Annotated in this window: 46 protein-coding genes and 2 pseudogenes (1 of these 48 running past the window's edge); 11 read left to right on the top strand and 37 right to left on the bottom strand. The window is 72.7% G+C overall.

Features of this window, described 5'->3' with window-relative positions:
• Positions 1–15: 15 nt before the first annotated feature.
• Positions 16–612: a TetR/AcrR family transcriptional regulator gene (locus ACIBAF_RS29410; protein ID WP_399467022.1), complete on the bottom strand. Its 597-nt coding sequence runs from the start codon at positions 610–612 to the stop codon at positions 16–18.
• Positions 613–997: 385 nt separating this feature from the next.
• Here ACIBAF_RS29410 and ACIBAF_RS29405 point away from each other — a divergent pair, with 385 nt between their 5' ends.
• Entirely contained in the window at positions 998–1,891 is an 894-nt protein-coding gene (locus tag ACIBAF_RS29405) for an NAD(P)-dependent oxidoreductase (RefSeq protein ID WP_399467061.1), read from the top strand.
• Between the two features lie 31 nt (positions 1,892–1,922).
• Here ACIBAF_RS29405 and ACIBAF_RS29400 read toward each other — a convergent pair whose 3' ends face one another.
• Positions 1,923–2,360: a DUF6299 family protein gene (locus tag ACIBAF_RS29400; RefSeq protein ID WP_399467020.1), complete on the bottom strand. Its 438-nt coding sequence runs from the start codon at positions 2,358–2,360 to the stop codon at positions 1,923–1,925.
• A 230-nt stretch (positions 2,361–2,590) separates the two neighbouring features.
• Between ACIBAF_RS29400 and ACIBAF_RS29395 the strand changes: the two genes are divergently transcribed.
• The gene (locus tag ACIBAF_RS29395) at positions 2,591–2,803 is read left to right on the top strand and encodes a DUF5999 family protein (RefSeq protein WP_399467018.1); all 213 of its coding nucleotides are present in this window, start codon (positions 2,591–2,593) and stop codon (positions 2,801–2,803) included.
• A 46-nt stretch (positions 2,804–2,849) separates the two neighbouring features.
• Here ACIBAF_RS29395 and ACIBAF_RS29390 read toward each other — a convergent pair whose 3' ends face one another.
• Positions 2,850–3,251: a RidA family protein gene (locus ACIBAF_RS29390; RefSeq protein ID WP_399467016.1), complete on the bottom strand. Its 402-nt coding sequence runs from the start codon at positions 3,249–3,251 to the stop codon at positions 2,850–2,852.
• Positions 3,248–4,411 carry an acyl-CoA dehydrogenase family protein gene (locus tag ACIBAF_RS29385; protein WP_399467014.1) on the bottom strand — a complete coding sequence of 388 codons (1,164 nt, stop codon included), beginning with the start codon at positions 4,409–4,411 and terminating at the stop codon, positions 3,248–3,250. Before ACIBAF_RS29385 ends, ACIBAF_RS29390 begins: the two co-directional genes overlap by 4 nt.
• 262 nt (positions 4,412–4,673) lie before the next feature.
• Here ACIBAF_RS29385 and ACIBAF_RS29380 point away from each other — a divergent pair, with 262 nt between their 5' ends.
• Together ACIBAF_RS29380 and ACIBAF_RS29375 are read left to right on the top strand one after the other, a co-directional pair.
• Entirely contained in the window at positions 4,674–6,347 is a 1,674-nt protein-coding gene (locus ACIBAF_RS29380) for an AMP-binding protein (RefSeq protein WP_399467012.1), read from the top strand.
• A 15-nt stretch (positions 6,348–6,362) separates the two neighbouring features.
• The gene (locus ACIBAF_RS29375; RefSeq protein WP_399467010.1) at positions 6,363–7,223 is read left to right on the top strand and encodes a PaaX family transcriptional regulator C-terminal domain-containing protein; all 861 of its coding nucleotides are present in this window, start codon (positions 6,363–6,365) and stop codon (positions 7,221–7,223) included.
• Here the strand turns inward: ACIBAF_RS29375 and ACIBAF_RS29370 are convergent.
• Positions 7,213–9,603 (bottom strand): bifunctional salicylyl-CoA 5-hydroxylase/oxidoreductase, encoded by a 2,391-nt coding sequence (locus ACIBAF_RS29370; RefSeq protein ID WP_399467009.1) that lies wholly within the window; start codon positions 9,601–9,603, stop codon positions 7,213–7,215. The two genes, ACIBAF_RS29375 and ACIBAF_RS29370, sit on opposite strands and share 11 nt — an antisense overlap.
• A gap of 2 nt (positions 9,604–9,605) precedes the next feature.
• Positions 9,606–10,433 carry an enoyl-CoA hydratase family protein gene (locus tag ACIBAF_RS29365; protein ID WP_399467007.1) on the bottom strand — a complete coding sequence of 276 codons (828 nt, stop codon included), beginning with the start codon at positions 10,431–10,433 and terminating at the stop codon, positions 9,606–9,608.
• 314 nt (positions 10,434–10,747) lie between these two features.
• On the opposite strand from ACIBAF_RS29365, the gene ACIBAF_RS29360 reads away from it, so the two are divergent.
• A complete protein-coding gene (locus tag ACIBAF_RS29360; protein WP_399467059.1) occupies positions 10,748–11,209 on the top strand; it encodes an ATP-binding protein in 462 nt (153 codons plus the stop codon).
• A gap of 62 nt (positions 11,210–11,271) precedes the next feature.
• Here ACIBAF_RS29360 and argF read toward each other — a convergent pair whose 3' ends face one another.
• Both argF and ACIBAF_RS29350 read right to left on the bottom strand, forming a co-directional pair.
• A complete protein-coding gene (argF, locus tag ACIBAF_RS29355) occupies positions 11,272–12,279 on the bottom strand; it encodes an ornithine carbamoyltransferase (RefSeq protein WP_399467005.1) in 1,008 nt (335 codons plus the stop codon).
• Between the two features lie 92 nt (positions 12,280–12,371).
• Complete coding sequence (locus ACIBAF_RS29350) at positions 12,372–13,595, bottom strand: arginine deiminase (RefSeq protein WP_399467003.1); 1,224 nt, start codon at positions 13,593–13,595, stop codon at positions 12,372–12,374.
• A gap of 154 nt (positions 13,596–13,749) precedes the next feature.
• Here ACIBAF_RS29350 and ACIBAF_RS29345 point away from each other — a divergent pair, with 154 nt between their 5' ends.
• Together ACIBAF_RS29345 and ACIBAF_RS29340 are read left to right on the top strand one after the other, a co-directional pair.
• Positions 13,750–14,919: an SPFH domain-containing protein gene (locus tag ACIBAF_RS29345; protein ID WP_399467002.1), complete on the top strand. Its 1,170-nt coding sequence runs from the start codon at positions 13,750–13,752 to the stop codon at positions 14,917–14,919.
• A pseudogene (locus tag ACIBAF_RS29340) lies at positions 14,916–15,820 on the top strand (hypothetical protein). Before ACIBAF_RS29345 ends, ACIBAF_RS29340 begins: the two are co-directional and overlap by 4 nt.
• A 10-nt stretch (positions 15,821–15,830) precedes the next feature.
• Here the strand turns inward: ACIBAF_RS29340 and ACIBAF_RS29335 are convergent.
• From ACIBAF_RS29335 to ACIBAF_RS29320, 4 genes are all read right to left on the bottom strand, one after another.
• The gene (locus tag ACIBAF_RS29335) at positions 15,831–18,389 is read right to left on the bottom strand and encodes a polynucleotide kinase-phosphatase (protein ID WP_399467001.1); all 2,559 of its coding nucleotides are present in this window, start codon (positions 18,387–18,389) and stop codon (positions 15,831–15,833) included.
• Positions 18,386–19,849, bottom strand: coding sequence for a 3' terminal RNA ribose 2'-O-methyltransferase Hen1 (locus ACIBAF_RS29330; protein WP_399466999.1), 1,464 nt, complete (start codon positions 19,847–19,849; stop codon positions 18,386–18,388). Before ACIBAF_RS29330 ends, ACIBAF_RS29335 begins: the two co-directional genes overlap by 4 nt.
• 109 nt (positions 19,850–19,958) lie before the next feature.
• Positions 19,959–20,912: a DUF4232 domain-containing protein gene (locus ACIBAF_RS29325; RefSeq protein ID WP_399466998.1), complete on the bottom strand. Its 954-nt coding sequence runs from the start codon at positions 20,910–20,912 to the stop codon at positions 19,959–19,961.
• A gap of 152 nt (positions 20,913–21,064) precedes the next feature.
• Positions 21,065–21,988: an LLM class F420-dependent oxidoreductase gene (locus ACIBAF_RS29320; RefSeq protein ID WP_399466996.1), complete on the bottom strand. Its 924-nt coding sequence runs from the start codon at positions 21,986–21,988 to the stop codon at positions 21,065–21,067.
• 242 nt (positions 21,989–22,230) lie between these two features.
• On the opposite strand from ACIBAF_RS29320, the gene ACIBAF_RS29315 reads away from it, so the two are divergent.
• Positions 22,231–22,413, top strand: coding sequence for a hypothetical protein (locus ACIBAF_RS29315; RefSeq protein ID WP_399466994.1), 183 nt, complete (start codon positions 22,231–22,233; stop codon positions 22,411–22,413).
• Between the two features lie 406 nt (positions 22,414–22,819).
• Here the strand turns inward: ACIBAF_RS29315 and ACIBAF_RS29310 are convergent, their stop codons facing one another.
• From ACIBAF_RS29310 to ACIBAF_RS29295, 4 genes are all read right to left on the bottom strand, one after another.
• A complete protein-coding gene (locus ACIBAF_RS29310) occupies positions 22,820–23,299 on the bottom strand; it encodes a DUF6099 family protein (RefSeq protein WP_399466993.1) in 480 nt (159 codons plus the stop codon).
• A 213-nt stretch (positions 23,300–23,512) separates the two neighbouring features.
• On the bottom strand, positions 23,513–23,842 hold the full coding sequence (locus ACIBAF_RS29305) for a nucleotide pyrophosphohydrolase (RefSeq protein ID WP_399466991.1): 330 nt from the start codon (positions 23,840–23,842) through the stop codon (positions 23,513–23,515).
• Positions 23,839–25,101, bottom strand: a complete 1,263-nt coding sequence (locus tag ACIBAF_RS29300) for an ATP-binding protein (RefSeq protein WP_399466989.1) — start codon at positions 25,099–25,101, stop codon at positions 23,839–23,841. The genes ACIBAF_RS29305 and ACIBAF_RS29300 overlap by 4 nt, the downstream gene beginning before the upstream one ends.
• A 104-nt stretch (positions 25,102–25,205) precedes the next feature.
• Complete coding sequence (locus tag ACIBAF_RS29295; protein ID WP_399466988.1) at positions 25,206–25,601, bottom strand: cell division protein SepF; 396 nt, start codon at positions 25,599–25,601, stop codon at positions 25,206–25,208.
• Positions 25,602–25,787: 186 nt separating this feature from the next.
• Here ACIBAF_RS29295 and ACIBAF_RS29290 point away from each other — a divergent pair, with 186 nt between their 5' ends.
• Positions 25,788–27,524, top strand: coding sequence for a hypothetical protein (locus ACIBAF_RS29290; protein WP_399466986.1), 1,737 nt, complete (start codon positions 25,788–25,790; stop codon positions 27,522–27,524).
• A 7-nt stretch (positions 27,525–27,531) separates the two neighbouring features.
• Here the strand turns inward: ACIBAF_RS29290 and ACIBAF_RS29285 are convergent, their stop codons facing one another.
• The gene (locus ACIBAF_RS29285; RefSeq protein WP_399466985.1) at positions 27,532–28,047 is read right to left on the bottom strand and encodes a YceI family protein; all 516 of its coding nucleotides are present in this window, start codon (positions 28,045–28,047) and stop codon (positions 27,532–27,534) included.
• A 114-nt stretch (positions 28,048–28,161) separates the two neighbouring features.
• Between ACIBAF_RS29285 and ACIBAF_RS29280 the strand changes: the two genes are divergently transcribed.
• Both ACIBAF_RS29280 and ACIBAF_RS29275 read left to right on the top strand, forming a co-directional pair.
• Entirely contained in the window at positions 28,162–28,722 is a 561-nt protein-coding gene (locus tag ACIBAF_RS29280) for a MarR family winged helix-turn-helix transcriptional regulator (RefSeq protein ID WP_399466983.1), read from the top strand.
• A gap of 97 nt (positions 28,723–28,819) precedes the next feature.
• Positions 28,820–29,164 (top strand): annotated as a pseudogene (locus tag ACIBAF_RS29275) (RNA polymerase sigma factor); the annotation flags it as partial.
• Here the strand turns inward: ACIBAF_RS29275 and ACIBAF_RS29270 are convergent.
• The 20 genes from ACIBAF_RS29270 to ACIBAF_RS29175 form a co-directional block, all read right to left on the bottom strand.
• On the bottom strand, positions 29,138–31,153 hold the full coding sequence (locus tag ACIBAF_RS29270; protein ID WP_399466982.1) for an FtsX-like permease family protein: 2,016 nt from the start codon (positions 31,151–31,153) through the stop codon (positions 29,138–29,140). The pseudogene ACIBAF_RS29275 and the gene ACIBAF_RS29270 overlap by 27 nt on opposite strands.
• A 19-nt stretch (positions 31,154–31,172) precedes the next feature.
• Positions 31,173–31,895 (bottom strand): ABC transporter ATP-binding protein, encoded by a 723-nt coding sequence (locus tag ACIBAF_RS29265; protein WP_399466981.1) that lies wholly within the window; start codon positions 31,893–31,895, stop codon positions 31,173–31,175.
• A 22-nt stretch (positions 31,896–31,917) separates the two neighbouring features.
• Complete coding sequence (locus ACIBAF_RS29260; protein ID WP_399466979.1) at positions 31,918–32,289, bottom strand: DUF4333 domain-containing protein; 372 nt, start codon at positions 32,287–32,289, stop codon at positions 31,918–31,920.
• A 237-nt stretch (positions 32,290–32,526) separates the two neighbouring features.
• The gene (locus ACIBAF_RS29255; RefSeq protein WP_399466977.1) at positions 32,527–33,369 is read right to left on the bottom strand and encodes an alpha/beta fold hydrolase; all 843 of its coding nucleotides are present in this window, start codon (positions 33,367–33,369) and stop codon (positions 32,527–32,529) included.
• A gap of 8 nt (positions 33,370–33,377) precedes the next feature.
• Positions 33,378–34,130, bottom strand: coding sequence for a spheroidene monooxygenase (locus ACIBAF_RS29250; RefSeq protein ID WP_399466976.1), 753 nt, complete (start codon positions 34,128–34,130; stop codon positions 33,378–33,380).
• On the bottom strand, positions 34,130–35,560 hold the full coding sequence (locus ACIBAF_RS29245) for a flavin monoamine oxidase family protein (protein WP_399466974.1): 1,431 nt from the start codon (positions 35,558–35,560) through the stop codon (positions 34,130–34,132). The genes ACIBAF_RS29250 and ACIBAF_RS29245 overlap by 1 nt, the downstream gene beginning before the upstream one ends.
• Positions 35,561–35,634: 74 nt before the next feature.
• On the bottom strand, positions 35,635–37,347 hold the full coding sequence (locus ACIBAF_RS29240; RefSeq protein ID WP_399466973.1) for an AMP-binding protein: 1,713 nt from the start codon (positions 37,345–37,347) through the stop codon (positions 35,635–35,637).
• A gap of 5 nt (positions 37,348–37,352) precedes the next feature.
• On the bottom strand, positions 37,353–38,633 hold the full coding sequence (locus tag ACIBAF_RS29235) for a flavin-containing monooxygenase (protein WP_399466971.1): 1,281 nt from the start codon (positions 38,631–38,633) through the stop codon (positions 37,353–37,355).
• Positions 38,630–39,040 carry a hypothetical protein gene (locus ACIBAF_RS29230; RefSeq protein WP_399466970.1) on the bottom strand — a complete coding sequence of 137 codons (411 nt, stop codon included), beginning with the start codon at positions 39,038–39,040 and terminating at the stop codon, positions 38,630–38,632. The genes ACIBAF_RS29235 and ACIBAF_RS29230 overlap by 4 nt, the downstream gene beginning before the upstream one ends.
• A 29-nt stretch (positions 39,041–39,069) precedes the next feature.
• A complete protein-coding gene (locus ACIBAF_RS29225; RefSeq protein ID WP_399466969.1) occupies positions 39,070–40,119 on the bottom strand; it encodes a saccharopine dehydrogenase in 1,050 nt (349 codons plus the stop codon).
• Between the two features lie 262 nt (positions 40,120–40,381).
• Positions 40,382–41,806: a flavin monoamine oxidase family protein gene (locus tag ACIBAF_RS29220; RefSeq protein WP_399466968.1), complete on the bottom strand. Its 1,425-nt coding sequence runs from the start codon at positions 41,804–41,806 to the stop codon at positions 40,382–40,384.
• On the bottom strand, positions 41,787–43,244 hold the full coding sequence (locus ACIBAF_RS29215; RefSeq protein WP_399466967.1) for an NAD(P)/FAD-dependent oxidoreductase: 1,458 nt from the start codon (positions 43,242–43,244) through the stop codon (positions 41,787–41,789). Before ACIBAF_RS29215 ends, ACIBAF_RS29220 begins: the two co-directional genes overlap by 20 nt.
• A gap of 3 nt (positions 43,245–43,247) precedes the next feature.
• Positions 43,248–44,849: an aldehyde dehydrogenase family protein gene (locus ACIBAF_RS29210; RefSeq protein ID WP_399466966.1), complete on the bottom strand. Its 1,602-nt coding sequence runs from the start codon at positions 44,847–44,849 to the stop codon at positions 43,248–43,250.
• The gene (locus tag ACIBAF_RS29205; protein WP_399466964.1) at positions 44,846–46,204 is read right to left on the bottom strand and encodes a TrpB-like pyridoxal phosphate-dependent enzyme; all 1,359 of its coding nucleotides are present in this window, start codon (positions 46,202–46,204) and stop codon (positions 44,846–44,848) included. Before ACIBAF_RS29205 ends, ACIBAF_RS29210 begins: the two co-directional genes overlap by 4 nt.
• 165 nt (positions 46,205–46,369) lie before the next feature.
• Positions 46,370–47,971, bottom strand: coding sequence for an MFS transporter (locus ACIBAF_RS29200; protein WP_399466963.1), 1,602 nt, complete (start codon positions 47,969–47,971; stop codon positions 46,370–46,372).
• Positions 47,972–48,093: 122 nt separating this feature from the next.
• Positions 48,094–49,623, bottom strand: coding sequence for an AarF/UbiB family protein (locus ACIBAF_RS29195; protein ID WP_399466961.1), 1,530 nt, complete (start codon positions 49,621–49,623; stop codon positions 48,094–48,096).
• Complete coding sequence (locus ACIBAF_RS29190) at positions 49,620–51,944, bottom strand: anthranilate synthase component I (protein ID WP_399466959.1); 2,325 nt, start codon at positions 51,942–51,944, stop codon at positions 49,620–49,622. Before ACIBAF_RS29190 ends, ACIBAF_RS29195 begins: the two co-directional genes overlap by 4 nt.
• A 72-nt stretch (positions 51,945–52,016) precedes the next feature.
• Positions 52,017–53,573 (bottom strand): lyase family protein, encoded by a 1,557-nt coding sequence (locus ACIBAF_RS29185; protein ID WP_399466957.1) that lies wholly within the window; start codon positions 53,571–53,573, stop codon positions 52,017–52,019.
• Between the two features lie 117 nt (positions 53,574–53,690).
• A complete protein-coding gene (locus ACIBAF_RS29180) occupies positions 53,691–55,781 on the bottom strand; it encodes an FAD/NAD(P)-binding protein (RefSeq protein WP_399466956.1) in 2,091 nt (696 codons plus the stop codon).
• Positions 55,782–55,819: 38 nt separating this feature from the next.
• Positions 55,820–56,551, bottom strand: partial view of an acyl-CoA dehydrogenase family protein gene (locus ACIBAF_RS29175; protein WP_399466954.1) — the 3' portion only. 411 nt of this gene lie beyond the right edge of the window; the window shows 732 of its 1,143 coding nt (coding positions 412–1,143); its start codon lies beyond the right edge, outside the window; the stop codon is at positions 55,820–55,822.

Below are 56,551 nucleotides of genomic sequence, written 5' to 3'. Positions count from 1 at the left end.
GCGCAGGGTGGTCGATCAGTCGGCCGGGCGGGCCGCCGCGTCGAGGAGGGGGGCGAGTTCCCGGGCCACGGTCGTCAGGGCTCGGACGTCGCGTTCGGCGCGGGCCATCAGGATCGCCCCCTCCAGGGCGCTGATCATGAGGGTGGCGAGCGCACCGGCCCGCTCCTCGGGCACGCCCATGTCCGCCAGGGCCTGGGCCACCGGCTCGGTCCAGGTGGCGAACGCGGCCGCTGCGGCCTCCCGGGTGGAGACGGTGGACTCGGCGCAGTCCACCGTCGCGGCGGCCACCGGACAGCCTCCCGCGAACCCGACGGCCTCGTACTCGTCGGTCCACTGCCGCACCATCTCGGCGAACAGTGTGCTGGGCGTCGGCTCGGGCAGCGCGGCGAGAAAACGCGCGACCCGATTGCCCGCGTACCGGCCCGCCCAGCCCACCGCCTCGTTGACCAGCTGTTCCTTGCCGCCGGGAAAGTAGTGCTGGAGCGAACCGCGCGGCGCCTCGGCGTGAACGGCCACCTCGCGCATGCCGGTGGAGGCGACTCCGTCGCGCCGGATGAGCTGGGCCGCGCTGAAGACCATCCGCTCCCGCGGGCCTCGTTCGGTCACCGTCATTGTCGACCTCCGCCACCGCGTCACGAGTGCTCCGCCCCTCACCCTATGACCGCCGTCATAGGGGCGACTACTATGACCGCTGTCATAGTCGGTCGGTGGTGAGTGCGGCGAGGGCGACGAGGGCGACGGTTCGGCCTCGGGCATGAGCCAGGCAGGGCGGTGCATCGTGAACGCAGATTCCGTTGGTTCCGTCGATCCCCACAGCTCCGTCGATCCCCTCAGCTCCGTCGATCCCCTCAGCTCCGTCGATCCCCTCAGCTCCGTCGATCCCCACAGCTCCGTCGATCCCCACAGCTCCGTCGATCCCCTCAGCTCCGTCGATCTCCTCAGCTCCGTCGATCTCCTCGGTTCCCTCGATTCCCTCGGCTTCGTCGGCCTCGGGGTCATGGGGCAGCCCATGGCGCTCAACCTCGCCCGCGCCGGGGCGCGCCTCGTCGTGTGGAACCGCACCCCCGGCCGGTGCGAGCCCCTGCGCGCGGTCGGAGCCGAGGTCGCAAAGAGCCCGGCCGAGGTCTTCGACCGGGCCCAGGCCGTGCTGCTGATGCTGGCCGACGAGAACGCCGTCGACGCGGTGCTGGGGCGCGGCGCCCCCGACTTCGCGGCGCGCGTCGCCGGACACACCGTCGTCCACATGGGCACGACCTCGGCCGAGTACTCGGGCAGCCTCCAGGACGACATCCGGGCGGCGGGCGGGAGATACGTCGAGGCTCCGGTGTCCGGTTCACGCGTCCCGGCCGAACGGGGCGAGCTGGTGGGGATGCTGGCGGGCGACGACGATGCCGTGGCGGCCGTACGGCCCCTGCTCGCTCCCGTCTGCCGCGAGACGTTCGGCTGCGGTCCGGTCCCGGGCGCGCTGCTGATGAAGTTCTCGGTGAACCTGTTCCTGATCACGCTGGTCACCGGGCTGACCGAGGCGTTCCACTTCGCCGACCGGCACGGGCTCGACCGGCGCCTGCTCCGGGACGTCCTGGACGCGGGCCCGATGGCCAGCGCCGTCTCCCGGGGGAAGGCGCTCAAGCTGCTGGACCGCGACTTCACCGTCCAGGCGGCCGCCGCGGACGTCCTGAAGAACAACCGCCTGATCGCGGAGGCCGCCCGCAAGGCCGACCTGGCCTCCCCGCTCCTCGACGTCTGCCACGCCCTCTACGGCGAGACCGTCGAACGAGGCCACGGCGGCGAGGACATGGTGGCCGTCCTGCACGCGCTGGAGGCCCGGACCGACGGCACGCCCCCGACCGACGGCACTCGCCGGCCCGTCCGGCCGGAGGAACGGCCATGAATCGGACGGTCGAGCGGCGCGCCCGCGTCGCTCAGCCCTCCGTCAGGGTGATGTCCTGCTCCTGCGTCGCGTGGAAGCGGGGCAGGAGCAGGCCGCCCGCGGGGCGGAGTTCCATCAGCGTGGCCTCTACGTGGGCCTTGCCGGGTTCGAGGTCCTTCGGGGTGGCCTTTCCGGTGTTCTCCCAGGTGTGCTCGGCGCCGTCGCACACGGCACGGCTGCCGCCGATGCCGTGCCGGACACCGGCGGATTTCTGGCCGACGGAGGAGCTGACGAACACGGGTCCCGTGTTGCCGACACAGCGGTAGGCGCCCGAGAGGGTGACGGTTCCGTCGGCGGCGATGCGGCCGACCGGGTCGACGGTGACGGACTCCGACGGAGCGGCGGTGGCGGTGGCGGCGGTGAGAGCCGGGGCGGCCAGCAGAAGCAGGGCGGCACCGGCGGCCGCGGACAGGGCGGGGCGCAGCGACATGGCAGAACCTCCAGTGGTGGGAGCCTCCACTGGTACCGGGCGGGCGCGTCCGCGGCGGTGATCGTCACTCCTTCGGTGGCGAGTCCGCACCGGTCGTCGATGAACGGTCGTGGAGTTGTCCTGGTGCTGTCACGCTTTCGGGCGCCCTCTGGCGATGACTTCCTGCCGGGCGCATGGTCTGTCCATGCGGGCCGACCGGACGGCCGACCCCACCGACGTGGAGGTGCGCCATGTGTTCCCACCAGTTTCCCAGCGCTTCTGCCGACGCCCACCCCGTGCACGTCGTCGCCGCCCACCCCGAGCAGGGCTGGAACCTGCTCTGCGACGGCACGATCGTCTTCGACGACTCCGGCGAGCTGCTGCCCGACGGCCGGGTCGTGGACCCGCACCGGGTGACCGTGACCGTGCCGCTGGTCGCAGAGCGGCTGGCTGTCGCCGCCTGACCCTGATCAGCGCCCCGGCCCGCTGATCGCGGCCCGCCGGCGCCGGTCACCGGTCCAGGACCGCGAACCCGTCCAGTTCGACGAGCGCCTGCTCGTCCCAGAGTCGTACGATTCCGACGACCGCCATCGCCGGATAGTCGTTGCCCGCCGACTCCCGCCAGATACGGCCCAGTTCGGGGGCGCACTCGCGATACGCGGCGACGTCCGTGACGTAGACCGTGACGCGCGCCAGGTCCGACGCCGTGCCGCCCGCCGCCGCCAACGCGGCCAGCAGATTCGCGAGCGCCCGCGCGAACTGTTCCGGCAGGGACTCCCCCACGACCTTCCCGTCGGCGTCGAGCGCGGTCTGGCCGGCCAGGAACACGATCCGACCGCCGACGGCGACGACGGCGTGGGAGAAGCCGGTGGGCGGGGAGAGTTCCGGCGGATTGACGCGCTCGACGGTCACCTGGCCTCCAGGTCTGCGTGTCCGGGATGTTCTGCCGGTCGGGCCTGTTCGGCGTACAACTCCCGGGCGATGATGCCTCGTTGGACCTCGCTGGCGCCCTCGTAGATCCGCGGCGCGCGCACCTCCCGGTAGAGGTGCTCCAGCAGATGGCCGCGGCGCAGCGCCCGCGCGCCGTGGAGTTGGACGGCCGCGTCGACGACGTACTGCGCGGTCTCGGTGGCGAGCAGCTTGGCCATCGCGGCCCGCTTGGGGACGTCCGGGGCCGCGTCGTCGTACGCCGCCGCCGCCGCGTGGACCATCAGACGGGCGGCCTCCGTGCGCAGCGCCATCTCGGCGACCTGGTGGGCAACTGCCTGAAGGTCCATCAACTTGCCGCCGAACGCGTCCCGTTGGGAGGTGTGGGCGAGAGTGGCGTCGAGGGCGGCCTGGGCCATGCCGACGGCGAAGGCGCCGACGCTGGGGCGGAACAGGTTGAGGGTGCCCATGGCGACCCGGAACCCGCGGTCGGGCTCGCCGAGCACGTCGTCCGCCGTGACCGGGACGGCGTCGAAGCGGAGGGCGCCGATGGGGTGCGGGGAGAGCATGTCGAGGGCGGAGCCGGTGAGGCCGGGCCGGTCGGCGGAAACGAGGAATGCGGTGACGCCGCGAGCGCCGGCCCCCTGGGCCGTGCGGGCGAAGACGGTGTAGAAGTCGGCCTCGGGAGCGTTGGAGATCCAGCACTTCTCGCCGGTGAGCCGCCAGCCGCCCGGGCCGTCCCGCTCGGCGGCCAGTGAGAGTGCCGCCGCGTCCGAGCCCGCGCCCGGCTCGCTCAGGGCGAACGCGGCCACCGCGCTGCCGTCGGCGACCCGGGGCAGCCAGCGTTCCCGCTGGGCGGGGGTGCCGTGGCCGTGGACCGGATGCGCGCCGAGTCCTTGCAGCGCGAGCGCGGTCTCCGCCTCCGTGCAGGCGTAGGCGAGGGACTCGCGCATCAGGCAGAGGTCGACGGCGCCGGAGGTGAACAGACGGGAGAGCAGACCGAGTCGGCCGAGTTCGGCGACGAGCAGGCGGTTGACGCGGCCCGGCTCGCCCTTCTCGGCAAGGGGACGCAGTCGGTCGGCGGCCAGCGTACGCAGCTCGGCACACCAGGCGGCTTGCGTCGGTTCGAGCGAGAATGCGGACATCTGATGTCCCCTCTGCCGTACGAGCGCTGTCCGATCTGTCTCCGGCGACTTCGCCGTCCGGACGGCCGCGCCCGATGCTGCTCGATCGTGCCGTGATCCGTCGGCCCCGGCCGCGTGTGTCTCCTCCGACAGTATCCGACGTTATCGCGTACCGTTGACTGTCGTCACCAAGGCGATACGCTCGAAGTGCGAGCCCAGGCCGACGCCCGCCCGGGCGGCCCAGCCGGACAGCCAGTCCATCCAGGCAAGGGGGCGCACGCCCATGAACGTCTCGGCCCATGTCGACACCTTCGCCCGCGACCATCTCCCGCCGCCCGGCCACTGGCCCGAGCTCCGCTTCGAGCTGCCCGAGCTGGACTACCCCGACCGTGTGAACTGCGCCGCCGAGCTGCTCGACCACGCCGCTCCGGAGCGGCCCGTCTTCCACACCCCGGCGGGGCCTTCCTGGACGTACGGCGAGCTGCGCGCCGGGGTCGACCGGATCGCGCATCTGCTCACCGGCGACCTCGGAGTCGTCCCCGGAAACCGTGTGCTGCTGCGCGGGCCCACCACGCCGTGGCTCGCGGCCTGCTGGCTGGCGGTGCTCAAGGCGGGCGCGATCGCGGTCACCGTCCTGGCGCAGCAGCGGCCGCACGAGTTGCGCACCATGTGCGACATCGCGCGGGTGGGGCACGCGCTGTGCGACATCAGGGCCGTCGACGACCTCGCCAAGGCGGAGATACCCGGGCTGCGGATCACGACCTACGGCGGTGACGCCCCCGACGACCTGCTGAACCGGCCGGCGCCGACCGAGCCGTACCCGGCCGTCGAAACCGCTTCCGACGATGTTGCGCTGATCGCGTTCACCTCCGGCACCACCGGCCGCCCGAAGGGCTGTCTGCACTTCCACCGGGATGTGCTGGCGATCGCCGACACCTTCTCGCGGCATGTACTGAAACCGCTTCCCGACGATGTCTTCGCCGGCAGTCCCCCACTCGGCTTCACCTTCGGTCTCGGCGGGCTGGTCGTCTTTCCGCTGCGGATCGGCGCCAGTGCGTTGTTGCTGGAACAGGCAAGCCCACGGCAGCTGTTGCCGGCGATCGCCGAGCACCGGGTGACCGTGCTGTTCACGGCGCCCACCGCCTACCGCGCGATGCTCGACGACCTCGACGCGCACGACGTCTCGTCGCTGCGGCGCTGCGTGTCCGCCGGCGAGAACCTGCCCGCCGCCACCTGGCGGACCTGGCACGAGCGGACCGGGCTGCGGCTGATCAACGGCATCGGCGCCACCGAACTGCTGCACATCTTCATCTCGGCGGCCGACGAGCGCATCCGGCCCGGCACGACCGGCGTCCCCGTGCCGGGCTGGCACGCGCGCGTGCAGGACGCGGGCGGCGCGCCCGTGCCCGACGGCGAGCCCGGGCTGCTCGCCGTGCGCGGCCCGGTCGGCTGCCGCTACCTCGCCGACCCGCGGCAACAGCAGTACGTGCGCGACGGTTGGAACGTCACCGGCGACACCTACGTCCGCGAGGCGGACGGCTACTTCCGGTATGTCGCCCGCGCCGACGACATGATCATCTCGGCCGGGTACAACATCGCGGGACCCGAGGTCGAGGAGGCCCTGCTGCGCCATCCGGACGTGGTCGAGGCGGCGGTCGTGGGGCGGACCGACGAGCGCCGGGGGCAGGTGGTCGTCGCGTTCGCCGTCCTGCGGGAGGGCGCCCGGCGCGACACGGAGGCGCTGCGCGCCTTTGTGAAACAGGAGCTGGCGCCGTACAAGTGCCCGCGCGAGTTCGTGTTCCTGGACGCGCTGCCGCGCACCGCGACCGGGAAACTGCAGAGATTCAGACTGCGCGCCGAAGACCGAAGCGAAGACCGAAGCGAGGACGACGGAGACGTCAGCGAAGGTGACAGCGCACCGCACACCGGTGATGACACCGATGGTGACCAGCAGTGATGTCGAAGAACTAAGATGATCAACGTGTCCGACCAGCCAGCACCCCGGTCTCTCATCGTCACGCTCTACGGCGCGTACGGCCGCTTCGCCCCGGGCCCGGTGCCCGTCGCCGAGCTGATCCGGCTGCTCGCCGCGGTCGGCGTCGACGCACCCTCCGTACGCTCCTCGGTGTCCCGGCTGAAGCGGCGCGGACTGCTGCTGCCGGCCCGTACCGCACAGGGCGCTGCCGGGTACGAACTGTCCGACGAGGCACGGCAGTTGCTCGACGACGGCGACCGGCGCATCTACGCCACGGCGCCCCACGCGGACGAGGGCTGGGTGCTGGCGGTGTTCTCGGTGCCGGAGTCGGAGCGGCAGAAGCGGCATGTGCTGCGGTCGCGGCTGGCCGGTCTGGGTTTCGGCACGGCGGCTCCTGGGGTGTGGATCGCCCCGGCGCGGCTGCACGACGAGACCCGGCACACCCTGCGCCGGCTGCGCCTGGACCCGTATGTCGACCTCTTCCGCGGCAAGCACCTCGGTTTCGCGCCGACCGTCGACGCCGTGGCCCGCTGGTGGGACCTTGCGGCCATCGCCAAGGAGCACGAGACGTTCCTCGACCGCCACGCGCGCGTGCTGGAGGCCTGGCAGCAGCGGCCGGACACCCCGCCGCAGGAGGCCTACCGCGACTACCTCCTGGCCCTGGACTCCTGGCGCCACCTGCCCTACACGGATCCCGGCCTGCCCGCGCGTCTGCTGCCGCAGGGCTGGCCGGGCACCCGCTCGGCAGCGGTGTTCCAGGCGCTGCACGAGCGGCTACGGGACGCGGGGGCGGAGTTCGCCGGGGTCCCCGGCGCCTGCCAGGAGGTCGCCGAGGCCCCCGGCGACCTCAACTCGTGAGCGTCAGACGGGGTTTGGGCGCGTCCGTGCGTCCGATGCGCGGGGGCCGGCTGCCCGCGCGGTAGGGGTCGGGCCAGTCCGCGCCGGGGCCGGCGTAGCCCTGCTCGGCGGCCGCGTGCAGGGTCCAGTTGGGGTCGTAGAGGTGGGGCCTGGCGAGGGCGCACAGGTCCGTACGGCCCGCCAGGATAAGGGAGTTGACGTCGTCCCAGGAGGAGATCGCGCCGACCGCGATCACCGGGACGCCCGTCTCGTGCCGGATCCGGTCGGCGAACGGCGTCTGGTACGAGCGTCCGAACTCAGGCCGCTCCTCGGCCACCACCTGCCCGGTGGACACGTCGATCGCGTCGACCCCGTGCGCGGCGAAGGCTCGGGCGATCTCGACGGCGTCGTCGGCCGAAGTGCCGCCCTCGGCCCAGTCGGTGGCGGAGATGCGCACGGTCATCGGGCGGTCCGCCGGCCAGACCTCGCGGACCGCGTCGAAGACCTCCAGTGGGAAGCGCAGCCGCTTGGCGAGCGATCCTCCGTAGGCGTCCGTGCGGCGGTTGGTCAGCGGGGAGAGGAAGCCGGACAGCAAGTAGCCGTGGGCGCAGTGCAGTTCGAGCAGGTCGAAGCCCGAGCGGGCGGCCCGCCCGGCTGCGGCGGCGAACTGTTCGCGCAGATCGGTGAGTTGGGCACGGCCGAGGGCGCGGGGGGTCTGACTGTCCGGCTTGTAGGGCAGCGGGGAGGCGGCCACGAGCGGCCAGTTGCCGTCGGGCAGCGGTTCGTCCATGCCCTCCCACATCAGTCTGGTCGAGCCCTTGCGTCCGCTGTGGCCGAGCTGGACGCCGATCGCGGCGCCCGGCGCCCGCGTGTGCACGAAGTCGGTGATCCGCCGCCAGGCGTCGGCCTGTCTGCCGGTGTAGAGGCCGGTGCAGCCGGGGGTGATGCGCCCCACCGGGGACACGCACACCATCTCGGTCATCACCAGGGCGGCCCCGCCGAGGGCGCGGGCGCCGAGGTGGACGAGGTGGAAGTCACCGGGGACGCCGTCGGTGGCGGAGTACATGTCCATGGGTGAGACGACGACCCGGTTGCGCAGGGTCAGACCGCGCAGCCGGAACGGGGTGAACATCGGGGGCGTCCCGGGCGGACAGCCGAACTCCCGCTCCACGGCCTGCGTGAAGCGGGGGTCGCGCAGCCGCAGGTTGTCGTGGGTGACGCGACGGCTGCGGGTGAGGAGGTTGAAGGCGAACCTGCGGGGCGGCTGGTCGAGGTAGAGGCCGAGGTTCTCGAACCACTCCAGGCTGGCGCGGGCGGCCCGCTGGGTGGAGGCGACGACGGGCCTGCGCTCCTCCTCGTACGCGGTCAACGCCGAGGACAGGTCGGGGTGTTCCGCCAGACAGGCCGCCAGCGCCAGGGCGTCCTCGACGGCGAGCTTGGTGCCGGAGCCGATGGAGAAGTGGGCGGTGTGGGCGGCGTCGCCCAGCAGGACGAGGTTGCCGTGCGACCACCGTTCGTTGACCACCGTACGGAACGTGGTCCAGGTGGAGTTGTTGGACTTCAGGGGGCGTCCGCCGAGCGCGTCCGCGAAGATCTTGGCGCAGCGCTCGACCGACTCCCGCTCGTCGAGTTCGTCGAAACCGGCTGCTCGCCAGACTTCCTCGCGCATCTCGACGATCACGGTCGAGGCGTCGGCCGCGAAGGGGTAGGCGTGCAACTGCATCACGCCGTGCTCGGTCTCGGCGATCTCGAAGCGGAAGGCGTCGAGGGCGAAGTCGGCGGCGAGCCAGATGTAGCGGCAGCGGTGGCCCTCCACCTGGGGCCGGAAGACCTGGGCGTACGCCTCGCGGGTGGTGCTGTGCACACCGTCGGCGGCGATGACGAGGTCGTACTCCTCCGCCAGCCAGGCGGGGTACGGAGCCTCGGTGCAAAAACGCAGGTCCACGCCGAGGAAGCGGCAGCGCTCGTGCAGGATCTGCAGAAGACGTTTTCTGCCGAGGGCGGCGAAGCCGTGTCCTCGGGAGGTGTGGCGGGCGCCTCGGTGGACGATGTCGATGTCGTCCCAGCGGATGAAGTCTCGTTGGAGGGCCGTGTAGACCTGCGGGTCGGCGTGTTCGATGCCGCCCAGGGTCTCGTCGGAGAGGACCACTCCGAAGCCGAAGGTGTCGTCGGGCGCGTTGCGTTCCCAGAGGGTTATGTCCCGGGTGGGGTCCAGGCGTTTCAGCAACGCTGCGGCGTAGAGGCCGCCGGGGCCGCCGCCGATGATCGCGATGCGTCGGGGGTGGCGGGCGGCCGTCGGCGGCTGCGGGTCGTCGGCGGCTGGTCGCGCCCGCGCGGCGGCAGCGGCGGGTTCGACGCGGCCCCGCGCCCCTGGGGAGGTGGCCCGGACGTCGGCTGCCATGTCTACCGCCCCTTCCACTTCGGAGGGCGCTTCTCCTTGAACGCGGCGTGGAACTCCGTGTAGTCCTCGCCGTTCATCAAGAGGGCCTGAGTGGCCGCGTCCAGCTCCACCGCCGTCGCCAGCGGCATGTCCAGCTCGGCCGTCAGCAGGGCCTTCGTCTGGGCGTACGCCAGGGCCGGGCCGTCGGCCAGGCGGCGGGCGAGGGTCTGTGCGGCCTCGTCGGCCCGGCCCTCTTCCGTCAGCTCGCTGATCAGGCCGATCCGTTCGGCCTCGGGGGCGCGGACCGGTTCGCCGAGCATGAGCAGGCGGGTGGCGTGGCCGAGGCCGACGACGCGGGGCAGGAGGTAGGCGGCGCCCATGTCGCCGCCGGACAGGCCGACGCGGGTGAAGAGGAACGCGAAGCGGGCGCTGGGGTCGGCGACCCGGAAGTCCGCGGCCAGGGCGAGGACCGCGCCGGCGCCCGCCGCCACTCCGTGCACGGCCGCGATCACCGGGAACGGGCACTCCCGTACGGCCCGCACGACCTGGCCGGTCATCCGGTTGAAGTCGAGGAGCTGGGCGGTGTCCATGCCGAGGGTGGCGCCGATGATCTCGTCGACGTCCCCGCCGGAGCAGAAGCCGCGTCCCGCGCCGGCCAGGACCAGGGCGCGGACCGACCGTTCCCGGGACAGCTCGGCGAGCAGGTCGCGCAGGTCGGCGTAGGCGCCGAAGGTGAGGGCGTTGAGTTTCTCGGGACGGGCCAGGGTGACGGTGGCGATGCCGTCGGTGAGCTCGACGCGCAGGTGACGCCAGTCGGAGGTGCGGGCGGCGGAGCCGGTGAAGGGACTCATGAAGCGGCCTCCTCGACAGTCACCTCCGAAGTTATCACCCTCTCGTGACTGTCGTCATGAGTGCGCGATAGGCCGTCCGGGCAGAATCGCCGTGTCACCGCACGGCATGTTCCCGTCACACACGTCACCGGTCGTCAATAAGGCGGTAACAACGGGATCAGGCGCGCGAGGGGGGCCGTTGACCCGGGTATGCCGCCGGTAGCGGGGCCGAGGGTCCCGTACGGCACCCGCCGAGCGCCTCTGCCGGAGGCCGCCGTTACCATTCATAAAGTTGAAAGCAGGACCGCCTGATGTCGATCACGGGACCCTGCGCCATGAACGGACTCGCCTTGCACGAACGCCCCGCCGACTCCGCCGCCTCCTGGCGAATCGCACTGCCGCACTCCGCCGCGGCCGTGCCGGTGGCCCGCGCACTGGTCCGTACGGCGCTGGCCGAGCTGAAGCACGGAGCGGACAGCGACACCGCGGAGCTGCTCACCGCCGAGCTGGTGGCGAACGCCGTGGAGCACACCGCCGGGGACGCCCCGATTGAGCTGGTCGTGGAGCTGCAGCCGACCGGCTGCCAGGTCGAGGTGCACGACCCCGACCCGGTTCCGCCCGGCGATCTCACCCGTCCGTCCGGCGAGGAGCCCGACCCCTGGCAGGAGCACGGGCGGGGGCTGCTGCTGATCCGCGCCCTCAGCTCGTCCTGCGGGCACCGGCCCACGGACCAGGGCAAGGCCGTGTGGTTCAGGCTGACCGCGGTCCCGCAGCAGTGGCGTCCGCGTCCGGCGTGACGCCGACCGCCCGGACGACATGAGGCCCGGACGACATGAGGCCCGGACGACATGGGGCCAGGTCAGGCCAGGGTCGCCACGAGTACGGCCTTGATGGTGTGCAGACGGTTCTCCGCCTCGTCGAAGACGACCGAGTACTCCGACTCGAAGACCTCGTCGGTGACTTCCAGGGAGTCGAGGCCGTGACTGTCGTATATGTCCTGGCCGACCTTGGTGCCCAGGTCGTGGAAGGCGGGCAGGCAGTGCAGGAACCTGACGTCCGGGTTGCCGGTGGCGCGCAGGACGTCCATGGTCACGGCGTACGGGGCGAGGGCGGTGATCCGCTCGTCCCAGACCGCCTTGGGCTCGCCCATGGAGACCCACACGTCGGTGGCGACGAAGTCGGCGCCCGCCACGCCCTCGGCCACGTCCTCGGTGAGCAGGATCGTGGCGCCTGAGGCCTCGGCCAGCTCGCGGGCGCGGCCGACGACCTCGTCACCGGGCCAGTACGCCTTGGGCGCGACGATGCGGACGTCCATGCCGAGCAGCGCCCCGGTGACCAGGTAGGAGTTGCCCATGTTGAAGCGGGCGTCGCCGAGGTAGGCGAAGGCGATCCCGTTCAGCGGCTTGCTGCTGTGCTCGGTCATGGTGAGCACGTCGGCGAGCATCTGGGTGGGGTGCCAGTCGTCGGTGAGGCCGTTGTAGACGGGGACGCCCGCGTGGGCGGCGAGCTCCTCGACCTTCTGCTGGCTGTCGCCGCGGTACTCGATGCCGTCGTACATCCGGCCCAGGACGCGCGCGGTGTCCTTCACCGACTCCTTGTGGCCGATCTGCGAGCCGGAGGGGTCGAGGTACGTGGTCGACGCGCCCTGGTCGGCGGCGGCGACCTCGAACGCGCAGCGGGTCCGCGTGGACGTCTTCTCGAAGATCAGCGCGATGTTCCTGCCGCGCAGGTGCTGGGGCTCGGTCCCGGCCTTCTTGGCGGCCTTCAGCTCGGCGGCCAGCTCGATCAGGCCGCGGAACTCCTGCGCCGTGAAGTCCAGCTCCTTGAGGAAGTGGCGGCCGGCGAGGGCGGTCGGGACAGTCGCCATGGGGGCGCTCCAGAGGTACGAGAACAGGACCGTGGAAGTCTATACGAAGATTAGAATTTCTATACGGTCCGGTTCTGCCACGGCCCCCGGTCCTATACGGCCGCCCGTTCGACCGGACAGCTCATGCAGCGCGGCCCGCCCCTCCCCCGGCCCAGCTCGCTGCCCGGGATCTCTATCACCTCGATGCCCTGTTTCCGCAGATGGGTGTTGGTGGTGACGTTGCGCTCGTAGGCGATGACGACGCCCGGCTCCACGGCGAGGACGTTGCAGCCGTCGTCCCACTGCTCGCGTTCGGCCGCGTGCACGTCCTGGGTGGCGGTGAGCACACGGATCTCACTGAGGCCGAGGGCGGCGGCGATCGCGCGGTGCATGTGCTCCGGAGGATGGTCGGTGACCTTCAACTCCTTCTCGCCGGCGCCCGGTTCGATGGTGTACGAGCGGAGCATGCCGAGGCCCGCGTACTGGGTGAAGACATCGCCGTCGACCATCGTCATCACGGTGTCGAGGTGCATGAAAGCGCGCCGCTTCGGCATGTCGAGGGCCACGATGGTCTCGGCCGAGCCCGCCGCGAACAGCTTGTGGGCGAGCATCTCGACGGCCTGCGCGGTGGTGCGCTCGCTCATGCCGATCAGCACGGCGCCGTTGCCGATGACGAGGACGTCGCCGCCCTCGATGGTGGACGGGTAGTCGGACTGCCCCTCGGACCAGACGCGGAACGTTTCGCCGCGGAAGAGGGGGTGGTGCCGGTAGATCGCCTCGAAGTGGACGGTCTCGCGCTGCCGGGCCGGCCAGCGCATGGCGTTGATGGCGACGCCGTCGTAGATCCAGGCGGAGGTGTCGCGGGTGAAGAGGTGGTTGGGGAGGGGGTCGAGGAGGAAGTCGTCGAGGTCCATCACATGGAAGCGCACGGACGTCGGCTCGGCGTGCGCTTCCAGGAACTCCCGCTTGGTCATGCCGCCGACGAGGGCCTCCGCCAGCTCCGGGGCGGGCAGGGCGTCGAAGGCGGCACGCAGGTGATCGGTGGCGAGCACCCCGTACTCCTTCTCGTCGAAGACGCGGTCCAGGACGAGCGCTCTGGCCGCCGGGATCTTTAGGGCCTCGGTGAGCAGGTCGCCGAAGAGATGCACGGCGACGCCGCGGTCGCGCAGCACATCGGCGAAGCCGTCGTGCTCGGCGCGCGCCCGGCGCACCCAGAGCACGTCGTCGAAGAGCAGGGCGTCCTTGTTGCTGGGGGTGAGCCTTTTGAGCTCGAGATCCGGCCGGTGCAGGATGACGCGGCGCAGCCGCCCGGCCTCGGAGTCGACATGGAATCCCATGTCTCCATCCTGACCATCGGGGACCGTCTTCACCCGCTGCCCGACCGTTTCTGTATCCGCTTTGTTTTCGTCCCCTTGACGACAAGCCTTCCTCGCGACTATCGTCAGATTATCGTCGCAGTGACGAAAATTGCGGGAACGAGGGGGATCACCCATGGCCGACATCACCCGGCGGCTGGGCTGGCGTCATCTGCGCGGCGGCCCCACGGCACACGTCCGCCACCACCGCTCGGGCAAGCTGGTGCACGACGGACCCGGGCTCAGCTTCTGGTTCCGCTCACTGAGCGCCGCGCTCTCCGAAGTACCGGTCGACGACCGGGAGTTGGCCATGACCTTCCATGCCCGTACGGTCGACTTCCAGGACGTGGCGGTGCAGGCGACGGTGACCTACCGGGTCAGCGATCCGGCCGTGGCCGCCGCCCGTCTCGACTTCTCCATCGACCCGGACACCGGCGCGTGGCGCAGCGCGCCCCTGGCGCAGCTCGGCACGCTTCTGACGGAGACGGCGCAACAGCACGCGCTGGACGTCCTCGCGCGTACGTCGCTGTCCTCGGCGCTGGTGGACGGTGTGACGGCGGTGCGGGAGCGGATCGCGGCGGGGTTGGCGACGGAACCGCGGCTGCCGGCCACGGGCATCGAGATCGTGGCCGTCCGGGTCGTCGCGCTGCGTCCGGAGCCGGAGGTGGAGCGGGCGCTGCGGACCCCGGCGCGCGAGCTGATCCAGCAGGAGGCCGACCGGGCGACGTACGAGCGGCGGGCGGTGGCCGTCGAGCGGGAGCGGACGATCGCCGAGAACGAACTGGCCAGCAGGATCGAACTCGCCCGCCGTGAGGAGCAGTTGGTCGAACAGCGCGGTACGAACACCCGCCGCGAGGCGGAGGAGAACGCGGCCGCGGACAAGGTCCGGGCGGAGGCGGAGGCGACGCGAACCGTCCGGCTCGCGGAGGCGGAGGCCGCGCGGTCGGTGAAGCTGGGGGAGGCGGAGGCCGCGAAGCAGGTGCGGTTGGCGGACGCCGAGGCGCAGCGCACGGAGCGGCTGACCCAGGCGGAGGCGGCGCGCACGGTCCGGCTCGCGGAGGCGGAGGCCGCGCGGTCGGTGCAGTTGGCGCGCGCCGAGGCGGAGGCGGCGCGCGAGGTCGGCGAGGCGCGGGCCCAGGCGCAGGCGGCCTGGCTGCGGGTGCACGGCGACGTGGACGTGGCGACCCTGCACGCGCTCACCGGGACGCGGCTGGCGGAGAACCTGCCGCACATCGACAGCGTGACGATCTCGCCGGACGTGCTGACCGGGCTGCTGTCGCGGCTCGGCGCGGGGGAACGGGAATGAGTCTCGCCCCGCGGGCCGTGCTGGTCCACCGCACCACGGAGTACGAGGAACTGGTGGCCCGCCACGGCACGCACGGCCAGGCCGCCTTCTTCCTCTCCTCGCGGGGCCGGGACATCGAGGAGGTCGCCGAACGCCACCGCCGCACGAGGCGGGCACTGGCCGAGGTGACGGCCGCGATTCCCCTGACGTGGCGTCAAACCCGCGTCGAACGAGCCGACTTGGACCGCTTCCAGTTCGCGCCTGAGGACGTGGTGGTCGTGGTCGGACAGGACGGCCTGGTGGCGAACGTCGCCAAGTACCTCGCCGGGCAGCCGGTGGTGGGCATCGACACGGACCCCGGCCGCAACCCGGGGTCCTGGTCCGCCACCGCCCGGAGGACGCGCGGACCCTCCTGCCTTCCGTGCTCGCGTCCGGCACCGGCACGGCCGAGCTGACCATGGTCGAGGCGGTCGCCGACGACACCCAACGGCTGCTGGCCCTCAACGAGATCTACCTGGGCGCCGCAGGCCACCAGACCGCCCGCTACCGCCTGGGCCTCGACGACGACGGGGGCGCCGTCGAGGCTCAGGCCTCCTCCGGAGTGCTGGTGGGCACCGGCACGGGGGCGACCGGCTGGATCCGCTCGGTGTGGCAGGAACGGGCCGGCAGCGGTCGCCTACAGCTGCCGGGCCCGACGGAGGACCGCCTGGTGTGGTTCGTACGCGAGGCATGGCCGTCCCCCGCGACCGGCACCTCCCTGGTCGCCGGCGAACTCGCGGCCGGCGGCCGGCTGACCCTCACCGTCGAATCAGAACGCCTCATCGCCTTCGGCGACGGCATCGAGAGCGACGCGGTGGAACTGACATGGGGGCAGCGGGTGCGGGTCGGGGTGTGCGGGGAGCGGTTGCGGTTGGCGGGGTGAGCGCCCCCGCTCACAACCGGGGGTCCACCGGCTCCGACTCCAGGGCCAGCACCCCGAACACCGCCTCGTGCACCCGCCACAGGGGTTCGCCCTCGGCCAGGCGGTCCAGGGACTCCAGGCCGAGGACGTACTCGCGGATCGCCAGCGACCGTTTGTGGTTGAGGAAACGGCCGCGCAGGCGGGTCAGGTTGTCGGGACGCGTGTACTCGGGGCCGTAGATGATCCGGAGGTACTCGCGGCCCCGGCACTTGATGCCCGGCTGGACCAGGCGGCCCTCCTCGTCGCGGGCGAGCGCGGCGAGCGGCTTGACCACCATGCCCTCGCCGCCCCGGCCCGTCATCTCCAGCCACCAGTCGACGCCGGCCCGGACCGACTCGGGGTCGGCCGGGTCGACGTACAGGCGGCGGGTGGTCTGGAGCAGGCCTGTGGTGTCGTGTTCCACCAGGCGGTCGAGGAGCGACAGTTGTTCGTCGTGGGGCAGCGCCGCGAGGCTGCGCCCCTGGACCGCGAGGATCTGGAACGGGGCGAGACGTACGCCGTCCAGGCCGTCCGTCGTCCAGCAGTAGCGGCGGTACGCCTGCGTGAACGCGGCCGCGTCCGAGGCGCGTTCACGCTGACGCGACAGCAGGTCCGTGACGTCGACGCCTCTCGCCGCCGCGCCTTCCAGGGCGGCCAGCGCACCCGGGAAGACGGCGCCGGACGCGGCGCCCACGGCCGCGTACTGCGCGCGCAGAAGGCCGGTGGCCTTCAGCGACCACGGCATCAGCTCGGCGTCCAACAGCAGCCAGTCGGTGTCGAGCTCCGACCACAGGCCCGCCTCGTCCACGGCGGTGCGCACCCGGCCGAGGATCTCCTCCGTGACCGCCCCGTCGTCGAAGAACGGGCGGCCCGTGCGGGTGTAGAGGGATCCGGTGGGTCCGTCCGCCCCGAAACGCTTACGCGCTGTCTCCGCGTCGCGGCACACCAGAGCCACCGCCCTGGAGCCCATGTGCTTCTCCTCGCACACGACCCGGGCGACACCGTCCCGCGCGTACTGCGCGAACGCCTCCGCCGGGTGCTCCAGATAGCCCTCGACGTGCGACGTCGCCGTGGGCGCCATCGTCGGCGGGAGGTAGGGCAGCAGGCGCGGGTCGACCGCGAAGCGGCTCATGACCTCCAGGGCCGCAGCGGCGTTCTCCTCACGGATCGAGACGCGGCTGTGGCCGTCGTAACGGGTTTCGACGATGCGCCGCCCGTTGACGTCCGCCAGGTCCAGCGGGCGGCCGTCGTGTCCGCCGGGCGCCTCCGACCGCAGCGGCTTCGCCGGCTCGTACCAGACCTGCTGCGCCGGCACGTCGACCAGCTCGCGCTCCGGCCAGCGCAGCGCGGTGAGCTTGCCGCCGAAGACGGCGCCGGTGTCCAGGCAGATGGTGTTGTTCAGCCAGGTGGCCTCCGGGACGGGCGTGTGGCCGTAGACGACGGCCGCCCGGCCCCGGTAGTCCTCCGCCCACGGGTAGCGCACCGGCAGGCCGAACTCGTCGGTCTCACCCGTGGTGTCGCCGTACAGGGCGTGCGAGCGGACGCGGCCGGAGGTGCGGCCGTGGTACTTCTCCGGCAGACCGGCGTGGCAGACCACCAGCCGTCCGCCGTCGAGGACGTAGTGGCTGACCAGCCCGTCGATGAACTCCCGTACCTCGGCGCGAAACTCGTCCGACTCGGTCTCCATCTGCTCGATGGTCTCGGCGAGTCCGTGGGTGTGCTGAACGTTGCGGCCCTTCAGGTGACGCCCGTACTTGTTCTCGTGGTTGCCGGGCACGCACAGGGCGTTGCCCGACTTCACCATCGACATCACACGCCGCAGCACGCCCGGGCTGTCCGGGCCGCGGTCGACGAGGTCGCCGACGAAGACGGCCTGACGTCCGCCGGGGTGGACGCCGTCGACGTAACCCAACTTGCCCAGCAGCGACTCCAGTTCGGCGGCGCAGCCGTGGATGTCGCCGATGATGTCGAAGGGTCCGGTGAGGTGGGTCAGGTCGTTGAACCGCTTCTCGGTGACGACGGTGGCGTTCTCGACGTCCTCGACGCCCCGCAGGACGTGCACCTTGCGGAAGCCCTCGCGCTCCAGGTGCCGCAGGGAGCGGCGGAGTTCGCGGGTGTGGCGCTGGATGACCCGGCGGGGCATGTCGGCGCGGTCGACGCGGGCCGCGTTGCGTTCGGCGCACACCTCCTCCGGGACGTCCAGCACGATGGCGATGGGCAGCACGTCGTACTGCTTGGCCAGGTCGATCAGTTGGCGGCGGGCGTCCTGCTGCACGCTCGTCGCGTCGACCACGGTGCGGCGGCCGGCCGCGAGCCGCTTGCCCGCGATGTAGTGCAGGACGTCGAAGGCGTCGCGGGTCGCGCTCTGGTCGTTCTCGTCGTCGGAGACGAGGCCACGGCAGAAGTCGGAGGAGATGATCTCGGTGGGCTTGAAGTGGCGGCGGGCGAAGGTGGACTTGCCGGACCCGGACGCGCCGATCAGCACGACGAGGGAGAGGTCGGTGACGGGCAGCACTCGGCCCTTTTGCGTGGAAACCTGCGTCTCGGTCATGCCGCCTTCGCCTCCTTCTCGTTCCTGATCACGAACACGGCCATCTGCGTGGGCGGCCCCACCTCGGGGTCCTCCGGTCCCACCGGCACGAACTCCACGCCGTACCCGTGCCGTTCGGCCACCGCACCCGCCCACGCCCGGAACTCCTGCCGCGTCCACTCGAAGCGGTGGTCGCCGTGCCGGACATGGCCGGCCGGGAGGGACTCCCAGCGGACGTTGTACTCGACGTTCGGGGTCGTCACGAGGACGGTCCGCGGGCGCGCGGCGCCGAACACCGCGTACTCCAGGGCGGGCAGCCGGGGCAGGTCGAGGTGCTCGATGACCTCGCTGAGCACGGCGGCGTCGTACCCCTTGAGCCGCTTGTCGGTGTAGGCCAAGGACCCCTGGACGAGCTGGACCCGCGAGGCCTGCCGCTCCCCCATGCGGTCCAGCTTCAGCCGCCGGGACGCGATGGTGAGCGCGCGCATCGACACGTCGACGCCCACGATCTCGGTGAACCGCGGGTCCTTGAGCAGCGCCTGCACCAACTGCCCCTGTCCGCAGCCGAGATCGAGCACCCGCGCGGCACCGGACGCCTGAAGCGCGGCGACGATCGCGTCCCTGCGCTGCACGGCGAGCGGGGTGGGCTTCTGCTCCTCCTCGGTCTCGACCCCGACGGCGTTGTCGATCTCCTCTACCTCGCTGTCGTCGGCCTCGGCGAGCCGGACCAGCTCCAGCCGCTCCATCGCCTGCCGGGTCAGCGACCAGCGGCGGGACAGGTAACGGCTTGTGATCAGTTTCTGCTGGGGGTGGTCGGCCAGCCAGCCCTCGCCGGCGCGCAGCAGCTTGTCGACCTCGTCGGGGGAGACCCAGTAGTGCTTGGCGTCGTCGAGGACGGGCAGCAGGACGTACAGATGGCGCAGGGCCTCGGCCAGCGTGAGCGTGTCCGCCGCCAGGACGAGGCGCACGTACCGCGAGTCGCCCCAGTCCGGGAACTCCGGGTCGAGGGCCACCGGTTCGACGCCGACCGTCCAGCCGAGCGGCTCGAAGAGGCCACGGACGAGGTCGGGGCCGCCGCGGGCGGGCAGCACGGGCACCTCGACGCGCAACGGCCTCGGCTGCGCGGGCAGTTCGGGCTTTGCGGCGCACACCCCGCGCATCGCGCTGGAGAACACGCCGCTCAGCGCGACCGCGAGCAGCGAGGAGGCCGCGTACGGGCGGTCGTTGACGTACTGGGCGAGGGCCGCGTCGGGAGCGCCGCCGCGGCCCTTGCCCTTGCCGCGCCTCACGAGCGCCACGGCATCCACTTCCAGCAGCAGCGCCGCCGTGCAGCGCTCGGCGTCCGCCTCGGGGTAGAGGACGTGGGCCTTGCCGTAGGAGGTGGAGAACGCCTGCGATTTGTCGGGATGCTTGTGCAGCAGGAAGCCCAGGTCGGTGGCGGGGCGTTCGGGGGTGCCGGTGGTGCTGATCGTCAGGAACACAGTGGGTGCCTCGGATGGGTTCGGATGGGGCGAAAGCGCTGGTAGTGCGCTCGCGCACCTCTCCAACGTACAGAGAAACGGGTGCGAAGCACGCGGGATTTTCCCCGCGCTACCTTTCGGCCCGTTTCCACGCGCCGACGCCCAGTTTTCCGGTGGTCCCGAGGTCGAGGTGCGGGGTCACCGTCACGGGTGCGGCGCCGGACTTCGCTCGGACGCGGACGTAGGGGACGTTCACGGCGGTACCGGCCTGGGTGGTGTTGCGCCAGATCAGGCCGGAGACAGCGGTTTCGCCGGGTTTCAGGGTGAGGGGTGCGGGCGGGTCGTCGTAACCGGTTCCGGTGGAGATGCTGTCGCCGCCGTGCAGGATCCTGATTCCGTCGACCGGCTCGCGGCCTTCGTCCAGGAGGGTCAGTTCCGGGTAGCCGTTGAGGGTGTAGTCGGTGTTTCCGCAGTTCTCCAGGTGGAGGCCGACGACCCGCAGCCCCATGGCGGCGTCGCCGTCGTCGGCCGTGAGCCGGATGCCGGAGGGCGGGCAGACCCCCCGCGCGGCGGGCGCCTCGGCCGCGGGGACCTTGGTGACCTGGCCGACCTTGACCGTCGTCACCGTGGACGCTCCCGGCGCGGGCGCCCCCAGTCGGACGGTCCCCTTCACCGTCCGGCCCGCCCCCACCGAGGCCACGGTCACGTGCTGGTTGCTCATGACCTCGCCCGCGCTCGTGGTGAACTCGAAGAGGACGGTGTAGGTCATCGCCTGGGCCCCGGAGTTGGTGACCTCGTAGGCGGCCGAGACGCCGGAGTCGCCGGTGAGCCCGGTGGGGAGGCGTTCGGCCCTGACGATGCCGTCGGGCGAGGCAGCGGTCGCGGAGGGGGAGGCCGAGGTGGACGGGATGGTCACCGAGGTGATCCGGACCCCGTCCACCGCGGGCTGGGCGACCTGGGTCAGCGACGTCGAACCGTCCGCGCCGACACCGCCGTGCTGCGTGCCGGCGCGTTCCGATCCGCATGCCGTGAGAAGCAGGGCGGCGGCGAGGGCGGCCGGGATGAGGGGGGTGGGTCTGCGCATCCGGCCACCTCATCAGGGGCACGCCCGGCCGACTGTGACGGAGGCCATACCTCCGGTCACAGCCGTGTCACAGATGACGCCCCGGTCCTCGTCCACGCCGGCTGGGCCCCCGAGAGCTGCACCTGCGAGAGCCGGGCCTGCGAGAGGTGCGCTTACGGCAGCTGGGCCTGCACCTGGGCGGAGATCAACTCCAGGTGGTCCAGGTCGTGCAGGTCGAGGACCTGGAGGTAGATCCGCTGGGAGCCGGCCTCGATGTAGCGGCCGATCTTGTCGACGACCTCGGCCGGGGAACCGGCCAGCCCGTTGGTCCTCAGCTCGTCGACCTCACGGCCGATCGCGGCGGCGCGCCGGGCGAGCTCCGCCTCGTCCTTGCCGACGCAGACGACGAGGGCGTTGGAGAGGGTGATCTCGTCGGCGTCGCGGCCGATCTCCGCCGCGGCGGCCCGCACCCGGCCGAACTGCCGCTCGCTGTCCTCGATCGCGCCGAACGGCATGTTGAACTCGTCGGCGAACCGGGCGGCCAGCCGCGGGGTGCGGGTCGCGCCCGTGCCGCCGATCAGCACCGGGATCTTCGGCTGCGCGGGCTTGGGCAGCGCGGGCGAGTCGGTGAGGTCGTAGTACGTGCCGTGGAAGTCGAAGGTCTTGCCGAGCTCCGTGGCCCACAGGCCCGTGACGATCTCCAGCTGTTCCTCCAGGCGGTCGATCTTCTCCTTCGGGAAGGGGATGCCGTACGCCGTGTGCTCCTCCTCGAACCAGCCTGCGCCCAGGCCCAGTTCGACGCGTCCGCCGGACATCTGGTCCACCTGCGCGACCTGGATGGCGAGGACGCCGGGCAGCCGGAAGGTGCCGGCGGTCATCAGCGTGCCGAGGCGTATGCGCTTGGTCTCGCGGGCGAGGCCGGCGAGGGTGATCCAGGCGTCCGTGGGGCCCGGGAGGCCGCTCACGTCGCCCATCTTCAGATAGTGGTCGGACCGGAAGAAGGCATCGAACCCGAGGTCTTCGGTGGCCTTCGCCACGGTGAGGAGGGTGTCGTAGGTCGCGCCCTGCTGGGGCTCGGTGAAGATACGAAGATCCATGCCTCCATCCTGCATGCCGGGTTTCCCGTCAATCCCACCGGTCCCCCGGGCCTCGCCGCTCCCCGGGCGGGTGAAAATCGCCCGTGCCGTGCGTGGGGGGTTGCCCGGTCCAGTGACCTGCCTCTGGGGTGATCGTTGGCGTGGGCGGAGCCGGACCGCCCGGTGCCCGCGCCCGGCTGGTCAGCGCCGGGACGTCACCCGCATCGGCCCTCCTCACGGGGGCCAGGGCCGAGGAGGCCGTCATGTTCGAAGAGACCGTGCCGCAGCAGGGCGGGGGCGCCGCAGCAGCCCAGCCGAAGGGGTTGTTGCAGCAGATGGAGGAGCTGATGGCGGCGTTGAACGCGGATCTTTCGGCACTGGACGCGGACTTCCAGTCGACCGGGGGCGCACAGCGGGCGGCAAGAGAGGAGAGCGACCCGAACTGAGCACACCTCTCACCCGCGCCCCTCTCCCGGCCGCCTCTCACCCGCGCACCTCTCCCGGCCGCCTCTCACCCGCTCCCCCATCCCCGGCGCACCCCTCACCTCTCACCCGCGTGCCTCTGTCCCGAACGCCGCGCCCAACCCGCTCCTCTCCCGCTCCCCCTCTCCCGGCCGCCTCTCACCCGCTCCCCCATCCCCGGCGCACCTCTCGCCTCTCACCCGCGTGCCTCTGTCCCGAACGCCGCGCCCATCCCCGGCGCACCTCTCGCCTCTCACCCGCGTGCCTCTGTCCCGAACGCCGCGCCCAACCCGCTCCTCTCCCGCTCCCCCTCTCCCGCTCACGCCTCCCCGCTCACCCTCCCCCCGGCCCACTTCTCGCCCGTTCGCCTCCCCGAGGTCCCTTTGTCGGTCACCGTTCCGGCAAGGCGCCCTCTCTTTCCTCTCGTTCCTCTCTCGCCGCCAGCTTGCGCAGCATTTCCAGGACCCGGTCCCTGGATTCGTCCGCCGCGTCGATGGCCTCCATGCACTGCCAGTACGTGCCCTGGTCGTCCGCCGAGCTCGCCAGGCCGACCAGGGCGATGCCGACCTCGCCGAGCAGGCCGCCCAAGTCGAGCAGGGCCCGGCGGGCGTCGTCGAGTGCGGTGAGCCGGGCGGCGAGCAGGTCCCCGGTGTCGAGGTCCGGCGCGCCCAGCACACCGCAGCCTCTGCCGGCCAGTTCGGTCAGTCCCAGGGCCTCGCCGCGCAGTTCGGGCGGGCCCGAGACGGCGAGGCGGCTGCCGATCGCCTGCGCCAGGGCCTGCGCCTGCCACACCTCTCTGAGGATCTCCGCTCCCCCGCTGCTTCCCGCGAGCGCGCGCCTGCTCGTCAGGATGAGCCGCACCGCGTCCATGCGCTGCCCCCGTCTGCCCCGACGTGCTCTCGGCACGTCCGCCCGAACACCCGTGTTCACTACCCAGAGTGAGGGTCTGTGGGGCGAAAAGCCAGAGGTAGGCGGAAATCTGTGGACAACGAATCGGTTTCGGTCCGCCAGATTGCTACGGAGAGTGAAGGCGGATCGGGTGGCTCCCGTGCGAGGGGCGAGGACGGCGCCGTCACGGCGCCGTCACGGCGCCGGGAACCTGCGCTCGTTGCGGTCGATCTTCGCGTCCAGCGCGGCCAGCGGGTCGATCCCGAGCACTTCGCACAGTTGCAGCAGATACGCGAGGACGTCGGCGACCTCGTCCGTCACCCGGTGCGCGGTGTCCGGGTCGTCCATCACGCGCGCCGACTCCTCCGGCGTCAACCACTGGAAGATCTCGACCAGTTCGGACGCCTCCACGCTGAGCGCGGCGACGAGGTTCTTGGGGGTGTGGAAGGGCTGCCAGTTCCGGGCGGCAGCGAACTCGGCCAGTCTGCGCTGCAGCTTCGGCACGTCGAGGTGTTGTTCTGTCACGGACCCAGGTGTACCACCGTCGCTCCGTCCGTCCGGGCGGCCCAGGACCCGTCGCTGACCGCGCCGACGCAGCGGATGTGCCCGCGCTCGGCCATCCGCACCGCCAGCCGCAGCAGTTCGGCGCGCTGCGTCACGTCGAGGCCCCGGTCCAGGCCGTCGGCGAGGAGGGTGAGGGTCTGCATCGCGGCGGGCACCTCGCCGACCGGGTCCACGTCGAGGACGCCCGGCCCGGTGAGCAGCACCAGCGCGAGGGCGACGTAGCGCAGCTCGCCGTAGCCGAGCCGGGCGAGTTCCGTGCGGGTGCCGTCGGCGCGTTCGAGCACCGCGCGGACCGTGCCGTCGGCCAGCGGCTCGGCGCGCAGGTCCACGACCGCTCGTCCCGCGACTCCACCGGCTCCGGCGGACAGCGCGGCGACCAGTTGTGCGTGCCGCCGTCCGCACTCCTCCCGGGTGCGCCAGAGGACGTCGGCGAGGTTGTCGCAGCCCGCGAGGAGCCGGCCGGAGCCGGTGGGGACGGGGGAGCCCATCCAGTCGGGCTGCGGGTCGCAGGCGAAGACGGACCGCAGGGCGACGACCATCTGTTCGGCGGCGGCGAGCACCTGCCGCTGCCCGTCGGTCTTGCCGGCCACGCGCAGCGGCAGCAGCGCGGTGCCGAGGCGGTCGTCGGGCAGCGGGGCGCGCGTCACCGGCGCGGGGCCGCCGGTGTGCCAGGCGGCCTGCACCGTGCGCCGCCCGGGATCGCGCAGGGCGGTCTCCAGCAGGACGACGCCGCCCGCGCTCAGCCGCTCCCCCACGATGCGCAGCTCGGGCTCGGCCTGCACGGCGACGTCGAGCCGGACCGGTCCGCCGGGTCCGTCGGCCGTGCATCCGATACGGAACCCCCGGCGATGCTGGGCGTCGGGCCGCGCCCCCTGCGGCACGCACGCGAGCGGATCGGCGAACGCCTCGGCCAGCCGGGCCCCGCCGCCGAGCCGCGCCAGCGCCTCGTACGCCCGCAGCGCGCTGCTCTTGCCGCTCCCGCTGGCCCCGACGAACAGCGTGACGGCCCCGAGCGGAAACCGGGCCCGGCGATGCCCCGCGAAGGCGGAGAGCCGCAGCTCGGTGACACAGGGCCGGACGTGGCGCACCGTCGCGCAGGCCGTGGCCGGCTCCTGCGCGGGCGGCCCCTGCGCGGGCACGGTACGCGAGCCGCCCCCGACGGGTGCCTCGTCGGACGCGGCGTGCGGTGCGGGCGCGGAGGAGGTGAACGGCGAGGCCATATGCGGACGGTAGGGCTCCGCCACCAGGCGAACCGTTTTGCCCCGACAAGCTTCCTACGATCGAGGGACCGCACGGGGCGGGAGCGACGCGGCGGGCCCGGGTGTCAGGCGCTGGGCATGCCCGCTCCCTCCATGATGCCGCTGACCTCGGTGCCCGGCGGGGTCAGGAGGAAGACGTTGCGGTCGACCCGGTGCATGCCGCTGGCCAGGCCGAAGACCACGCCGGTGGAGAAGTCCAGGACGCGCTTGGCGGTGTCGGTCTCCGCGCCCGTCAGGTCGAGCAGGACCGGGATGCCCGCCATCAGCGTCTCGGCGACCTCGCGGGCGTCCGCGAAGACGTTGACCCGCAGCACGACGAAGCGGCGCCGGGTCTCCGTCTCCGCGTCGGGGAGCGCGCGGTGGTCCACCGCCGAGGGCCACGCGTCCCGGCCGCGCAGCGGAACCACCTGAGCGAGCCCTTCCCACTGTTCATCGGTGACGTCGTAACGGTTCACCGGCACCCCCCGAACTGACTCGCCTTCAATGCGTGCACCAGCCAATTCTTACGCCAAGTCACCCGTTCGGCCCAACAGCGACACGGACCGCCACCGCCCGAGTCGGCGCGAGGCCGCTTCTCACCCCCGCTCCACCGGAACCTCCACCTCCTGGTGCACCCCGTTCACCAGCCCTGATTACGTTGCGGAACCGTGTACTTGGCAGAGACCCCGCTGGTGACACCCGGCCGCACGCCAGATCCGGCGGCGCCCGCCGCTCTGGAGCCGCCCGAGCAGTGGCACCGCGTGCTGACCCTGCTCTGCGCCGTCAGCCTCTTCATCGGCACCCGCACGATCTGGACGCAGGCGGCCAGTCACCGGCTGGTCGTCGCCGCGGTCATCTCGCTGTGCTACGTGTCGATCCTGGTCTGCGGGGTGCTCGCGCCGACCGTGCGGCTCGGCCGTTCGCTGGCCCGCGTCGACCTGTGCCTGCTGCTGACCGCGGTGACGCTCGTGCTGTGCGCGTGGGTGATGAACCCGCACGGCAACGACGAGGCGGTGCTCACCGCCCAGGCGGCCCGGGCGATCGTCGACGGCGACCCCGTCTACGGACAGCCCTGGCCCTGGCTCTTCGGTCACGGCATCGCGCTCACCCCCACGATGCACGGCGGCTACGACTACACGTACGGCTATCCCCCGCTCGCCCCGCTGCTGACCGCGCCGCTGCTGTGGATCGGGCCCGACGGCGTCCCGGCGACCGCCATGGGCACCGGTGCGCTCGTGGTCGGCGCGGTGACGATGTGGCGGATGCTGCCGGCGCCGTGGCGGCCGACGGCGACGATGGTGTGCCTCGGGTTCTCGTTCCTGCCGATGTTCGGGCGACAGGGCTACCCGGCGATCGTGGCGCTGGCGCTGCTGATCCCGGTGGTGGTGCGCTGGCCGCGGATCGGGCGGGGCGGGCGGCTCGGCGGGGCCGGGATCGCGCGGGCGGCGTGCCTCGGTGCGGCGTGCGCCGCGCAGCAACTGCCGTGGTTCGTCACGCCGTTCCTGCTGGCCGGGCTCTACGCGGTGCGCCGCGGCGAGCTGGGTCCGCGGGCGGCGGCGGGCGTGCTGCTGCGGGTCGCCGGAGTCGCCGTCACCGTATGGCTGCTGATCAACGCGTACTTCGTCGTGCGCGAGCCCCGGAACTGGCTCGGCGGGATCGTGCTGCCGCTCACCCAGGACGCGATCATCCACGGGCAGGGCCTGGTGGGCGTCTCGCTGTACTACACGGACGGCAGCGACCGGCTCGAATGGTACGGCCATGCGAGCAAGCTGCTCCTGGTGGGGCTGCTGGTGCTGTACGTGCTGTTCGTGCGGCGGCTCGGTCCGGCGGCGACCGTGCTGCCCTGGTTCGCGTTTTTCCTGGCGACGCGCTCCCAGGACGGGTACTACCAGCTGATGACGCCGCTGTGGCTGGCGGCCGCGGTCACCGCGCCCCTGTCGGAGTTCGCCGGCGCGTGGCAGCCGCGCCCGCGCCCGCTGGCGGGAGCGCACCGGCGGCCGGCCCGGATCGCCGCGGCCGTGCTGGTCGTCGTCCCGGCCCTGGCGAGCGCGACGGCGGGGGCGACGGGGACTCCGCCGCTGGACATGCGGCTCGCATCGGTCCGGCGGGCCTCGTCGACTGCCGTGTCCCTGCTGGCAGTTCGGGTCGAGAACACCGGCGACGACGCCCTCGCGCCCCACTTCACGCTCACCACCGGGCAGGGCTTCTCGCCGTACTGGACGATCGAGAAGGGACCCCGCACGTTGTCCGCGCACACCACGGCCGTCTACGAGATCCGGCCGCCGTCGGGGAAGTTCCGCTTCCCGCGGGCCGGCGTACGGGTCCGGCTGCGGGCCTTCACGGGGGCGCCGCAGACGTTGTCGAGCACCGACGTGACCAAAGCCCTTCGCGCACCGTTGAATTGACGGAGCGTCAGGCCACCGTGCGGGTGAAGCGGAGGGTGGCGGTGACGGTGGTCAGGCCGCGGATCATGCCCATCTGGTTCCAGCCCAGGCCGAACTCGGCGCGGTCCACGGTGAATTCGGCGTCCAGGGTGACGGCGTCGGCGTCCGCCTGGCTCAGCCGCGCGGTGAACGACTGCGGCCGGCTGATGCCGCGCGCGGTCAGCTGACCGGACACCTTCACGGAACTGTCGGCGCCGAGCGTGGCGGAGCGCACCGCGAAGGTGATCTCGGGATGGTTGTCGACGTCGAAGAAGTCCGCGCCGCGCAGGTGCGTGTCCCGCTTGGCGTTCTTCGTGTCGAGGGAGGCCGCGTCCAGGGTCAGGGCGCCGGTGGCGGCGCCGTCGGCGCCCACCTCGCCCCCGCCGGTGACGGCGGTGAAGACGCCCTTGACGGTGACCAGGCCCCACATCGTCTTGTGCTTCAGGGCGACGGTGGAGGCGCCCGTGTCGAGCTGCCACAGTCCGGTTTCCACGGCGACGGTCATGGCGTTCTCCTTGGTGATCCAAATTTGGATGATGCTGCTGCGGCCACGGTAGCCGGTCATCCAAATCTGAACAACCTGGTCGTGCAAATTTGGACTACGGATACAATCGAAACCATGGCAGAACCCGCTGAACACCCCGTCGACCTGCCCCCCTGTCCGTCCTTGCAGGACACCGGAAGCGGGCTGCTGCCGCCCGAGCTGCGCGGCTGGATGCTGCTGCTGGCCGCGACGGGGGCGGTGGAACAGCGGCTGCGGACGGTGGTCAAGGAGCGGCTCGACGTCTCGCACGACGAGTTCCTGGTCCTGTGCCTGCTGGCGGAGCAGCCTCGGCAGGGCCTGCGGATGACCCGGATCGCGGAGCTGCTGGGGCGCCCCAAGACCCGGCTGACCTATCAGATCGCCTGCCTCCAGCACGCCGGCCTCGTATCCCGTCAGTCGGTCTGCGGCGACAAGCGCGGCATCGAGGTCGCCCTCACCGACAAGGCGCGGCGGCTGCTGCGCGAGGCGGGCGACACGCTCGCCGAGACGGTCACCGAGGCGCTGGCGCATGTCATGGGTCCCGAGCAGTGCGCCGCGATGAGCGGGCTGATTCCGGGCGCGGCCGGCAAGGAGACGGCGGGCGCCGCCGACGAGGACACGGCGGCGGAGACGGAGCCCGCCGCGGCCTCCGACTGAGTCCGGCCGTGAACCCTTTCGGGGGCTGCGGGTAATGAGGGGTGTCGCCCATCGACCGATGAGGTGACGGCCCGTCGACCGCAGACACGGAGACCGTGTGAACAGTCCACCCGCCAGACCCGACGACGACGCCCGTGTCATCGCCGACTCCCTGGACCGGCCCGAGCTCTTCGGCGAGCTCTACCAGCGGCACGCGGCCGTGATCCACCGGTACGCGGCCCGTCGGCTGGGCGAGGAGGCGGCCGAGGACATCACCGCCGACACCTTCCTGAGCGCGTTCCGCACGCGCAGGCGCTACGACCTGGCCCGTCCCGACGCCCGCCCCTGGCTGTACGGCATCGCCGCCAACCTGATCGGGAAGGGCAGGAAGGTCCGCCACGCCCTCGGGGGAGTCGACCCCACCCTCGTACGCTCGTCAGTCCGCCGTCTGTGCCGGACCGGCCGTCACCTTCCGCAGCAGCGGCCTGCTGGCGGCGATCGCGGCGAGCATGGCCAGTGTGCCGACGGCCACGCAGACCACCAGTTGCACGGCGCCGGAGGTGTTGACGGCAGTGCCGGCCGCCTTGTTGAGTTGCATGGCGCCGAAGGCGCCCATCGCGGTGGTGCCGCCGGCCAGGACGACCAGCGGGATGACGGTCTCGCGGACCCGGGCCCGGTCCAGCACCTGAAGTGGGGTGCCGGCCAGTCGCAGCAGGCCGTAGACCCGGCGCCGGTCGAGGACGCCCGCCGCGGCGGTGAGACCGGCGGAGGCGGCCGCGACGAGGAAGCTCAGCACCAGGGTGGCGGTGCTGACGGTCGCGATGCGGCCGGTGGCCGTGTCGTCCGGGGCGGACACGTACTCCTGCGTGATCGGGTACCTGCCCGAGCCGAGGGACGTCAGGGCGGTGACGGCGGTGTCGATGCGTTCCTGCCCGCCGGAGACCTGCACGGTCACACCGTTGACACCGCCGAGCAGGCTGTCGACGTCGTCCTCGCTCGTGACGGCGACGGTCGCGGTGACGCCCGCCTCGTGCAGGAGTGTGCGGGCCTCGGCTGCGGTGTGCCGGGCGTCGGCGGCGCTCGCGGTGATCACCGCGACCTGGCCGTGGTGGCTCGCGCCCTCGGCGCTCAGCGTGCTGACGGAGAAGAACCCGGCCACGAATCCGGCGAGGACCAGGCCGCTGACGGTGCGCCAGGCTCCGCGCGGGTCGTCGCTGAGCCGGCGCGCGGCCAGCAGCGTCGCCGGGCGCTTGGCGCGGCGGCCCACGATCCGGCCCAGCCGGTCCACGACCCAGGGGCCGAACAGCCAGAACGCGCCGTAGAAGAGCGCCAGCAGGGCGAGCAGTTGACGGGTCTTCAGCTGGCCGCCCTCGCCCGTGGTCATCCAGATGTAGAGCAGAACGGCGACGAACAGCACCAGACGGATCGCCCGGGTACGGCGTGGGTCGGCCTGCTGGGCGACGCCCAGGGGCGAGGTGGCCACCTGGCGCAGCATCGTCACCGCGCTCAGGGTGATCAGGGCGGTGACCGCAGCCACGACCGCGGCCAGCCAGGGCAGTCCGACCCACAACTGTCCGGTGTACCAGGCGCCGACGCCGTACGGGAGCTCGGCGAGCACGGGCAGCAGTGCCGTGTAGGCGAGCGCGCCCGACAGGGCCCCGGCCGCGCCGACGGCGGCCGCCTCGACGGCGGTCATGGCGAGGATCTGCCGCGGGGTCGCCCCGGCCAGCCGCAGTGCGGCGAGCCGCTGTTCGCGCCGGGCCGCGCCGAGCCGTCCGGCGGCCGCGGCGAGCACGACGACGGGCATGACGAGGAGCACCACGCCCAGCAGCACCGTCCCCTGGTCGATGTCGGTGAACACGCTCGCCTTGGCGCCGGAGAACCCGGAGACCAGTGCGCGCTCGGTCAGCCCGTCGTCGTAGTAGTTCTGCTCCCCGGCGGTCTCGGAGACGGCTGCGTCGCCGGGCGCCCGTCCGACCACCGCGACCAGCTCGTCGGGGGAGGCGAGACCGGCGGCGCCGATCGTGCCGTAGGACGTGGTCTTCGGGAAACGGTCGGCGAGTCGGCCGGCGGGCAGCCGGTGCAGCAGCTCGGCCAGGGCGGGAGAGACGTACACCTCGCCCCGCTTCGGGAAGCCGCTCAGGCCGGGCGGCGCGGGGGTCGCCGCGCGGCCGGGCAGCTGGGCCAGGTTCACGACGATGACGGGTTCCTGGCGTACGTACGTCGCGGTCGTGGTCTGGACGGCCGTCGCCTCCTTGGCCGAGACGGCGTCCGGGGTGCGCCAGGCGGTGGCCTCCGCGCGGGCGCCCGCGCCGAGGGAGGCGGCGATCATCACCAGCAGCAGGAACGAGCCGACGGCGGCGGCGCCGGCCGCGAGGAGCTGGGAGTGCAGGCCGCGGCGGCCGGAGGACCTGGCCAGGTGCCAGGTCAGGGGCAGGACGGGGGAACGCATGGCGGCTACTCCTGCGGGCTCAGGCGACGGTGTACTGGGTGTGGCCGCTGATCCGGCCGTCGCGGACCTGGAGGACCCGGTCGCAGTGGGCGGCGACGTCCGCGTCGTGGGTGACCATGACGAGGGCGGCGCCGGTGTCCCGGGTGGCGAAGGTCAGCAGCTGAACCACTTCCGTGCTGGTGCGCTGGTCCAGGGCGCCGGTGGGCTCGTCGGCGAAGACCACGTCCGGCTCGACGGCCAGGGCGCGGGCGATGGCGACCCGCTGGGCCTGGCCGCCGGAGAGCTGGCCGGGGCGGCGGTTCTCCAGCCCGTCCAGGCCCAGCGGCGCGAACCAGCGGCGGGCGCGGGCGACGGCCTCCTTGCGCGGCACGCCCTCCAGCATCAGCGGCAGGGCGACGTTCTCCTCGGCGGGCAGCTCCGGCAGCAACTGGCCGAACTGGAACACGAACCCGAAGCGCTTGCGGCGCAGCGCGCTGAGCCGGTTCTCGCCCAGGTCGTCGATGCGCCCCCAGCCTTCGGCCGGGGGGACCCCCATCTCGCTTCGCTCGCCGCGCAGCAGCACCTGGCCGTCGTCGGGGCGGATGATCCCGGCGAGGGTGTGCAGCAGCGTCGACTTGCCGGACCCGGACGGGCCCATGATGGCGAGCGAGTCCCGCTCGCCGACCTCGACGTCCACGCCGGCCAGGGCGGTGGTGGAGCCGTACTTCTTGACGAGGCCGTGACCGGCCAGAACGGTGCTCATGATGGATGTCCCCTGGCCCTTCTCAGCGCTCGAACTTCCAGGTGACGCTCTTGGCGTCGGCCTTGGTCACACTCACGGGGATCTCGACGCTCTCGCCGCCGCTCTTCTTGCCGGTGCAGGTGAGAGTGGCCCCGGCGACGGCCTTCAGCCCGGTCGGGCAGGTGACTTCGGAGAGCTTCTCGCCGACCCAGGGCAGCGGGTGGTACTTGCTCTCGGTGCGGCCCGCGACGATGTTCGCCGCGAGCGCCTTGTGGCCGTTCACCGATGCCGTGCTGTACTCGTCCAGCCGGCTGGTCGACTCGGTGCCGGCGAGCAGATACGTGCCGAGGCCGCCCAACGCGGTCACTGCGGTCACGCCGCCGACGACGCCGACGAGGAACTTGCTGCGCTGCATCGCGTACTCCTGGGGTCCGTGGTGAGGATGCGGCTCCACCCTCGCCCGCGCCCCCGGGCACGCGCCTCGGCCGAACGGCCGGATCACGGGCCGCGCCCTCGGCCGTTCGGCCGATCCCGCCGCCAGGGTCCGGCCTACGCCTGCCGGCCGCTCATGGACGAGGGGCGCGAGGTGCAGATCTCCTTCGAAGCGGTGTGGAGCGCCGGACCCCGACCGGCGGGCGGCCGTCCGCGGTGGTCAGGCGCGGGTGAACTCCCGGATGGCCCGGGCCAGGGCGACGGGCTGGTCCAGGGGCAGGAGGGAGTAGCTGTCCGGTACCTCCACGAGGCGTCCCCGGGGCAGAGCGGCGGCGAGGCGCCGGCCGTGGTCGGCGGGCATGACACGGTCCTTCTCCGCCCAGACGACGAGCGCCGGCCGGTCGAAGGACGGCAGCCGTTCGGCCGCTTCGAGGAGCACCTTGCGGTGGGCGGCGATCCCCCGCAGCACCCGTACCGTGTCACGGCGGATCGCCGGGAGCTTCAGGATCGGCTTGAGCCAGTCTGCGGTGACGGCGTCGCCGCGCTTGGTGAGCCAGCCGAAGGCGATCGGCAGCCGGCGTACCGGCTTGAGGCGCATCTGCTGCATGAACGCGCCGAAGGCGGCCGGGGGCAGTTTGCCGGTGAGGACGACGGTCTTTCCGGTCAGGCCCGGCGGGAAGTTGTCGTAGGCGTCGCAGGAGACGAGGACGATGCCGCCGACCCGGGCGTCGAGCTCGCCGATGATCAGCTGGACGAGGGCGCCGCCGGTGTCGTTGCCGACCAGGGTGACGTTCTTCAGGTCGAGCCGCTCCAGGAACTGGGCCACCAGCAGGGCGAGGCCCCGCGGCGAGAGGTCGGCCCCCTCCGGCATCGGGAGGGTGTGGGCGCCCAGCGGGAGGATCGGCACGACGCAGCGGTGGTCGGCACGGAGTTCGTCGACGACGCCCTTCCAGAGGGAGGCGTCCATGAGCAGGCCGTGCAGGAGGACGAGGACGGGGCCGTCGCCTCCGGTGTCCTCGTACTCGATCGTCCCGTTCGGGAGATCGACCGTTTGCCTCGCCATGTCGCTCCTCATCCCTTCGTCGCCGGCTCGGTCCGGCCGAGCGGATCACGCCCGTTCCACTGTCCTTCGGTCGCGTAGGGGCGCAGCCGCACGAACAGCGTCTCGTGGTGGAACTCCTTGTCCTGGTGTTTCTTCATCGCCTCCAGGTGACCTCCCGGGTAGGAGCCGACGGTGTACTGCCGCATCTCGCGCGCGTTGCGCCACAGGGAGAGCGTGGCCACGCGGCCGGGCGGGCGCAACAGGGACGTCCCGGCCAGGAAGCCCGGGTGGCGCTGCGCCTCGCGTTCGGCGGGGCCGGCGGCCGCCGCGAAGGGAGCGAAACGGTTCATCCGCACCCTGGCCATGGTGAGGACGGCGACCGGGTCGTCGTCGGTGGGTTTCTCCTGGCGCGGCAGGTCGGGCAGGCCGGGCCAGGCGCCGACCGTGCGCACCGGCTCGAAGCGTGCGGTCCACCCCTTGCGGTAGACGTGCGCGGTCGGGTGGGAGAGGTACCGGTCGAGGGACTGGTCGTCGTCCCAGGCCGCGATCAGGGCCACGCCGGTGACCTTCGTCGAGGGGAGGGCTCCGGTGCGCAGGGGGCTCATCAGCCATGTCTGGGCGAAGCGCAGGCCCTCGATCGCGGCCGGGTCGGGCGCCGAGCGCAGCGCCGTGAAGGCCTCGCGGACGCCGACCTCGGCCAGGTGCACCGACATCAGCGCGACCCGGTCGTAGACCGCTGAATCCGGTACGAGCTCCGGCACGGACTCCGGTACGTGAGACATCAGTTGCCGCCTTTCGCCTTGAGGGGTGCCGTCGGCAGGAGGTGTTCGGGGCGCTCGCCGGTGTCCAGGGCGACGATCTCGGTCGCTGCTCTGCGGCCGGAGTAGATCGCGCCGGACATCGAGCCGAACTCGTGGGGCACGCTCTCCGCCCCGGCCCAGTGGATGCGCCCGACGGGCTCGCGCAGCGCGGGCCCGTACTCGGTGTAGAGGCCGGGCGGGGCGTAGGCGTGGTAGCAGCCGCGGGTGTAGGGCTCGGCCATCCAGTTCTGCTCGATGAGTTCGTAGGGCCGTCCGGCGCGCGGTCCGAAGTAGCGGGCCAGTTCGCCGAGGACGACGGCTCTGCGGCCGCCCGCGGACAGTTGGGCCAGTTCGCGGGCGGGCGGGCCGGTGACGAAGGCCGTGAGGACGCCGGGGGTGCCGTCGGGCGGGCAGCTGTCGATGGTGGCGCGGACGGGGCTCGTGGGGCTGATCACCATGCCGGTGAGGCCGTCGGCTCGCCAGAACGGCTCGTCGTAGAGCGCGAGGTACTTGATCGCCGAGCCCATCGTCATGCGCTGACTGAGCTGGTCGCGGTAGGCGGGCAGCGGCGGGTCGTAGTCGATGCGGTCGGCGAGCGGGACCGGCACGGCCATCACCACGCGGCCGCCGACGGCCTCGAAGCCGTCCCCGGTGACGGTGACCTTGTCGCCGGCGTGCCGGATGCGGCGGACGGCGGCGCCCACGTACGTCTCGTCGGCCACGCTCTCGGCGAGGCGCAGCGCCAGTCCGTGCGAGCCGCCGTCGAAACGGTTCTCCAGGACGCCTCCGGTGACCGTGGTCATGGCGCGGAATCCGCCGGTGCCGTTGGCGTAGTTGAGGACGTGCAGCAGGGAGACGTCGGCGGGGGCGGCGGCCATGCCCGCCTCGATCATCAGGCCCATGAGCGCCCGTCCGCCCCGGGTGCGCAGGTTGCGCCGGGTCCAGGAGTACATGGTCTCCCGGTCCCATCGGGCGGCGTGCGGGGCCTGCCAGGGCGCGTCCTGGGGAACCTCGCGGCGCATCCGCTCGATGCGCAGGGCGGCCTGCCCGAAGTCGACGAGGGTGGCCGGGCTCACCTTGGGGGCCATGCCCTTCCAGCGCGAGATCCGGCCGCCGTCGTCGATCAACCGGTGTCCCCGGTCGTAGACCTTGTGGGAGCCGATGCCGACCGAGCGGCCGGTGCGGGCGCTGATCGAGTCGGGTTGCCCGTTGAACTCGCAGCCCAGTTCGACGACCTTGCCCTCTCCGATCGGCCGGCTGAGCGAGCGGCCGCCGAGGCGCGGGCGGGCTTCGAGCAGTGCCACGGTCTTGCCGGCCTGCTTCAGTTCACGCGCCGCCGTGATCCCCGCGAAGCCCGCGCCGACGACGATGACGTCGGCCTCGATCCGTGGGTTCTCGCTGATGTCATGCACTGCAACAACTCCTCACGTCCTTCGGACGGGTCTCGGCGGGCGGGTCTCGGCGGGCGGGTCCGGCGGACGGGTTCTCAGGCGCCGTCGCGCAGAACGACGTCGGGGGACACGGGGGCGGGCCGGCCGTTCTTGATCATTTCGGTGAGGAGGTAGCGCCTGGCCTTGACCGTCGCGGTCCGCCGCAGGTCCTCCGGGGAGACCACGAAGGGCTCCCCGAGGCCGGTCAGGCCGACCGCGGCGCTCTTCCAGGCGAGCGGGTCCAGGGCCTTGCCGTCGCGCATGCAGATCACCGGAACCGGCCGGCCCTCGCCGTCGGGCACCACGACGATCTCCTCGGCCTCGGGGATCCGGTCCATGAGGACGTCCTCGAGCCACAGGCAGCTGTCCACCCCGTCGATGCGGTCGGCGACCCGGTCGAGGATCTCCAGCTGACCCCAGCGGCCGCGCCGGCCCCAGTCGCCGGTGTCGAACCACTTGCCGTGCCGGCGCTCGGAGAACTTCTCCGGGGTGCCGACGAAGGACAGCGCGCGGGCCCGGGTGCGGGCCTGGATCATGCCCGGCTCGGACTGGGAGCCGCGCCGCTTGCCGGTGGCGGGGTCGGCGATGCGGGCGCGCACCCCCGGCACCTCCCAGCCGACGCTGCGCGAGTCACGGCCGATCAGCCGGGCGGCGGAGCGCCTGGTGTAGGGGCGCACCGACACCACCTGCGTCTCGGTCATGCCGTAGCACTGCCACCACAGCGGCAGGGCGCGGGTGGAGGCGTCCAGGAAGCGGCGGATGGTGCGCGGGTGGATGGCGTCGAAGGTGTTGATGAAGATGCGGACGCCCGCGAAGGGCTGCGCGGGGTCGTCGAGCAGGCGCTCCCAGCCGACATAGGCGTTGGGGTGGGCCTCCAGGATGGTGGGGCGGTGGCGCTGCAGCAGGCGGAGCATGGTCTCGTCGTCGGGCCGGCCGATGCCGAGCAGCGGGGTGCCGCGCGAGAACGCGGCCTGCTGGGTGATGGCCCCGCGGACGTGGACGTGCGAGATCGCGCTCGCGAACAGCTCGTTGCCGTTGTGCAGGAACGGGAAGACCGACTCCATGAAGGCGGAGAACGACACGGCCTTCGCGGAGGTCTCCGCCAGCTTCGACACCCCCGTCGTGCTCGACGTGTGGGTGATCATCATCGGGTCCTCGTCCTTGAGGGGCGTCGGCGCGGGCACCGCACCGCCCCACAGGTCCTCGACCGGGACGCCCCCGTCGATGTCGGCGATGGCCCTGACGCCGAGGGCTTCGAGCCGGGCCCGGTCCAGGCGCGCGTACTCGGCGGTCCTCGGGTCGGTGACCAGGAACCGGGCCTGCAGGCGTTCGAGGAGGATGTTGATGATGTCGGGGTCGAGGCCCGCGGACAGCAGCGCGGGCACGGCGCCGATCCGGGCCGCCGCCCAGGCCAGCGCCTGCACGTCGTAGTTCGGGGTCTTGACGATCGCGACCCGGTCCCAGCGTTTGACGCCGGCGGCCTTGAGGACCGCGGAGAACTGCTCCACCAGGTGCGCGAACTCGACGTAGTCCAGTTCGGTGCGCTGCTCGGGGTCCCAGGCGAAGGGCTGGTCGAGGAAGAGCGGGACGCGGCCGTGGCGCTCGGCGGCGAGTTCGGCCATCAGGCCGACGTTGACGGGCTTGAGCAGGGCCACCCGGTGCGGCTCGAACTGGCCCCGCAGGACCTTTCCGAGGCTGGTGCGCCGGACGGAGCCGCCGGTCTGCCCGCCGGGCACACCGGTCACCCTGGGCCTTCGTGTCTGGGGCATGTCTGTCATTCCTTCCTCGCGCGTTCGGCGGTCATCAGCCGCTCGTATTCCTGCGGATCCACCAGGAGGTGCCCGGAGGAGTCGTAGAACCGTTTGTCCTGGCGGCGCCTCGCGCGCCTGATCTCGGCCCACATCCGCTCGCGCGCGGGGAGCCGGACCGCCCCGGTGAGCAGGTCGCCGACCCAGTCCGACTGGGCCTCGGCCAGCGGCATCAGCGCGGTCATGGAGTGGAGCAGGCCGATGAAGTAGAGGCCCTCGGTCTGCGGGGGCACGACCTGGTGGTAGAGCGGGGGCGCGTCGTCGCCGGCGCCGACGTGCTCCTCGTCGAGGAACGGGTACGCGATCCGGTACCCGGTGCAGTGGACGATCGCGTCCGCCTCCACCGTCTGCCCGTCGGCGAAGCGCACCTTGCGGTCCTCGGCGGCCACGATCACCGGCCGGGGCACGATCCGCCCGTGCACGATGGCCGGGAGCAGTTCGCTGCTGGCCACCAGCGGGCCCTGACCCACCTGGTAGGGGGGCGCGGGCAGGCCGTACTGCGTCATGTCGCCGTGGACGAGCTTGAGCATCAGCTTCACCAGCGGGCGGCGCTGCTCGACCGACAGCTTCTTCATCAGCGGCGACAGCCGGTCGATGGGGCGGCCCTCAAGGATCTTGGGGACGACGTAGTGGCCGGTGCGCACCGAGAGGCAGGTGGTCTCGGCGACCCGGGAGATCTCGGTGGCGAGGTCGGCGGCGGTCGCGCCGAGCCCGAGGACGACGACCCTCGCGCCCTCGAAGTCCTTTGGTCCGGCATAGTCCATGGAGTGGAGCTGGGCGCCGGTGAACTCGCCGTCGAAACGGCCGTACACGGGCTCGCCGTGGCGGCCTCCGGAGGCGACGAGGACCGCGCGGTAGGAGTGGGTGGCGCCGTCGCCCAGGGTCACCGTCCAGCCGCCGCCGGGGGCGGGGGCGGCCCGGGTCACCTCCGTGTCGAAGCGGATGTGCTCGCGTACGCCGAAGCGGTCGGCGTACGCGTCCAGGTAGCGGGCGACCTGGGTGTGGTGGGGGTAGTCCGGGCAGTCGTCGGGCATCGGGAAGCTCGGGTACTGCATGACCGTCTTCGAGGTGTTCGCGTGCAGCGAGGGGTACGCGCAGGTCCGGCCGTCGCCCGTGGGATACCGCCACAGGCCGCCGATCGCGGGGCCCCGCTCGTAGCAGTCGAAGGGGATGTTCCGCAGGACCAGGGCGCGGGCCATGGCGATGCCCGCGGAGCCGGCCCCGATCACACAGACCTTGTCGGTCACCGCTCCTCCTTCCGGCGCCCGGCCACCAGGCCGGCCACGCCGATCGCCGTGGCGGCCAGCGCGGCGAGGGTGTCGACCGTGGCGGAGGAGGGCTTCTTGCCGGTGCGCAGGCCCATCAGTCCGGCCGCCGTGTCGAGCCCGTCGCAGACGACGCCGGCCTGGAACCACAGGCGCCGGGCCGGTCCCCTGCTGAGCAGCAGACCGCCGGCCATGGCCAGGTTGCGGGCCGCGAACAGGCGGACGAGGTAGGCGCCCTCGGGGTCGTCCTTGATGGCGAAGGTCTTCGTGCCGAGCGTCGGGGCGAGGAACGCGGCGCCGCCGACGGCGCGCAGGGCGACGAGGAGCAGGGCGGCGGTGTCCTTGCCGCCCGTGCCCCGGCCCGTGTGGTGGTCCGGCTTCGTGTCCATGGCGTTGCGGGTTCCTCTCGTGGGCGGGGTCAGAATTCCTCGGTGAAGCCGGTCAGTCGCACCTGGACATGGGCCTGCCGCAGCAGGTCGAAGTCCGCCTTGGGCCGGGCGGACTGCTCCGGGTAGGAGACTCCGGCCGGCAGTTGGGCGCCCAGTGCCTGTTCGGCGGCCCACGTGGCGCCCACGGCGCTCAGGTGCGCCTGGCCGCGCGGGTCCAGCAGATCGACTCGCGCCGTCCGGCCGAGGCCGCGTGCGGTGACCGTGAGTCCGGCGAAGTCCCCTGCCCCGGGGCGCTCCAGCAGGGCCGCGCGGACCCCGCGCAGGGCGGGGCGGGCGAGGGCGCGCAGGGTCCCGGACCGCTTGAGGCCGACCAGGGCGCGCAGGGAGGCCGGGCTCTGCAGCGCCATCCGGGTCTGGACCGTCGGGACGCCGAGGGTGACCGGCACGGTGGTCTGTTCCAGCGTCCCCACCAGCGCGGCGGGGCGTACGGCGCCGTCCGCGCAGCGCACCCGGCGGGGGTCCGTCATGGGCTGCACGGGACGCCGACGGCCCTCGCGCATGGGGTAGTACGGCCAGGCCAGCCGCTCGCCGAAACCCCAGGAGTCGGGGCCGACCTGGTCGTCGGAGGAGGCCAGGACGACGATGTCCACCCGGTCGGCCGCCCCGCCGAGCTCGCGCACGACGGCGGCGGTCATCAGGGCGGCGAGCCCGGCGAACCAGCTGCCGGACAGCAGCACGGCGGCGGTGGGCTGTTCCCGGGCCGCGGCCACGCAGACGTCGAGGACGTCGGCGTTTGAGGCCCGGTGGATGTCCGCGACCGGGATGCCGTGGCGCATCGCGTCGGTGACGAGGTGGTCGTCCCCGTCGCTGACCGCCGCGAGGATCGCGGCGGGCCGCTCCGGCAGGGACGCCAGCGGACGCGGCCGCGACGCGTCGACGGCGACGGCGCTCGCGCCGAGCGAGGCCGCCAACTCCCTTGCCCGGTCCGGGTTCCGCCCACCGATCAGCAACCGCAGCCCGGGATTGCGACGCCGCAGCAGCCGTGCCGCCTGGGCGCCCACGAGCCCGTATCCGCCCACGACGAGCAGGCTTTCGCCCAGGGCGTGCTCCGCCGGGACGGCCTCCGGCTTCGTGGCGGTCGGGCGACTAGGGCGCGTTTCGAAAGTAGCGTCGTCCGCCCGCAGGGCGGGCCCGGCGGCGTCTGGTCCGTGCGATCGCAAGGCGGAGGGTCGCCCCGATACTGGTTGTATGGGGGCGATCCCGACAACGCGGCTGGGGGTCTCCCCTCTGGGGGAGGGCGTGCCGGGCGTCGCCGGGCAGACGGGACTTTCGAAACACGCCCTAGCCACGGCCCACCGCTCCCAGGATCGCCGCGCCCGGGTCGCGGTCGCCGGCCGCGCGGGCGAAGAGCTCTCGCGCTGCCCGCAGGCCCGAGTCGACGGCGCCGCCCATGGAGCCCATCTGGTGCACGCCGGTCTCGGTGCCCGCCCAGTGGATGCGGCCGATGGGGGCGCGCAGGGCGGGGCCGTAGGACGTGTAGACGCCGGGCGGGGCGAAGCCGTGGTAGCAGCCTCGGGTGAACTCCTCGTCCAGCCAGTTCTGTTCCACGAAGTCGGCCGGTTTCGCGGCGCGCGGGCCGAGGGCGCGGGTCAGTGCGCCGAGGACGGCGGTACGCCGGTCGGGTGCGGGCAGGCGCGTCAGCTCACGGGCCGCCGAGCCGGTCACGAAGGCGGACAGCACGCCCGGGCTGCCGCCGGGCGGCGAGGTGTCCAGGGCGACCCGGAAGGGGCCGTCGCTGGTGGTCACCTGGCCGCTGAAGCCGTCGGCGCGCCAGAACGGCTCGTCGTAGATCGCCAGGCACTTGAGTGCGGCGCCGGCCGGCATGCGCTGGGTGAGCTGGTCGCGGTAGCCGGGCAGCGCGGGCGCGTACTCGATGCGGCCGGAGAGGGTGAGGGGGACGGCCACCACGACCCAGCGGGCCCTCGCCTCGAAGCCCGGACCCGAGACGACGACCGAGTCGGCGCGCTGTTCGATGCGGCGGACGACCGCGCCGAGGCGTGTCTCGTCGGTGAGGGTCGCGGCGAGCTTCTGCGGGATGCTGTGCGCGCCGCCCTCGAAGCGGTAGCGCTGGATGCCGCGGCTGATCTCCAGGAGGTAGCGGAAGCCGCCGGAGGCGTTCGCGTAGTACAGGACGTGCAGCAGCGACAGGTCGGCGGGCGAGGCGCAGTACGCGGCCTCCGTCACCATCGACAGGAACTCACGGGCCGTCGGCGTCGCCACGTTGCGCCGGCACCAGGACCAGAACGTCTGGCTGTCCAGCTCCTTCGCTCCCGGCGCCAGCCAGGGAGCCTCGGGCGGGACCGTGCGGCAGAGGCGTTCGATGCGCAGGACGGCCTGGCCGAAGTCGGCGAGCGTGGCCGGCGCGAGCCGCCACGGGAACAGGCCTGTGTACGCGTGCCTGCGGCCGCCGACGAAGGTGAGCCTGCGGCCCTCGTCGTAGGTGCGGAAGCCCTCGACGCCGAGCGAACGGCCCAGCTCGGCGATCAGGGTGCTCTTGTCGCCGAAGTACTCGCCGCCGAGGTCGGCCGCCTTGCCGTCGCCGAGGTCCAGGCCCTTGAGCCGGCCGCCCACGCGGTCGCGGGCCTCCAGCAGGCGGACGGTCCAGCCGGCGGCCGTCAGCTCACGGGCCGCGGTCAGCCCGGCGAGGCCGGCGCCGACCACGACCACGTCGGCCTCCATCCGGGGCTCATCCGTTACGTGCCGCATCCGCGGTCTCCCTCCTGTCCGGTTGCGCTGTACGGGGTGTCCGGGCGGCCGGCGGGGCCGTCAGATCGGACGAGGCGAGCGCCGGGCGGCGGTTGATCCACCGACGGCGGGGTTCTCGGGCGAGGAGTCCGAGGGTCTCCTTGAGGAGCGGGCCGCGCGGCTGTGTGCCGGCCACCAGACGGCGGGCGGTGGCGAGGCCCATGTCACGCAGCGGGAAGACGTCGTAGTAGCGCGAGCGGTGGCTGAACAGGTCGAAGAACCGGTCGAGTTGGCCGCGTTCCTGGAGGCGCCTGAGCGCTTCGGGGACGGCGCCGGGCAGCGGGCCGGCCTCGCCGAGGGTGGTCGCGAGCCAGTAGTGGCCCTCGAAGCGGCGGTCCCGCCAGGTGCCCCAGCGGCGCATCGTCTCGTCGGCGCCGCCGTGGCCCGAGCCGTCGAGGGAGGCGACGATCGCCGGCGCGAGGGCCTCCACCTGGAGGAAGGCGTCGCCGATGCCGCGCCCCGCCGACGGGTCCTTGAAGTGGCCGGCGTCTCCGACGAGCACCCAGCCGGGCCCCGAGGCCTGGCGGAGGTAGCCGTCGAACTTGACGATGCCGGAGATCTTCTGCGCGATGCGGGCGCCGGCCAACGCCTTCGCGGTGGGTTCGCAGGCCCGCATGTGGGCGAGCAGCCCGGCCTCGGTGTCGCGCCGGAAGTAGTCGCGCTCGTGCTGCTCGGGCGAGACGCCGACGAGGTAGAGCCCGTTGTCGGCGGGCCCCGCCCACACCATCCGGTCGCCCCAGCGGTGGAAGACGAACAGGTCGTCGTAGGCCGGGTCGGCGCCCTCGAAGAAGGTGAAGTAGTAGGAGCGCTGGTTGTGGTTGACGTTGTACTTGTGGGAGCCGCACATGTAGGCGACGGTCGAGGAGCGGCCGTCGGCGCCGACGACCAGGGGTGCGTGCAGCCGTGCGGTCACGCCGCCCTTCTCGGTGCGTACGCCGCAGACGCGGCCGCGGTGCCACAGGATCTCGACGACCCGGGCGCCCATGCGGACGTCCGCGCCGGACTCGACGGCGGCCTCGGCGAGGATCGTGTCGAGCAGATGGCGCTGGAGGAACGCGGCGCCGCCCGGGTCGTCGAAGGCGAGCGGGAAACGGGCGTGCACCCGGAAGTCGCCGAGCCGGGTGTCGGTGTGCTTCATGAAGCGCACGCCGGTCTTCTCGACCGGCCCGAGCACGCCGAGGCGTCCCAGGAACCGCAGTCCGTCCGCCTCCAGGAGGTGGGAGGAGAGCGTCGGCCTCGGGAAGGTCGCCTGTTCGAGCACGGCCACCTTCAGGCCGGCTCGCGCCAGCAGTGTGGCGAGCGGCGAACCGGCGCAGCGGGCGCCCACGATGATCACGTCGAAGTGCTCGACGGCCGCGGGGCCGCCCGGGGTGCTCGTGCTCGAGCCGTTGACGGCCATGGGTCAGCCCCGTGCCCTCTCCCCCGCGGCCAGGACCCGCGGGTCCAGCGGCCTCGGGTCGCCGTCGCCCCAGGCGATGCCCTGCAGGTGGGAGGTGCGCAGTCCGGCGTAGTTGAGCTCGCCGTAGGGTCCGCCGGTGCGGCCGGTGCCGCCGTGGGTGGAGAGGATCGCGTTGAAGCCGATGTGCGAGTCGTTGACCTTCAGCAGGCCGCCGTTGGTGACGCCCTCGGCGAAGCGGCGGGCGAGGTGCGGGTCGCCCGTCCAGATCGAGTTGCGCAGGCCGTAGGCGTTGCTGTTGAGGAACTCGACGACGTCGTCGAAGAGCTGGTCGTCGGGGGCGGCCTCGGGGACGACGAGCGGGATGAGCGGGAAGAAGGTCTCCTCGCGGACGCAGGAGAGGCCGCCCGCCCGGGCCAGGCCCTGGAGGCGGACCACGGTGGGCTCGCAGAACATGCCTCGGGTGGAGGGCTCCCCGTGGACGTCCACCCGGGCGCCGCCGCACAGCAGATCGCCGCCCGCCTCGCGGGCCTCGGCGATGAAGTCGAAGAACTTGTCGACCTTCAGCACCGGGCTGAGCAGGATCTCCGGGTCCTCCGGGAAGCCCGGGCGAAGCTTGCGGACGCGTTCCAGGAACAGTTCGGTGAAGGCGTCGGCGATCTCGGGGTGCAGGACGGCGTACTTGGGCACCATGCAGATCTGGCTGGAGCCGTAGAAGCACTCCTCCAGGGCGCGGGCGGCGGCGTCCAGGTCGGCGTCGCGCCACACGACGAAGCCGTCGTTGCCCGCCAGTTCCAGCACGGCCTTCTTGCCGTTCTTCAGGCACTCCTCGCCGAGTTTGAGGCCGGCCTCGCTGTCTCCGAAGAACAGGATGTCGTCGACGAGCGGGCTGGTGACCCAACTGCGCAGGATGCCGCCCGCGTTGCCGCAGACCACGTTGAGGGTGCCGGGCGGGGCGCCGTGCCGCTCCAGGATCGGGGCGAGCAGGTCGCGGAAGAGGAACATCACGCTCAGCGGGGAGGAGCGGGGCGCCTTGACGACGATCGCGTTGCCCGACAGCAGGGCGAACACGCCCATGGTGGAGTTCGAACCGGCCGCGTTCTGCGGGGGGTTGACGCAGACGACGCCGTCGGGCTTGCGGACGAGTTCGAGCTGTTTGCCCTCCACCTCGAAGGACTGGTGCAGCTGGGTCTCGTACCAGCGGACGGTGTCCACGTCGGTGCCCCGCAGCATGCCGCTGACCTCCCACTGGGCGAGCCGGCGGGGGTGGCCTTCGGCGATCAGGATGTCGATCATCTCGTCGGCCCGGGCGGCGAGCGCCTCGTTGAAGTCGAGGACGATCCGGCTGCGGGTCTCCTGCGGGAGGAGCCGGTAGACGCGGCTCGCCCGGCGGGCGGCCTCGAGCGCGCGGTCGCTGTCGGCGACGGTGCCGACCGCGCAGCGCGCCACGACGTCGTCGGTGAGCTCGGTGGACCGGCCGAGCTCCAGGGCCCGCTTGAGGTTGAAGGCGCTGTCGACGTCGCGCAGCATCGCCGAGGCCCGCACGACGTACGTCCAGCGCTGCCCCTCGACGTCCTTGCCGTCTATGTACTGGGCGTAGGACCTCATGACGGCAGCCCTTCCATGCTCGGGGCGGTGAAGTCCTCCTCCTCGACGTCGCGCAGCAGGCCCGCGTTGTAGCGGCCGTACGCTTCGAGGTCGAGGAGGCCGTGGCCGCTGTAGCAGAACACGATGGTGGCCTCGCGTCCGGTGCGCTTGCAGTCGAGGGCCTTGTCGATGACGGCGCGGATGGCGTGCGCGCTCTCGGGGGCCGGCAGGTAGCCCTGCAGCCGGGCGAAGGTCGTCGCGGCCTCGAACACCTGCGTCTGCGGGTAGGCGACTGCGTCCAGCAGGCCCTCGTGCCGCATCAGACCGACCAGCGGGGCGCAGCCGTGGTAGCGCAGGCCGCCGGCGTGGATGGGCGGCGGCACGAAGTCGTGGCCGAGGGTGTAGGTGTAGACGCCCGGCCCGCGCCCGCCGGCGTCGGCCCAGTCGAGGCGGTACTCGCCGCGGGTGAGCGGGGCGCAGGCCTCCGGCTCGGCGGCGAGGATCTCGATGTCCGCGCCGTTGAGCTTGTCCTCCAGGAACGGCATGGCGAAGCCTCCCAGGTTGGAGCCGCAGCCCACGGAGGCGATCAGGTAGTCGGGCGAGCGGCCGATCTCGTCGAGCTGCTCGCGCAGCTCCTGGCCGATCACGGTGTGGTGCAGCAGGCAGTGGTTGGAGAAGGCGCCGACGGCGAGCCGGGTGCCCTCGTCGGCGTCGACGAGTTCCAGGGCCTCGCTGACGGCGGTGGCCTCGCTGCCCGGGTGGTTGGGGGAGTCGGCGAGCAGCTTGCGGCCGAACGCCGTGGTGTCGCTGGGGCTCGGCAGCACGGTGGCGCCGTAGGTCTCCATCAGGTGGCGGCGGTAGGGCTTCTGGTGGAAGCTGGCCCGCACCATGAACACGGTGAGGTCGATGCCCATCAGCTGGCAGGCGAGGGCGAGGGCGCTGCCCCACTGGCCGGCGCCGGTGTCGGTGACCAGTCGGGTGTGGCCGTCACGCTTGGCGTAGTAGGCCTGTGCGATCGCCGAGTTGAGCTTGTGGCTGCCGGTGGGCGAGGTCGCCTCGTACTTGAACCAGATCTGCGCCGGGGTGCCCAGCTCCCGCTCCAGCGCCACGGCGCGCACCAGCGGCGTCGGCCGCCACAGCTTGTAGGCGTCCCGCACCGGCTCGGGGATGGTGATCCAGCGTTCGAGGGAACTCTCCTGCGCGGCCATGGCCTTGACGAAGAGCCGCTCCAGCCACTCCTGGGTGACCGGCTTGCCGGTGGCGTTGTCGATGTAGCGCTCGGGAATCCGGGGCAGATCCGGAATCACGTTGTACCAGCGGGTCGGGATGCGGTCGATCGGAAGGTCGACGCGCTCGGATATGCCCTGGTGCTTCATGCGGGGCTCCCCCTAGAGAACGTGGTGAACGTGGTGAATGCGGTGGATGTGGTGGATGAGAGAGATCGGGTGCTTTCCGGTGGCTCGTTGTGGCGGCTCGTTGTGGCGGCTCGTTGTGGCGGCTCGTTGTGGCGGCTCGTTGTGGCGGCTTGCGGCGGTGGTGCGTCAGGACGGCGTGCGGACCGCGGTGTCGTGGTGTTCCGCGTCGCCGTCCGGCAGCTCCGGCGGGATGCCCGTCAGGGCGCTCTCGTGCAGGTCCTGGTTGCGCAGGAAGGCGACCGCGATGAGCGCGGCGGCGAACGCGAGCACCGCGCACAGGGTCATGGCCTGGTGGAATCCCTCGGTGAACGCGCTGCGTCCGTCCGCGAGGACCTGGTCGTGCAGGGCCGGTCCCACCGACCGGGCGGCGGGCTCGATGGCTCCGGCGCTGACGGCGGACGCGACCTCGTCGCTCTTGTCGCCGAGGGCGGCGGCCGCGGTGGAGTGGGCGAAGGAGTCGGCCACCCGGTTCTCGAAGAAGGAGCCGGCGACCGCGATCCCGAGGGCGGTGCCCACCTGCTGGAACGTCTCGTTGATCCCGGAGGCCACGCCGGCCTTGGCGGGTTCGGCGACGCCGATGGCCAGGGCCGCCCGGGTCGGCTGGAACAGGCCGAAGGCCGCGCCGGTCACGACCAGGCTGGGCACGAGCGCCGTCCAGGAGTCGGTGGCGCCGCTGCGGTGGGTGAGGAGCAGGGAGACGGCGAGGGCGAGCTGCGAGGTTCCCATGATGATCCGGAAGGGGACCTTGTCGGTCAGGCCGCCGGTCAGCGCGCCGAACACGAACATGCCGAGCGACAGCGGCAGGAACCTCAGGCCCGCCTCCCAGGCCGAACTGCCCAGCACGCTCTGCAGGTACGAGGTCTCGATGAAGATCGGCGGGAGACCCGCGGCGTTGGCGAGGAAGGTCACCGCGCACAGACCGACGAAGGTCCGGTTGCGGAACATCCTCAGGTCCATCATGGCGCGCTCGCCGCGGGACCGGGCCAGGACGAGGAAGACGACGAGGCAGACCGCCGCGACCGTGTACAGCGCGAGGTTGCTGGCCGAGTGCCAGCCGTCGGTGTTGCCCCGGATGATCGCCAGGACCAGCGCGGCCAGGGACACGGTGAACACGATCATGCCGGCGAAGTCGGGGGCGGCGCTGCCGGCCAGCCGCGACTCGCGCAGCCGGCGCAGGGCGATCAGCAGGGTGACGACACCGACCGGCACGTTCAGGAAGAAGATCCAGCGCCAGCCCGGGCCGCTGGTCAGGGCGCCGCCGATCAGCGGTCCGGTGGCGGCCGCGATGCCCACCGCCGCGCCGAACACACTGAACGCGGCGGCGCGTTCCTTGCCGTGGAACTCGTGGCCGAGCAGCGCGGGACCGACCGCGAACATGATCGCCGCGCCGACGCCCTGCACACCGCGGCTGATGTTCAGCACCTCGATGGAGTCGGCGAGACCGCAGGCGAGCGAGGCCACCGTGAAGACGACCAGGCCGATGAGGAACACGGCCTTGCGGCCTCGGCGGTCCGCGAGGGATCCGGAGATGACGAGGAAGGCGGCGAGGGTGAGCGCGTAGGCGTCGAACACCCACTGCATCTCGCTGAAACTCGCGTGCAGGGAACCCCTGATGCCGGGGAGCGCCACGGAGACGACGCTCAGGTCGAGCATGAGCATGAACGTGCCGACGGATACCACTGCGAGGGTCCACCAGCGCAGTGCGTTCGGTGGGCGGAGCGTGGTCATGCTGCCTCCAGCGAAGGGGACGGAGCGGGCGCCTTGCAGGGCCGCGGGAGCCAGCCCTTTCAGGAGCCGTTCAGGGGGTTCATGGAGAAAGAGGCGCGAAACCGCCGCCGCATTCCCCGCGATCACGCCCCTTCCGAGAAACCCGGCAGCCAGCGTTCGGCCTCGGCGCGGAAGGGGATCTCGCACTCCAGTTGGCACAGCACGGCGGTGGCGGCGCCGACGACGCGGTTCACCAGCACGTACTCCGGTGGCAGGTTGAAGCGGCGCAGCATGCCGCCCTCCCGGGGGTCGAGTGCCTGCACCACTTCCTCGCGCAGCCACTCCCGGGTGAACCGGTAGGTCTCCTCCGCCGAAGGGGTCGCGATGGGCAGGAGCAGGGAGCCGAGGGCCGCGGTGTCGAGGGCGGTGCCGGCTCTGATGAACCCCTCCGCTACGAGGAGTTCGTGGGCGGTCTCCCAATCTCCTTGGTGGGCGAGCCGGTTGAGGGTGCCGAGCGCGGGCGGGAAGCCGTCGGGCAGCTGCTTGACCGCGCCGAAGTCGATGACGCCGAGGCGCCCGTCGGCCAGGACGCGGAAGTTGCCGGGGTGTGGGTCGGCGTGCAGGAGGCCGGCCCGGCGGGGTCCGGAGAAGAGGAAACGGGCGTAGCCGAGGCCGGCGGCGTCGCGTTCGGCGCGGGAGCCCTCGCGGATGACGGCGGACAGCGGGGTGCCGTCGATCCACTCCGTGACCAGCACCCGCTCGGTGAAGGCCACCACCTCGGGGACGAGGATCTCCTTGTCGTCCCGGTAGGCGTCGGCGAAGGCCTGCTGGGCCTGCGCCTCCAGCCGGTAGTCCAGCTCCTCCGCGACCCGTTCGCGCAGCTCGTCGAGGATCGGCCCGACGTCCAGGTGGGGCGTGAGGACCGAGAACAGCTTCATGAGACGGCCGAGTTGGGCGTAGTCGCCGAACAGGGCCGCACCCGCGCCGGGGTACTGGATCTTCACCGCGACGCTCCGGCCGTCCTCCCACACCGCCTTGTGCACCTGCCCGATCGAGGCGGCGGCGGCCGGGGTGTCGTCGAAGGCGCCGAACCGCTCCCGCCAGTGGGCGCCCAGCTCGGCGGCGAGGACGGCGTGGACCCGGTCGGCGGGCAACGCGGGCGCGGCTTCCTGAAGCAGGGTCAGGGCGGCGCGGTAGGGCCCGACCGCCTCGGGCGGCAGCGCCGCCTCGTACACCGACAGCATCTGCCCGAACTTCATGGCTCCGCCCTTGAGTTCGCCCAGGACACGGAAGACGTGCAGTCCGGTACGGCGCTGGAGCTCGTCGGCGATGAGGTCGGCGGGCCGGCCGAGCAGCCGCTTCCCGATCCGCAGCGCGGACCTCCCCGCAAACCCGAGCGGAAGCGAGGCGAGACGGGCGTTGCGGGCGAGGGGGGAGGTGGGGATGTCCCGGGCGTGGCGGCGGTGGGCGTGACCGACGCGCTCGGAGTCCGAGAGGTTCTCGGGGTTTGCGGGCTTCTCGACGTTCGAGGAGTTCTCGGGGTTTGAGGGGCTGTCGGCGGTCCCGGGGGGCGAAGCGTTCTCGGGGTTTGAGGGGCTGTTGGCGGTCCCGGGGGGCGAAGCGTTCTCGGGGTTTGAGGGGCTGTTGGCGGTTTCGGGGGGGTTGGGGTTCATCGGGGGGTCCGGGTCGCGGTGCGGGGGGCGGGGCTCGTCGCTCGGGGGCGGGTCAGGGCCGTCACCGCGTTGGCGATCAAGGTCTGGCCCGCCGCTTCGCGCGTCGTCATGATCGACTCCGGGTGGAACTGGACCGCCGCGATGGGGAGTTCACGGTGCTCCACGGCCATCACCACGCCGTCGGCGGTGCGGGCGGTCACCTCGAACGCGGCGGGAAGCGTCGCGGGTTCGGCGTACAGGGAGTGGTAGCGGCCGGCCTGGATGCGGTCGGGCAGGTTCTTGAAGAGCAGGCCGCCGCCGGCCCGCACCTCGACCGTGGACGGTTTGCCGTGCACCGGCACCGGCAGTCTGCCGAGCGTCCCGCCGAAGTGCTCCACCAGGCCCTGCAGGCCGAGGCAGACCCCGAAGATCGGCAGCCCGCGCTCCAGTGCCGCCGCCAGCAGTGCCGGCATGCCGAAGTCCGACGGGCGGCCGGGGCCCGGAGACAGCACCAGCAGGTCGGGGTGCACCTCGTCGAGCAGTCGCGGCGGGAATCCCGCACGGTAGGTGATCACCTCGGCGCCCGTGCGCCGCAGGTAGGCGGCGAGCGTGTGGACGAAGGAGTCCTGGTGGTCCACGAGCAGCACCCGCGGCGCGGGGCCGGCCGGTGCGGCGCTCGCCGGGACCGGCGCCGCCGGGGGCCGGCCGTCGTTCTCGACGGCGTCCAGCAGGGCCAGCGCCTTCAGATGGGTCTCGGCCTCCTCGGCCTCGGGGTCGGAGTCGAACAGGAGCGTGGCGCCCGCCCGTACCGTCGCGATGCCGTCGTGGAGGTGGACGGTGCGCAGGGTGAGGGCGGTCTCCAGGCCGCCGTCGAAGCCGATACGGCCCACCGCGCCGCCGTACCAGCGGCGCGGGCTGCGCTCGTGCTCCTCGATGAAGGCGACGGCGGCCCGCTTGGGGGCGCCCGTGACGGTGACGGCCCACATGTGGGTGAGGAGCGCGTCCAGCGCGTCGCGGTCGGGCAGCAGCCGGCCGCGCACGTGGTCGACGGTGTGGATGAGCCGGGAGTACAGCTCGATCTGGCGGCGGGCCAGCACCTCCACGCTGCCGGGGACGCAGACCCGGGCCTTGTCGTTGCGGTCGACGTCGGTGCACATCGTCAGCTCGGACTCCTCCTTGCGGGAGTCCAGGAGAGTGCGGATCCGTTCGGCGTCCTCCAGCGGGTCCCGACCGCGGGCGATGGTGCCGCTGATGGGGCACGACTCGACGGTGCGGGCGGCCGCGTCCACCCGGACGAACATCTCCGGCGACGCCCCGACGAGGTGCTCGCCGCCGGCGAGGTTGGCGAGGAGCCCGTACGGGGCGGGGTTGCGCTCGCGCAGCCGCCGGAAGAGCTCCGAGGGGGCGCCGGTGCCGGGCCGGTGGAAGCTCTGGCCGGGGACCGCTTCGAACATTTCGCCGTCGTGGAAGCGCTGCCGGGCCAGGCGCACCAGCTCGGCGTACTCGCCGGGCGCGTGGTCGCGGTACGCGGCCGGTTCGACGGGCGGGGCCTGGCGGGCCGGCGGGGTGGCGTGGCCGAGTCCGGCGGTGGTCCGGCCCGCGTACGTGAAGTCGTAGCTGTGGCGCACGGCGCCGCCGCGGTGCCGGTCGATGTGCAGGACGCGGTCCGGCAGGTGGAGCACCATGGTGCGGTCGCACGGGTCGCGGTCCTGGTGCAGGGGCACCGGATCGAACGACAGCACCAGGTCGTATCCGAACGCCCCGTACAGGCCGAGGATCCGGTCGTCGGGGGCGGCCAGCCCGGTGACGACGGTCCGCAGCAGCGTGAGGACGCTGGGCCGCCGTGTGCGGTCCTCCTCGGTGCGGGCGGCCTCGGCCGGGGGCGTGGCCGGCAGGTCCACGGTGACGGTGTCCGCCCCGGCCTCGGCCTGTGCGCCGTGCCCGGCGAGCAGGTCCGCGAAGGCGGGCAGGAGCACCTGGCCGCGTTCGTTCAGGGCCCGCACCCGCAGGCGGTCGGCGAGCGCGGTCACCTCCAGCGGCGGGTCGGCGTACCCGAGGTCGAACGGCCGGTAGCGGACCGGCTGTTCGGCGCGTCCGGACAGCAGCAGGCCCCGCCGGGAGTCCAACGTGCGCTCCAGGCGGGCGAGTTCGACCTGGGCGAGGGCGGGGTCCAGCGGCTGGGAGCGGCGGGTGACGCCGACGCCCGCCGGAGTCGTCCAGCGCCGTGTCGTCGCCGCGGTCACCGCTGTCGCCGCGGTCGTGGTGAAGGCCGCCGGGACGGTGTGGGTGCCGGTGGGGACGGCAGTCGCCGTCATCGTGGGTTCGGTGGGTGTCGCCGTCATCGTGTGGGTCCTTCCACGTACGTCCTGGGAGGCCGCGTCGGTCCTGAGGGCCTCGTCAGGCCTTGGGGGGCGTCAGGCCGCGCGGCAGCGGCGGGAGGCGCGGTGGCGGGCTACGGTCAGGTCGACCGCGAGGCCCGCGGCGCCGGTGTAGTGCGCCGGATCGCACCAGGTCCGCAGCTCGCCCGCGTCGTGGCGGCCGACGAGTTCGGGAGCGTCGGCGAGAACGTCCGCGAGGTGGCGGCCCTCGGTGGCAGCGCGCGCGGACGCCCGGGCGACCAGGGTCTTGGCGGCGCTCCTGCCGAGTGCGGGCGACAGGAGGGCGGCGAGCCGCTCCGACACCACGAGGCCGCCGGTGAGGCCGAGGTTGGCGCGCATCCGGTCGGGGTGGACGAGCAGCCCCTCGGCGAGTTCGGCGGCCGTGTGCGCGGCGCCGCCCACCAGCCTCAGGCAGGCGCGCAGCGGCTCCCACTCCGCGTGCCAGGCGCCGGCGGGACGTTCGTCGTCGACTACGGCCGCCTGCGCGAGCCCCGCGACGAGGCCCGGCACCTGGTAGGCGGCCGAGCAGATCAGGGCGGCGAGCGCCGGATTGCGTTTGTGCGGCATGGCCGACGACATGCCCCGCCCCTCGGCGGCCGGTTCGGTGACCTCCGCGCACTCGGTACGGGCGAGGAGCTGAACGTCGGCCGCGAAGGTGCCCAGGCCGGCCGCGGTGAGGGACAGCGCGGCGGCGAGGTCGGCGATCGGGGTCCGGACGGTGTGCCAGGGGACCTCGGCGCTGGTGAGACCCAGCTCGCGGGCGAAGGCGACCGGGAGACGGACGGCGCAGAGCTCGGCCGCGTTCCTCGCCGCGTCCGAGTCCGAGTCCGCGTCAGCGTCCGCGGCCGCGTACGTCCCCGCCGTCGCCCCGGCCGCCGCCCCCGCGTCCGCCTTGGCCGACGGGCCGTACAGGCGCGCGTATTCCACATATCCGGCCAAGGTCCCCGCCGCGCCGCCGAGTTGGACCGGCAGGCCGGTGTCGCAGATCCGGTCGAGCCGGTCCTGTGCGTCCAGGACGGCCTGGAGCCAGCCCGCCGCCTTGAGCCCGAAGGTGGTGGGCACGGCGTGCTGGCCCAGCGTCCGCGCGGCCATCGGGGTGTCGCGGTGGGTCCGCGCGAGCCGGGCCAGGGCCGCCGCGACCCGGTCCAGGTCGGCCAGGACGAGGTCGACGGTGCGCGCGGCGACCAGCATCAGGGCGGTGTCCAGGACGTCCTGGCTGGTGGAGCCCTGGTGGACGTAGTGGGCGGCCTCGGGGTCCTCGCGGGCGACGGCCTCGGCGAGCATCCGCACCAGGGCGACGACGGGGTTGGCCGCCGCGCGGGCGCGCAGCGCCACCTCCCTGAGGTCGAAGCGCTCCGCCCGCGCGGCAGCCGTGATGACGGCGGCCGCCGACGCGGGCACCGTGCCGAGCCGGGCCTGGGCCCGGGCCAGGGCGGCCTCCGCGTCGAGCATGGCCTGCAGACAGGCGGCGTCGGAGGTCGCGGCCTCGGCCGGAGTTCCCGCCCGGACGGGCGAGAACAGCCCCGCGTCCTCCAGGGGGGCTCCGGCGATCAGGCGAACGCCCGGCTCGACGGCCGGGTGAGCAACGGTCACGTGGTCTTCCCTCTCTGGAACGGGCTCATCTGTGGGCGGGTCGTACGGAGGCGGGTCGTACGGAGGCGGGTCGTACGGAGGCGGGTCGTACGGAGGCGGGTCGTACGGAGGCCGGGCTCAGCGGGTCGACGCCACGGCGCGGGCGTCCGGGGCCGGCGCCGATGGCGCTGTCGTCGCCGGTTCCGGTCGTGCGGCCGGTGTGGGGCGGGCCGCCGTGCGGGGTGTCGCGTCGGGCGCCGCGAGACCCAGCAGGGCGAGGGCGATGGCGTCGGCGTCGCCGAGGGTCACCGAGTTCACGCCCGGCCGGATGCCGGCCGCGGTCACCCAGTGGACCGACTCGGTGGGAACCCCGTAGGCGAAGCGTCGGGGGTGGGCCGTCCCGTCCGCGGCGACCACACGGTAGGGGCGGTCGGTGACGGCGAGGCCGCCCGTCTCGTAGTCGCCGTGCTCGGCGTCGCGGATCACGTAGGGACGGCACTGGCCGGTCGCCAGCAGGTGGCGCAGCAGCGGGTCGGCGGTGCGCCGCAGGTCGGGCTCGGGCAGCCGCGCCTCGACCAGGGTGGTCGCCGTCACCCGGTGCCCCGGCACCGCGGTCGACTCGGCGACGAAGACCCCGGCCCGCTCGTCGGGGCGCACCGTCATGCCCGGGCCCACGAGGTGCAGCACGCCCGCTTCGACGAGGGCGACCATCTCCTCGATGCGCTGCGGGGGCGGTCCGATGGAGAGGAAGGCGTTGAGCGGGGTGTACCAGCGCTCCAGGTCGTCGCGGTGGGAGCGGCCGGCGAGTCCGCCGTGGTCGACCACGAGGCGGATCTCGTTGCGCAGGTCGCGCAGCACGTCGAGGGCCGCCTTCAGCGGGCCGTCCACGTTGCCCGCCGCCGAGTCGGCCAGGTCCTGGCGGAGCGTGCGCAGCAGCCAGGTCCGGTAGGCGCCGGCGGTCGGGAAGCGGCGGTCGCCGTGCGGACGCGCGACGCGCTGCCAGTCCCAGTGGTCCCGGGCCGGGATGCCGAACTCCTCGAGCAGGGCGCTCTCCTGGGCCGAATGCCAGGGCGCGCCGAGCGTGCGTGCGGTGAAGTCGCCTGCGTCACGGGCGCGTCCGCCCCGGGTGAGCAGCGCCGCGTAGTAGACCGTCTCGACCTCCTTGGCGATCAACGGCCACAGGTCGCGGGCGAAGTCGAGGCCCTCGTGGTCCGCCGCGCGGCGCAGCTCGGCCAGTTTCGCGGGGGTCAGCAGCAGGGGGTGGTGGCGGCCGTGGGCGCCCTTCTGGTTGCGGCCACGGGAGTGGTAGGGGACGCCGCGCCGGGAGCCGGCGTACAGCTCCGGTTCGCGGCCCGAGGGCCGGTAGACGAGGTGTCCGGTGTCCGTGTCCCGCGTGAAGGCGCCGCCGCGACCGAGAGTGAACAGCGCCATGTGGTCGAAGAAGTTGAGCCCGAGTCCGCGCAGCAGCACGGGCGCGCCGGGGTGTACGGACGTCAGGTCGAGGTCGGCCGGGTTCGCGGGGCGTACGTAGGCCAGACCGTGCCGGGCGGCGAAGCCCGCGAGCCGGTCCTCGGCCTCGTCGGCACGCAGCGGGAGGTGTCCCTGGGCGAGGACGACCGCGTCCAGGCCGCCGATCCGGGTTCCGTTGGCCAGGGTGACGCTCTGCCGTCCGCCGGGCCCGTCCTGCAACCGGACGGCGCGCATCGGGTGGACGACGATCCGGACCTCGGGCGGCGCCCCGCGCACGACGTGCCGGAAGACCCACTCCAGGTAGTGGCCGTAGAAGGCGCGGGTGGGGTAGGAGTCGGGCGTCAACTCCACGGCCTCTCCCAGGACTTGGTCGACGACGTGGTCGACGACGTGGTCGACGCCCTGGCCGGGGGTCCGGTCCGGGGCCCGGTTGTGGGCCGCCGTTCGGCGCGGACGGTCCGCGGACGTCAGCAGCCGCGCCCAGTCGTACAGGCTCGGGCCCGGCGCGACCTCGCCCGTCATCTCCACCGTCGGGTCCGTGAACAACGTGACCTGTGAGGCGACCGTGTTCATCAGCAGGTGATGCGACTGGTCGGTGCGCCAGACCCGGCCGGGGCCGGGTCGGCCCTGGTCCACGACGTGCACCACGACGGCCGTGCCGGGGGCGTGCGTGCGGGCGTTGGCGCACAGCCGTTCCAGCACGCTGAGGCCGCGCGGGCCGGCGCCGATGATGCAGACCCCGAGCTGTCGATCGCTCACGTCACGTCTCCGCTTTCCGGTGAGGGGTTTTCCGCGGCCTACACGCCGAGGTCGCGGCCGATGATCTCCTTCATGACCTCGTTGGTCCCGCCGTAGATGGCGTGCACCCGGTTGTCCACGAAGGCCCTGGCCACGGGCGTCTCGCGCATGAAGCCGTAGCCGCCGTGCAGTTGGAGGCAGCGGTCGAGGACCCGGCGCTGGACGTCGGTCGCCCACCACTTGGCCTTGGCCGCGCCCACGGCGTCGAGGTGGCCGGCGTTGTGCTCGGCGACCGCCCGGTCGACGTAGGTGCGGGCCACGTCCAACTCCGTCGCCATCTCCGCCAGTTCGAAGCGGCTGTGCTGGAAGGCGCCGATGGGCCGCCCGAACGCGGTGCGGCCGCGGCAGTACTCCAACGTCTGCGCGAAGGCGGTCTCGGCGGCGGCGACCGCGTACGCGGCGATGCTGAGGCGTTCCTGCGGCAGGTTGTCGGCGAGGTGGAGGAAGGCGCGGCCCGGGCGGCCGAGCAGGTTGGCGGCCGGTACCCGTACGTCGTCGAAGAACAGCTCGGCGGTGTCCTGGGCGGCCATGCCGATCTTCTCCAGCTTGCGGCCGCGGGTGAAGCCGGGCATGCCACGCTCGACGACGAGCAGGCTCAACCCCCTTGCGCCACGGCCCTGTTCGGTTCTGGCCACCACGATCACCAGGTCGGCGTGGACGCCGTTGGTGATGAAGGTCTTGGCCCCGTTGAGGACGTAGGCGTCGGCGTCGCGGCGGGCGGTGGTGCGGAT

This window comes from Streptomyces sp. NPDC051677, from assembly GCF_044453465.1.
Lineage (GTDB): Bacteria > Actinomycetota > Actinomycetes > Streptomycetales > Streptomycetaceae > Streptomyces.
Note: the sequence above shows the minus strand (reverse complement) of the source record. Positions and strands in the feature narration are given on the sequence as shown.

Excerpts from the sequence above, each read along its gene's own strand:
- ACIBAF_RS29410 (WP_399467022.1), bottom strand. The coding sequence starts at position 612 with ATGACGGTGACCGAACGAGGCCCGCGGGAGCGGATGGTCTTCAGCGCG.
- ACIBAF_RS29405 (WP_399467061.1), top strand. The coding sequence starts at position 998 with ATGGGGCAGCCCATGGCGCTCAACCTCGCCCGCGCCGGGGCGCGCCTC.
- ACIBAF_RS29400 (WP_399467020.1), bottom strand. The coding sequence starts at position 2,360 with ATGTCGCTGCGCCCCGCCCTGTCCGCGGCCGCCGGTGCCGCCCTGCTT.
- ACIBAF_RS29395 (WP_399467018.1), top strand. The coding sequence starts at position 2,591 with ATGTGTTCCCACCAGTTTCCCAGCGCTTCTGCCGACGCCCACCCCGTG.
- ACIBAF_RS29385 (WP_399467014.1), bottom strand. The coding sequence starts at position 4,411 with ATGTCCGCATTCTCGCTCGAACCGACGCAAGCCGCCTGGTGTGCCGAG.
- ACIBAF_RS29380 (WP_399467012.1), top strand. The coding sequence starts at position 4,674 with ATGAACGTCTCGGCCCATGTCGACACCTTCGCCCGCGACCATCTCCCG.
- ACIBAF_RS29375 (WP_399467010.1), top strand. The coding sequence starts at position 6,363 with ATGATCAACGTGTCCGACCAGCCAGCACCCCGGTCTCTCATCGTCACG.
- ACIBAF_RS29370 (WP_399467009.1), bottom strand. The coding sequence starts at position 9,603 with ATGGCAGCCGACGTCCGGGCCACCTCCCCAGGGGCGCGGGGCCGCGTC.
- ACIBAF_RS29365 (WP_399467007.1), bottom strand. The coding sequence starts at position 10,433 with ATGAGTCCCTTCACCGGCTCCGCCGCCCGCACCTCCGACTGGCGTCAC.
- ACIBAF_RS29360 (WP_399467059.1), top strand. The coding sequence starts at position 10,748 with ATGAACGGACTCGCCTTGCACGAACGCCCCGCCGACTCCGCCGCCTCC.
- argF (WP_399467005.1), bottom strand. The coding sequence starts at position 12,279 with ATGGCGACTGTCCCGACCGCCCTCGCCGGCCGCCACTTCCTCAAGGAG.
- ACIBAF_RS29350 (WP_399467003.1), bottom strand. The coding sequence starts at position 13,595 with ATGGGATTCCATGTCGACTCCGAGGCCGGGCGGCTGCGCCGCGTCATC.
- ACIBAF_RS29345 (WP_399467002.1), top strand. The coding sequence starts at position 13,750 with ATGGCCGACATCACCCGGCGGCTGGGCTGGCGTCATCTGCGCGGCGGC.
- ACIBAF_RS29335 (WP_399467001.1), bottom strand. The coding sequence starts at position 18,389 with ATGACCGAGACGCAGGTTTCCACGCAAAAGGGCCGAGTGCTGCCCGTC.
- ACIBAF_RS29325 (WP_399466998.1), bottom strand. The coding sequence starts at position 20,912 with ATGCGCAGACCCACCCCCCTCATCCCGGCCGCCCTCGCCGCCGCCCTG.
- ACIBAF_RS29320 (WP_399466996.1), bottom strand. The coding sequence starts at position 21,988 with ATGGATCTTCGTATCTTCACCGAGCCCCAGCAGGGCGCGACCTACGAC.
- ACIBAF_RS29315 (WP_399466994.1), top strand. The coding sequence starts at position 22,231 with ATGTTCGAAGAGACCGTGCCGCAGCAGGGCGGGGGCGCCGCAGCAGCC.
- ACIBAF_RS29310 (WP_399466993.1), bottom strand. The coding sequence starts at position 23,299 with ATGGACGCGGTGCGGCTCATCCTGACGAGCAGGCGCGCGCTCGCGGGA.
- ACIBAF_RS29300 (WP_399466989.1), bottom strand. The coding sequence starts at position 25,101 with ATGGCCTCGCCGTTCACCTCCTCCGCGCCCGCACCGCACGCCGCGTCC.
- ACIBAF_RS29285 (WP_399466985.1), bottom strand. The coding sequence starts at position 28,047 with ATGACCGTCGCCGTGGAAACCGGACTGTGGCAGCTCGACACGGGCGCC.
- ACIBAF_RS29280 (WP_399466983.1), top strand. The coding sequence starts at position 28,162 with ATGGCAGAACCCGCTGAACACCCCGTCGACCTGCCCCCCTGTCCGTCC.
- ACIBAF_RS29270 (WP_399466982.1), bottom strand. The coding sequence starts at position 31,153 with ATGCGTTCCCCCGTCCTGCCCCTGACCTGGCACCTGGCCAGGTCCTCC.
- ACIBAF_RS29265 (WP_399466981.1), bottom strand. The coding sequence starts at position 31,895 with ATGAGCACCGTTCTGGCCGGTCACGGCCTCGTCAAGAAGTACGGCTCC.
- ACIBAF_RS29260 (WP_399466979.1), bottom strand. The coding sequence starts at position 32,289 with ATGCAGCGCAGCAAGTTCCTCGTCGGCGTCGTCGGCGGCGTGACCGCA.
- ACIBAF_RS29255 (WP_399466977.1), bottom strand. The coding sequence starts at position 33,369 with ATGGCGAGGCAAACGGTCGATCTCCCGAACGGGACGATCGAGTACGAG.
- ACIBAF_RS29250 (WP_399466976.1), bottom strand. The coding sequence starts at position 34,130 with ATGTCTCACGTACCGGAGTCCGTGCCGGAGCTCGTACCGGATTCAGCG.
- ACIBAF_RS29240 (WP_399466973.1), bottom strand. The coding sequence starts at position 37,347 with ATGCCCCAGACACGAAGGCCCAGGGTGACCGGTGTGCCCGGCGGGCAG.
- ACIBAF_RS29230 (WP_399466970.1), bottom strand. The coding sequence starts at position 39,040 with ATGGACACGAAGCCGGACCACCACACGGGCCGGGGCACGGGCGGCAAG.
- ACIBAF_RS29220 (WP_399466968.1), bottom strand. The coding sequence starts at position 41,806 with ATGCGGCACGTAACGGATGAGCCCCGGATGGAGGCCGACGTGGTCGTG.
- ACIBAF_RS29215 (WP_399466967.1), bottom strand. The coding sequence starts at position 43,244 with ATGGCCGTCAACGGCTCGAGCACGAGCACCCCGGGCGGCCCCGCGGCC.
- ACIBAF_RS29210 (WP_399466966.1), bottom strand. The coding sequence starts at position 44,849 with ATGAGGTCCTACGCCCAGTACATAGACGGCAAGGACGTCGAGGGGCAG.
- ACIBAF_RS29205 (WP_399466964.1), bottom strand. The coding sequence starts at position 46,204 with ATGAAGCACCAGGGCATATCCGAGCGCGTCGACCTTCCGATCGACCGC.
- ACIBAF_RS29200 (WP_399466963.1), bottom strand. The coding sequence starts at position 47,971 with ATGACCACGCTCCGCCCACCGAACGCACTGCGCTGGTGGACCCTCGCA.
- ACIBAF_RS29195 (WP_399466961.1), bottom strand. The coding sequence starts at position 49,623 with ATGAACCCCAACCCCCCCGAAACCGCCAACAGCCCCTCAAACCCCGAG.
- ACIBAF_RS29190 (WP_399466959.1), bottom strand. The coding sequence starts at position 51,944 with ATGACGGCGACACCCACCGAACCCACGATGACGGCGACTGCCGTCCCC.